Origin of the sequence: Flavobacterium soyae, from assembly GCF_021245985.1 — a bacterium.
Taxonomy (GTDB): Bacteria; Bacteroidota; Bacteroidia; order Flavobacteriales; family Flavobacteriaceae; genus Flavobacterium; species Flavobacterium soyae.
This window is the reverse complement of record NZ_JAJQXA010000009.1, coordinates 123,725-181,395: the sequence shown is the minus strand read 5'-3', so window position 1 is coordinate 181,395 and position 57,671 is coordinate 123,725. Positions and strand designations below refer to the sequence as shown.

Annotated in this window: 55 protein-coding genes and 3 tRNA genes (2 of these 58 running past the window's edge); 18 read left to right on the top strand and 40 right to left on the bottom strand. The window is 33.7% G+C overall.

Going from position 1 to position 57,671, the window contains the following annotated elements; all coding sequences use genetic code 11:
• From LUU93_RS13410 to mraZ, 21 genes are all read right to left on the bottom strand, one after another.
• A protein-coding gene (locus LUU93_RS13410) for a class I SAM-dependent methyltransferase (RefSeq protein WP_232681641.1) crosses the window boundary here: on the bottom strand, window positions 1-640 show its 5' portion. The gene continues 56 nt to the left of window position 1, outside the view; 640 of the gene's 696 nt are visible here — the first part of the coding sequence; its start codon is at window positions 638-640; the stop codon falls past the left edge of the window.
• A 9-nt stretch (window positions 641-649) separates the two neighbouring features.
• A complete protein-coding gene (locus tag LUU93_RS13405) occupies window positions 650-1,276 on the bottom strand; it encodes a methyltransferase family protein (RefSeq protein WP_232681639.1) in 627 nt (208 codons plus the stop codon).
• Window positions 1,273-2,244: a glycosyltransferase gene (locus LUU93_RS13400; protein WP_232681637.1), complete on the bottom strand. Its 972-nt coding sequence runs from the start codon at window positions 2,242-2,244 to the stop codon at window positions 1,273-1,275. The genes LUU93_RS13405 and LUU93_RS13400 overlap by 4 nt, the downstream gene beginning before the upstream one ends.
• Complete coding sequence (locus LUU93_RS13395; RefSeq protein ID WP_232681636.1) at window positions 2,241-2,939, bottom strand: CDP-alcohol phosphatidyltransferase family protein; 699 nt, start codon at window positions 2,937-2,939, stop codon at window positions 2,241-2,243. The genes LUU93_RS13400 and LUU93_RS13395 overlap by 4 nt, the downstream gene beginning before the upstream one ends.
• 10 nt (window positions 2,940-2,949) lie before the next feature.
• Complete coding sequence (gene ribA, locus LUU93_RS13390) at window positions 2,950-3,549, bottom strand: GTP cyclohydrolase II (protein WP_232681635.1); 600 nt, start codon at window positions 3,547-3,549, stop codon at window positions 2,950-2,952.
• 328 nt (window positions 3,550-3,877) lie between these two features.
• A tRNA-Arg gene (locus LUU93_RS13385) sits at window positions 3,878-3,951 on the bottom strand.
• A gap of 68 nt (window positions 3,952-4,019) precedes the next feature.
• Entirely contained in the window at window positions 4,020-4,469 is a 450-nt protein-coding gene (locus tag LUU93_RS13380) for a GatB/YqeY domain-containing protein (protein ID WP_232681634.1), read from the bottom strand.
• A gap of 206 nt (window positions 4,470-4,675) precedes the next feature.
• Window positions 4,676-6,655 carry a cell division protein FtsZ gene (ftsZ, locus tag LUU93_RS13375; RefSeq protein ID WP_232681633.1) on the bottom strand — a complete coding sequence of 660 codons (1,980 nt, stop codon included), beginning with the start codon at window positions 6,653-6,655 and terminating at the stop codon, window positions 4,676-4,678.
• Between the two features lie 93 nt (window positions 6,656-6,748).
• A complete protein-coding gene (gene ftsA / locus LUU93_RS13370) occupies window positions 6,749-8,155 on the bottom strand; it encodes a cell division protein FtsA (protein WP_232681632.1) in 1,407 nt (468 codons plus the stop codon).
• Between the two features lie 6 nt (window positions 8,156-8,161).
• Window positions 8,162-8,884, bottom strand: coding sequence for a cell division protein FtsQ/DivIB (locus tag LUU93_RS13365; protein ID WP_056204843.1), 723 nt, complete (start codon window positions 8,882-8,884; stop codon window positions 8,162-8,164).
• On the bottom strand, window positions 8,871-10,220 hold the full coding sequence (gene murC, locus LUU93_RS13360) for a UDP-N-acetylmuramate--L-alanine ligase (protein WP_232681631.1): 1,350 nt from the start codon (window positions 10,218-10,220) through the stop codon (window positions 8,871-8,873). The genes LUU93_RS13365 and murC overlap by 14 nt, the downstream gene beginning before the upstream one ends.
• Window positions 10,221-10,349: 129 nt before the next feature.
• Window positions 10,350-11,441, bottom strand: a complete 1,092-nt coding sequence (murG, locus tag LUU93_RS13355; RefSeq protein WP_232681630.1) for an undecaprenyldiphospho-muramoylpentapeptide beta-N-acetylglucosaminyltransferase — start codon at window positions 11,439-11,441, stop codon at window positions 10,350-10,352.
• 37 nt (window positions 11,442-11,478) lie between these two features.
• On the bottom strand, window positions 11,479-12,798 hold the full coding sequence (locus LUU93_RS13350; protein ID WP_232681628.1) for an FtsW/RodA/SpoVE family cell cycle protein: 1,320 nt from the start codon (window positions 12,796-12,798) through the stop codon (window positions 11,479-11,481).
• A gap of 173 nt (window positions 12,799-12,971) precedes the next feature.
• Entirely contained in the window at window positions 12,972-13,208 is a 237-nt protein-coding gene (locus tag LUU93_RS13345) for a four helix bundle protein (RefSeq protein WP_232681626.1), read from the bottom strand.
• A 70-nt stretch (window positions 13,209-13,278) separates the two neighbouring features.
• Window positions 13,279-14,610: a UDP-N-acetylmuramoyl-L-alanine--D-glutamate ligase gene (gene murD / locus LUU93_RS13340; protein WP_232681625.1), complete on the bottom strand. Its 1,332-nt coding sequence runs from the start codon at window positions 14,608-14,610 to the stop codon at window positions 13,279-13,281.
• Window positions 14,611-15,843: a phospho-N-acetylmuramoyl-pentapeptide-transferase gene (gene mraY, locus LUU93_RS13335; RefSeq protein WP_232681624.1), complete on the bottom strand. Its 1,233-nt coding sequence runs from the start codon at window positions 15,841-15,843 to the stop codon at window positions 14,611-14,613. It abuts the gene before it with no gap.
• Between the two features lie 112 nt (window positions 15,844-15,955).
• A complete protein-coding gene (locus tag LUU93_RS13330; RefSeq protein ID WP_232681623.1) occupies window positions 15,956-17,419 on the bottom strand; it encodes a UDP-N-acetylmuramoyl-L-alanyl-D-glutamate--2,6-diaminopimelate ligase in 1,464 nt (487 codons plus the stop codon).
• Window positions 17,416-19,434: a PASTA domain-containing penicillin-binding protein gene (locus LUU93_RS13325; protein WP_232681622.1), complete on the bottom strand. Its 2,019-nt coding sequence runs from the start codon at window positions 19,432-19,434 to the stop codon at window positions 17,416-17,418. The genes LUU93_RS13330 and LUU93_RS13325 overlap by 4 nt, the downstream gene beginning before the upstream one ends.
• Window positions 19,425-19,772 (bottom strand): FtsL-like putative cell division protein, encoded by a 348-nt coding sequence (locus LUU93_RS13320; protein ID WP_232681621.1) that lies wholly within the window; start codon window positions 19,770-19,772, stop codon window positions 19,425-19,427. Before LUU93_RS13320 ends, LUU93_RS13325 begins: the two co-directional genes overlap by 10 nt.
• A gap of 18 nt (window positions 19,773-19,790) precedes the next feature.
• A complete protein-coding gene (gene rsmH, locus LUU93_RS13315; RefSeq protein WP_232681620.1) occupies window positions 19,791-20,699 on the bottom strand; it encodes a 16S rRNA (cytosine(1402)-N(4))-methyltransferase RsmH in 909 nt (302 codons plus the stop codon).
• Window positions 20,674-21,147: a division/cell wall cluster transcriptional repressor MraZ gene (gene mraZ, locus LUU93_RS13310; protein WP_232681618.1), complete on the bottom strand. Its 474-nt coding sequence runs from the start codon at window positions 21,145-21,147 to the stop codon at window positions 20,674-20,676. The genes rsmH and mraZ overlap by 26 nt, the downstream gene beginning before the upstream one ends.
• Before the next feature lie 378 nt (window positions 21,148-21,525).
• Between mraZ and LUU93_RS13305 the strand changes: the two genes are divergently transcribed.
• Together LUU93_RS13305 and yihA are read left to right on the top strand one after the other, a co-directional pair.
• Complete coding sequence (locus LUU93_RS13305) at window positions 21,526-22,290, top strand: alpha/beta fold hydrolase (protein ID WP_232681617.1); 765 nt, start codon at window positions 21,526-21,528, stop codon at window positions 22,288-22,290.
• Between the two features lie 42 nt (window positions 22,291-22,332).
• Window positions 22,333-22,965, top strand: a complete 633-nt coding sequence (gene yihA, locus LUU93_RS13300; RefSeq protein ID WP_232681616.1) for a ribosome biogenesis GTP-binding protein YihA/YsxC — start codon at window positions 22,333-22,335, stop codon at window positions 22,963-22,965.
• Window positions 22,966-23,068: 103 nt separating this feature from the next.
• On the opposite strand, the gene gldC is transcribed toward yihA, so the two are convergent.
• The gene (gldC, locus tag LUU93_RS13295) at window positions 23,069-23,404 is read right to left on the bottom strand and encodes a gliding motility protein GldC (RefSeq protein ID WP_232681615.1); all 336 of its coding nucleotides are present in this window, start codon (window positions 23,402-23,404) and stop codon (window positions 23,069-23,071) included.
• Window positions 23,404-24,357 carry a gliding motility lipoprotein GldB gene (gene gldB / locus LUU93_RS13290; RefSeq protein WP_232681614.1) on the bottom strand — a complete coding sequence of 318 codons (954 nt, stop codon included), beginning with the start codon at window positions 24,355-24,357 and terminating at the stop codon, window positions 23,404-23,406. The genes gldC and gldB overlap by 1 nt, the downstream gene beginning before the upstream one ends.
• A gap of 101 nt (window positions 24,358-24,458) precedes the next feature.
• Here gldB and nadE point away from each other — a divergent pair, with 101 nt between their 5' ends.
• A complete protein-coding gene (gene nadE / locus LUU93_RS13285) occupies window positions 24,459-25,265 on the top strand; it encodes an NAD(+) synthase (protein ID WP_232681613.1) in 807 nt (268 codons plus the stop codon).
• 92 nt (window positions 25,266-25,357) lie between these two features.
• The gene (locus tag LUU93_RS13280) at window positions 25,358-25,987 is read left to right on the top strand and encodes a response regulator transcription factor (protein WP_026730588.1); all 630 of its coding nucleotides are present in this window, start codon (window positions 25,358-25,360) and stop codon (window positions 25,985-25,987) included.
• 86 nt (window positions 25,988-26,073) lie between these two features.
• Here LUU93_RS13280 and dnaG read toward each other — a convergent pair whose 3' ends face one another.
• From dnaG to LUU93_RS13255, 5 genes are all read right to left on the bottom strand, one after another.
• Window positions 26,074-28,143, bottom strand: a complete 2,070-nt coding sequence (dnaG, locus tag LUU93_RS13275; RefSeq protein WP_232681612.1) for a DNA primase — start codon at window positions 28,141-28,143, stop codon at window positions 26,074-26,076.
• A 129-nt stretch (window positions 28,144-28,272) separates the two neighbouring features.
• Window positions 28,273-29,301, bottom strand: a complete 1,029-nt coding sequence (locus LUU93_RS13270; RefSeq protein ID WP_232681611.1) for a TdeIII family type II restriction endonuclease — start codon at window positions 29,299-29,301, stop codon at window positions 28,273-28,275.
• A gap of 363 nt (window positions 29,302-29,664) precedes the next feature.
• On the bottom strand, window positions 29,665-30,393 hold the full coding sequence (locus LUU93_RS13265) for a hypothetical protein (RefSeq protein ID WP_232681609.1): 729 nt from the start codon (window positions 30,391-30,393) through the stop codon (window positions 29,665-29,667).
• Complete coding sequence (locus LUU93_RS13260) at window positions 30,380-30,940, bottom strand: RNA polymerase sigma factor (protein ID WP_232681608.1); 561 nt, start codon at window positions 30,938-30,940, stop codon at window positions 30,380-30,382. The genes LUU93_RS13265 and LUU93_RS13260 overlap by 14 nt, the downstream gene beginning before the upstream one ends.
• Before the next feature lie 197 nt (window positions 30,941-31,137).
• Window positions 31,138-32,115 carry a polyprenyl synthetase family protein gene (locus LUU93_RS13255; protein WP_232681607.1) on the bottom strand — a complete coding sequence of 326 codons (978 nt, stop codon included), beginning with the start codon at window positions 32,113-32,115 and terminating at the stop codon, window positions 31,138-31,140.
• A 162-nt stretch (window positions 32,116-32,277) separates the two neighbouring features.
• Between LUU93_RS13255 and LUU93_RS13250 the strand changes: the two genes are divergently transcribed.
• Window positions 32,278-33,138, top strand: a complete 861-nt coding sequence (locus LUU93_RS13250; RefSeq protein WP_232681606.1) for a hypothetical protein — start codon at window positions 32,278-32,280, stop codon at window positions 33,136-33,138.
• A 580-nt stretch (window positions 33,139-33,718) separates the two neighbouring features.
• Here the strand turns inward: LUU93_RS13250 and rlmN are convergent.
• Window positions 33,719-34,771 (bottom strand): dual-specificity RNA methyltransferase RlmN, encoded by a 1,053-nt coding sequence (gene rlmN, locus LUU93_RS13245; protein WP_232681605.1) that lies wholly within the window; start codon window positions 34,769-34,771, stop codon window positions 33,719-33,721.
• 210 nt (window positions 34,772-34,981) lie between these two features.
• Here rlmN and LUU93_RS13240 point away from each other — a divergent pair, with 210 nt between their 5' ends.
• The 4 genes from LUU93_RS13240 (at window position 34,982) to LUU93_RS13225 (ending at window position 37,741) form a co-directional block, all read left to right on the top strand.
• A complete protein-coding gene (locus LUU93_RS13240; protein ID WP_232681604.1) occupies window positions 34,982-35,575 on the top strand; it encodes a YceI family protein in 594 nt (197 codons plus the stop codon).
• Between the two features lie 217 nt (window positions 35,576-35,792).
• Entirely contained in the window at window positions 35,793-36,158 is a 366-nt protein-coding gene (locus LUU93_RS13235; RefSeq protein ID WP_232681603.1) for a hypothetical protein, read from the top strand.
• Between the two features lie 114 nt (window positions 36,159-36,272).
• Window positions 36,273-36,914, top strand: a complete 642-nt coding sequence (locus tag LUU93_RS13230) for an O-methyltransferase (RefSeq protein ID WP_232681602.1) — start codon at window positions 36,273-36,275, stop codon at window positions 36,912-36,914.
• 74 nt (window positions 36,915-36,988) lie between these two features.
• Window positions 36,989-37,741 carry a phytanoyl-CoA dioxygenase family protein gene (locus LUU93_RS13225; protein ID WP_232681601.1) on the top strand — a complete coding sequence of 251 codons (753 nt, stop codon included), beginning with the start codon at window positions 36,989-36,991 and terminating at the stop codon, window positions 37,739-37,741.
• A gap of 198 nt (window positions 37,742-37,939) precedes the next feature.
• Here LUU93_RS13225 and LUU93_RS13220 read toward each other — a convergent pair whose 3' ends face one another.
• The 7 genes from LUU93_RS13220 to LUU93_RS13190 all read right to left on the bottom strand — a co-directional run bounded on the left by LUU93_RS13220 (window position 37,940) and on the right by LUU93_RS13190 (window position 43,989).
• On the bottom strand, window positions 37,940-38,503 hold the full coding sequence (locus LUU93_RS13220; protein WP_232681600.1) for a phosphatase PAP2 family protein: 564 nt from the start codon (window positions 38,501-38,503) through the stop codon (window positions 37,940-37,942).
• Between the two features lies 1 nt (window position 38,504).
• Window positions 38,505-38,852, bottom strand: a complete 348-nt coding sequence (locus LUU93_RS13215) for a Sec-independent protein translocase subunit TatA/TatB (RefSeq protein ID WP_232681599.1) — start codon at window positions 38,850-38,852, stop codon at window positions 38,505-38,507.
• A gap of 105 nt (window positions 38,853-38,957) precedes the next feature.
• Entirely contained in the window at window positions 38,958-41,195 is a 2,238-nt protein-coding gene (locus LUU93_RS13210; RefSeq protein WP_232681598.1) for a M1 family metallopeptidase, read from the bottom strand.
• A 66-nt stretch (window positions 41,196-41,261) separates the two neighbouring features.
• The gene (locus LUU93_RS13205; RefSeq protein ID WP_232681597.1) at window positions 41,262-41,765 is read right to left on the bottom strand and encodes a DUF6702 family protein; all 504 of its coding nucleotides are present in this window, start codon (window positions 41,763-41,765) and stop codon (window positions 41,262-41,264) included.
• Window positions 41,765-42,517, bottom strand: coding sequence for a BamP family beta-barrel-assembly machinery protein (gene bamP, locus LUU93_RS13200; protein ID WP_232681596.1), 753 nt, complete (start codon window positions 42,515-42,517; stop codon window positions 41,765-41,767). The genes LUU93_RS13205 and bamP overlap by 1 nt, the downstream gene beginning before the upstream one ends.
• Window positions 42,507-43,235 carry a carboxypeptidase-like regulatory domain-containing protein gene (locus tag LUU93_RS13195; protein ID WP_232681595.1) on the bottom strand — a complete coding sequence of 243 codons (729 nt, stop codon included), beginning with the start codon at window positions 43,233-43,235 and terminating at the stop codon, window positions 42,507-42,509. Before LUU93_RS13195 ends, bamP begins: the two co-directional genes overlap by 11 nt.
• Complete coding sequence (locus LUU93_RS13190; protein ID WP_232681593.1) at window positions 43,222-43,989, bottom strand: carboxypeptidase-like regulatory domain-containing protein; 768 nt, start codon at window positions 43,987-43,989, stop codon at window positions 43,222-43,224. Before LUU93_RS13190 ends, LUU93_RS13195 begins: the two co-directional genes overlap by 14 nt.
• Window positions 43,990-44,153: 164 nt before the next feature.
• Between LUU93_RS13190 and pepE the strand changes: the two genes are divergently transcribed.
• Window positions 44,154-44,861, top strand: coding sequence for a dipeptidase PepE (gene pepE, locus LUU93_RS13185; protein WP_232681592.1), 708 nt, complete (start codon window positions 44,154-44,156; stop codon window positions 44,859-44,861).
• 132 nt (window positions 44,862-44,993) lie between these two features.
• Here pepE and LUU93_RS13180 read toward each other — a convergent pair.
• Together LUU93_RS13180 and LUU93_RS13175 are read right to left on the bottom strand one after the other, a co-directional pair.
• Window positions 44,994-45,066 (bottom strand) — tRNA-Gly (locus tag LUU93_RS13180).
• 106 nt (window positions 45,067-45,172) lie between these two features.
• Window positions 45,173-45,245, bottom strand: a tRNA-Gly gene (locus tag LUU93_RS13175).
• A gap of 134 nt (window positions 45,246-45,379) precedes the next feature.
• Between LUU93_RS13175 and LUU93_RS13170 the strand changes: the two genes are divergently transcribed.
• Window positions 45,380-45,817 carry a GNAT family N-acetyltransferase gene (locus LUU93_RS13170; protein WP_232681591.1) on the top strand — a complete coding sequence of 146 codons (438 nt, stop codon included), beginning with the start codon at window positions 45,380-45,382 and terminating at the stop codon, window positions 45,815-45,817.
• A gap of 1 nt (window position 45,818) precedes the next feature.
• On the top strand, window positions 45,819-47,402 hold the full coding sequence (locus tag LUU93_RS13165) for a L,D-transpeptidase family protein (RefSeq protein ID WP_232681590.1): 1,584 nt from the start codon (window positions 45,819-45,821) through the stop codon (window positions 47,400-47,402).
• Here the strand turns inward: LUU93_RS13165 and LUU93_RS13160 are convergent.
• On the bottom strand, window positions 47,391-48,116 hold the full coding sequence (locus LUU93_RS13160) for a murein L,D-transpeptidase catalytic domain family protein (protein ID WP_232681589.1): 726 nt from the start codon (window positions 48,114-48,116) through the stop codon (window positions 47,391-47,393). The two genes, LUU93_RS13165 and LUU93_RS13160, sit on opposite strands and share 12 nt — an antisense overlap.
• A gap of 299 nt (window positions 48,117-48,415) precedes the next feature.
• Between LUU93_RS13160 and LUU93_RS13155 the strand changes: the two genes are divergently transcribed.
• Both LUU93_RS13155 and gpmI read left to right on the top strand, forming a co-directional pair.
• Window positions 48,416-50,845 (top strand): DUF5916 domain-containing protein, encoded by a 2,430-nt coding sequence (locus LUU93_RS13155; RefSeq protein ID WP_232681588.1) that lies wholly within the window; start codon window positions 48,416-48,418, stop codon window positions 50,843-50,845.
• Window positions 50,846-50,985: 140 nt separating this feature from the next.
• Window positions 50,986-52,503 carry a 2,3-bisphosphoglycerate-independent phosphoglycerate mutase gene (gene gpmI, locus LUU93_RS13150; RefSeq protein WP_232681587.1) on the top strand — a complete coding sequence of 506 codons (1,518 nt, stop codon included), beginning with the start codon at window positions 50,986-50,988 and terminating at the stop codon, window positions 52,501-52,503.
• A gap of 194 nt (window positions 52,504-52,697) precedes the next feature.
• Here gpmI and LUU93_RS13145 read toward each other — a convergent pair whose 3' ends face one another.
• Window positions 52,698-53,951, bottom strand: coding sequence for a DUF445 domain-containing protein (locus tag LUU93_RS13145; RefSeq protein ID WP_232681586.1), 1,254 nt, complete (start codon window positions 53,949-53,951; stop codon window positions 52,698-52,700).
• A 254-nt stretch (window positions 53,952-54,205) separates the two neighbouring features.
• Between LUU93_RS13145 and map the strand changes: the two genes are divergently transcribed.
• From map to LUU93_RS13125, 4 genes are all read left to right on the top strand, one after another.
• On the top strand, window positions 54,206-55,024 hold the full coding sequence (map, locus tag LUU93_RS13140; protein WP_053472055.1) for a type I methionyl aminopeptidase: 819 nt from the start codon (window positions 54,206-54,208) through the stop codon (window positions 55,022-55,024).
• 69 nt (window positions 55,025-55,093) lie between these two features.
• A complete protein-coding gene (locus tag LUU93_RS13135; protein ID WP_232681585.1) occupies window positions 55,094-55,498 on the top strand; it encodes a GxxExxY protein in 405 nt (134 codons plus the stop codon).
• A gap of 40 nt (window positions 55,499-55,538) precedes the next feature.
• Window positions 55,539-56,312, top strand: coding sequence for a class I SAM-dependent methyltransferase (locus LUU93_RS13130; RefSeq protein ID WP_232681584.1), 774 nt, complete (start codon window positions 55,539-55,541; stop codon window positions 56,310-56,312).
• A 121-nt stretch (window positions 56,313-56,433) separates the two neighbouring features.
• On the top strand, window positions 56,434-57,671 hold the beginning of the coding sequence (locus LUU93_RS13125; protein ID WP_232681583.1) for a DEAD/DEAH box helicase. 1,663 nt of this gene lie beyond the right edge of the window; the window shows 1,238 of its 2,901 coding nt (coding positions 1-1,238); the start codon lies at window positions 56,434-56,436; its stop codon lies beyond the right edge, outside the window.

The window sequence follows — 57,671 nt, the reverse complement described above, 5'->3', positions numbered from 1 at the left end:
TGTTTTGTTTGTTTTTGTAACCATTAAATTTGCCAAAAGTTAAAATCTGTAATATACGCATTATTGGCCATTGATCTGGAATACAACTTACAATTTCAAGCTGTTGCTGCTCAAATAAAGCTTTCCATTGCTGATAATTTTTTGCGTCCTGATGTCCTTTTTTATTAACTGCAAAAAAAAGTTTCTTAGTAAACAGCCAGCGCCAGGAATTAGAATTCCTTACCATAAAACAAATTCTGGAATCAGCAGTTGTAACTCTTTTAATATCTTGTAACACTTTATCTTTATCAAGCATTCGTTCTAAAGATCCCAGACAGGTAACAAAATCAAACATGTTATCAGCAAAAGGCAGAGCTTCGGCATTAGCTTCTACAATTACGGCATCCGGCAGTTTCAATTTTGCTTTTTCTACTGCCACGCTAGAAATATCAACACCGCTGCATTCTGCTTTATAGTCTAATCCTATTTCTAACATTCTGCCCAATCCACAAGCAACATCGAGAAACTTTGCATCAGGTTTAATCTGAAGCAGTTCAGCAAAAATATAATACGCCTCTTTTGGTCGAAGATACATTTCACCTCTTGTTAAATACGTTTTATCAAACCATGTTTTAATAGTTTGCTGCTGATTATCAATCATTTTTTCCATTTAAAATAATAAAAAACGTTTCGTTCTAGTAATATAATCCAAATATTCTTCCTTAAATAATTTCTTCAGAAATTCCTCTTCAATTTTTACTCTAAATCGCATATAAAAGAAATATAATATCAATCCTCCCCAAATTAAAAAGCTTGGAAACAAAATGCCAAATCCGGTAAAAAACAAAAACATACCATCTAATCCCGGATTTCGGGAATAATTAAAAATGCCGCTTACATGCAGTTTAAAACTATTTTGTATTTGTTTATTTTCTTTTCGCATATATAACATAGAGCCAAATGTTATCAATCTGCCTGCAATTACACAAAGTGTACCGATAATAATCAGCCAATTATTCGTTTCAAAAACCAGCCATTTATTTTCATGGAGATTCGGAAAAAAATATAAAAAAGGCAGTAAAAAGTAAATATTTATAAAAAAGAACGGCACCGCCAAAATCATAATTTTTTTCCACATCGCCCATTTATAGATTTTAGTAATATATTCACTTTCATCAACCTCGTAATTATTATTTTTTTTGAAAAAATTCTGTGTATTTGCTACACTTGGCACATGAAAAAATATCAGCTCAACAAGTAAACTAAGATACCCAAACACAAATGCAAAAATTATCATAGCTCTTCTATTTTACTTAAAAACAATTCAAAATTAGTCTCCCAGCTTTGCATATTTAACCCTTTTACAGATTGTATCAATTGTAAATACATGGCCGGAGAATTTAGAACATCTTTTACAGTATCTGTCATTTCACTCACATCAAATGAATTCAAAACACCTTGAATACCAGTAGACTGATATTTTTTAAAATTACCTGTAGGTGTAATTATACAAGGTAAATGTGCACAAAGTGCTTCCATAATCCCCATGCCATAACTTTCATAATCCGAAAAATGCAGCATCAGATCATATTCTAAAAGCAATTCATTTATATGCTCGTGCGGTACAGCATTATTAAAAGTAATATTCACTAATTCACAACGTTCAACTTCACTTACAAGCTCCAAAAAATAAGGTTTTGAAAGTATTTCGCCGAAACAGTCTACCTTGAAATCTAAATATCTCAACTTTTTAACAAGCTCTAAAAGTTTAGTATGCCCCTTACCTTCAATAAAATTAGCCAGATAAACTATTTTCTGTGGTTTTTCTTTAAAGCTATCTTTCGTCTTCCAACCACTATCAATACCCGGTTCAATTAAGCAGCATGTTTTGGCTGCAGGCTGTATGATATTATTTATATAATCTAATGAGCCCATTCCCGTAACTAAAGTCATAAATGTCTCACAAATCGACTTCTCAACCTTAATTAAACTATTATTAACCTGCAAACCATTTACAGAAGGCCAAAGATGGATCAAAAAACAAATCTTAAAGCCCTTTAATCTAGTCACATTCAGTTTTTTATCAATCAAAATACCATCAATTATATAGGATACATCATCTCTAAAATCATATCCATTAATATCTGATACAACATCAACTGCTGCCGTGCGGCCTTTTGCTGTTAAAAATTCAAAAAGCTTCGTATTGTAAACTGTTCCGCCGCTAATTTTTTTACAAATGTCAGATGTTAAAACAATAATCACGCGCTTCCTTTTTTAAAAAAATGTAAAAACGAAATTAAAAACGAAAACAGAACGAACCCGTTACCAATCGCTGCAATATATTTCCCAAATGAAAAATCCACATAAAAAAACAACACCAGACTAACAAAATAACAACCTGCAAAAAAACGGGCATACTTCTGTTTTTCCTCTGCAAAAACTTTTCTATTCCATACTGTCGTAATAATTTTATAAAAATACCGCATACCTCCTGCAGCCAAAACCCATCGCATTTCTGGATGTTCTAATCCGATCAACAACGAAAACATCAAACAGAAAAAAGCATCAGCTTCCATATCAAGCATCCCTCCAAAATGCGTAATCTGATCAAGCCGTCTCGCCAAAAAGCCATCAAGACCATCCAGCATTACAAAAGCAGTACCCAAAACAGCTATATTTAAACGATCATCCATGATAAATGGCGCCGTAAAAAGCAGTATCAGCCTAAATAATGTCACAACATTAGGCACACCACCCCAGTATTTCTTTTCTGTAAATCCAGACCAGTTTTTAGTCAGAAAGATCGAAAAAACCAAAGCACCAGCGATAGGAGAAAAACATACGATCCCATTGACCACGTCAATAAACAACCCAATCAAAATAAAAACCGAGTGATAAAACAACCAGTCGACCGTAAATCCTTTTCTTTTCATAAAATCAAATACATATACGTTCAAAATACCATTATTAAACAGTATCCAAATTCAGAAAATGCTTGAAAAAATCTTTTTTTGTACGCAGGTAACTTTCACTTTCTTTTGTTGATTTTATCTCAATGGGAATACAATCTACCAATACCACATTGGAATCTTCAAAGGCCTTCATTTTTTCAGGATTATTTGTCAAAAGCACGATAGATTTCACACCCAAATCTTCCAAAATAGCTATAGCCTCATCAAAAGAGCGTCCATCTGCTGACAATCCAAGTGCCAGATTAGCCTCTACAGTATCCTTACCTTCCTCCTGAAGTTTATATGCTTTAAGCTTATTAATAATTCCAATATTGCGTCCTTCCTGACGCAAATAAATCAAAATACCACCATTGCTGCTAAAATAATCCATAGCAACATGCAGCTGTTTACCACATTCACATTTTAAAGAATGGAAAATATCTCCGGTCAAACATTCTGAGTGTAAACGAACTGCAACCGGTTTATTAAAATCAGTCTTTTCATGCACTAAAACAATATGCGGCATCCAATCATCTGCATCCTCAGAATACGCCATAATCTTAAAAATTCCCCAATCAGTAGGCAGCTGCGCCTCAACTTGATTCTTTAAAGTCATAAGCCAACGATTAATTTTTTATTTAAAATAAACCAAAAAGGTTTAGATAACGAAAGTATATAACTCAATAAAACAATCTACTTTGCTTTTACCCTACCTAAATTTAAAAAAAATACTTTTACATAGTCCAAAATTCTAAGATAGATGCGTTTACGGATCAAAACGTTCGGCGGCAATCAGGTCTGCTTTGTTCCTTCGAAGAGTAGTTAAGCAATAAAATGCTATTGAAAACAACAAATAAAAAAATGCTGTTACCCCAAAAATGCGTAATGGCGTGAACATTACACACTATTTGTGTAATGTTCACACCATGTGAATCTTGAGTTTGTGACCGCGGAGGGGTTCGAACCCCCAACCCTCAGAGCCGAAATCTGATATTCTATCCAGTTGAACTACGCGGTCAGTTGATTTATGATTTCAGAGTGTAGATTTTAGATTGCTAATTGAAATCTACACTCTAAAATTATGTTTTAAACTAAAAGTTTCTTTACAATTGCTGAGATTGTTTTCCCTTCAGCAGTTCCGCCTAATTGAGCAGAAGCTAATCCCATAACTTTTCCCATTGAAGCAATTCCTGAAGCTCCAGTTTCAGCAATAATTTTTGCGATTACTGCTTCTACTTCTTCTTCACTTAACTGCGCTGGTAAAAACTTCTCGATTACTGCAACCTGAGCCAATTCTGGTTCAGCTAAGTCAGGACGGTTTTGTTCTGTAAAGATTCTTGCGCTTTCTTTACGTGTTTTAACTAATCTCTGAAGTAATTTAATTTCTTCGTCTTCGTTTAAATCTTCTTTAGATCCAGAAGCTGTTGATGCCAATAATAATTCAGATTTAACCGCTCTTAATGCTTCTAATGCTACTGTATCTTTTGCTTTCATGGCCGTTTTTATCTCGTCCATTATTTTTGTTTGTAAACTCATCTTTTATTTTTTATTTGAATAAGCAAAAGCTTATAAAATTGATATTTGTATGAAAGTTTGTTCTCGACTTCGCTCGAACTGACAACAGAATTAACTTTAAAAGTTAAGTTAAGAAGTCAAATTTCTAAATTCTGTGCGAAGATAAAAAAAATAACCCGAAAATTAAATCCAATTTTCGGGTTATCCTAATATTATGATTGTAAAAATTAATCTACATTGTCGTGCAAAAATGAATTGTTTGAACGCAATTGCAAATCGTTGTTACTATCTGTTCCAACCGAAATTCTTGAATTTGTATTGTTAGATTGAGAATTCGATAAATCGATTCCTAATCTTTTGTAAGCAGGCTCTTTTTCCAACTCATCGATTCTTGAAACGTTATTGTGAAATTTATAATTAAATTCTTTTAGTTTCTTTCTTCTTTCTTCAGCTCTTAAACGTAAAGTTTCCTCAATTGTCAATTCCATCGGAGAAACTTCTGAAGTTGTTGCAAAATCAGGCTGACTTGCAAAATCAACTCTTGGTTTTAAAGTAATGTTCAATTCCTCTGGAACTGTATCTTCGATCACTTTTTCAACTGGTTTAGAAGCAGTCAATTCGTTTTCAACTTCCATATATTCTTCTAAAGAATATTTGATAATTCCGTTATCAGAAAGTTCCGTTACCGGTACAAATGAAACTGGATCATTTACTTTAATGTTACGAGTTTCGTTTGTTAGCTCAAACATGATTTTATTTTCCTGCTCTGCAGCCGGTTCTCTTTTAACTTCTGGCTCAGACTTGAAAAGCGGTAAATCAAATGAAAAAGTTGTTTGTTCTTCTCTTTCAAACGATCTTTGCTGTACAGGTTTTACTTCCTGAACAACTGCTGCCGGAGTAGAAATTTTAAAATCAATATCAGTAATTGGCGAAACAATTTCAAAAGTTACGTCAAGGTTTTTAATAAACTCAGACATTACTACCAATTCTTCCTGATTAATTGTTGGCGTCGTTATCGGCGCAGCCGGAGTTTGAATTACGGGAGCAACCGTATCTTCCATTAAATCAAAAACTACTTTTTCTTCTGATTTAGCACTAGGCGTCTCTGCATTTAAATCAAAAGAAGTAAGAGGTTTGTTTGTTAAATTATGAACACTTCTCTGCTCATCTTCTAACGTGTGAATGATTTTTTTAGGTTCAGTATTAACAATCTCGTTTTGTTGTTCAACATCAAAACCAGTCGCAATAATAGTTACAGCAATAGCCTCACCAAGAGTTTCGTCTTCACCAACTCCCATGATAATATTAGCGTTGTAACCCGCTTCTGCCTGAATGTGATCGTTGATTTCTCCGATTTCGTCAAGCGTTATTTCGTTAGATCCAGAAACGATAAGCAACAATACGTTTTTGGCTCCTGTAATTTTATTGTCATTTAATAATGGAGAATCTAATGCTGATACAATCGCATCTTTTGCTCTGTTTTCTCCTTCTGCCACAGCAGATCCCATAATAGCCGTTCCGCTGTTTGCCAAAACTGTTTTAGCATCGCGTAAATCGATATTTTGAGTATAGTGGTGCGTAATTACTTCGGCAATACCTCTGGAGGCTGTTGCCAAAACTTCATCTGCTTTTGAGAATCCTGCTTTGAAACCAAGATTTCCGTAAACTTCTCTTAATTTATTGTTGTTTATTACAATTAAAGAGTCAACTTGTTTACGTAATTTTTCGATTCCTAAAAGTGCCTGCTCCTGACGTACTTTCCCTTCAAACTGAAACGGAATTGTCACGATACCAACCGTAAGGATTTCTCTTTCTTTTGCTAATTGTGCGATAACTGGTGCAGCACCTGTTCCAGTTCCTCCACCCATACCTGCAGTAATAAATACCATTTTAGTACCGCGGTCTAACATTTTTTCAATGTCGGCGATACTCTCAATAGCAGACTGCTGCCCTACGTCAGGATTTGCTCCTGCTCCAAGACCTTCTGTTAAATTTACTCCTAACTGAATTTTGTTAGGTACTGAACTGTTCTGTAGTGCTTGTGAATCGGTATTACAAACTATAAAATCCACACCTTTAATACCTTGCTTAAACATGTGGTTGATAGCGTTACTACCACCTCCACCTACACCTATTACTTTGATTACATTTGATTGATTTTTCGGTAAATCAAATGAAATACTTCCAAATTCTGAGTTGCTCATCATCTTTTTGGTTTTTTGAAATTCTTATTTAGTACATTTTTTACTTCTTGACTTGGGGCAAAAAGTAATCCTTTTCTCTTATTATTCGGCTTGTATTTACTCAGCGTTGTCTAAAAAATCTTTGATTTTATCGACATATCTATCAAAAAATGATCTTCTAATTTTTGTTTCTGTAGATTCTGCTGCAACCTTGTTTGTTTTCATTTCCCTTGGTTCTTCAATAGTTTCTACTTTCTCAACGTAGTTTTCTTCGACTTCGTATCGCTGCACCGGCGGAGGAACATTTCTATAAACAACTTTTGGCTGTTCATTTACTACTTCCATTCTAATCGCGCTTTGTGTGCTGTTTTCGATGCTGTTCATTACTAATCCAACTGCTGTCGCAAATAACGGACTTGAAATTTCTTCGCTTGAGTTTCCAGCTAAATGCTCATTTGGATATCCAATTCTGGTATCCATTCCGGTAATGTATTCAACTAATTGTTTAATATGTTTTAATTGAGCACCACCACCTGTAAGAACGATTCCAGCAATTAATTTTTTGCGGGGATCTTCGTGTCCGTAAGCTTTGATTTCTGCAAAAACCTGCTCTACAATTTCCACAACGCGGGCATGAATAATTTTAGATAGGTTTTTAAGCGAAATTTCTTTTGGCTCTCTTCCTCTTAAACCAGGAATAGAAACAATTTCGTTATCTTTATTTTCACCCGGCCATGCCGATCCGAATTTTATTTTTAAAAGCTCTGCTTGTTTTTCGATAATCGAACAGCCTTCTTTAATATCATCTGTAATTACATTTCCTCCAAAAGGAATTACAGCTGTGTGACGAATAATTCCGTCTTTAAAAATGGCTAAATCTGTTGTTCCGCCCCCAATATCGATAAGCGCAACCCCAGCTTCTTTTTCTTCCTGACTTAAAACGGCATCTGCCGAAGCTAATGGTTCTAATGTCAATCCTGATAATTCGATTCCTGAACTCTGAATACATCTTCCAACGTTTCTGATTGAAGAAGCCTGGCCTACTACAACATGAAAACTAGATTCTAATCTTCCGCCGTACATTCCGATTGGTTCTTTTATTTCAGACTGTCCGTCGATTTTAAATTCCTGCGGCAGAACATGAATAATTTCTTCTCCCGGTAACATCGCCAGTTTATTTACCTGATCGATTAAAAGCTGAATATCTTTTTCGCCAATTACTTCTTCCGGATTGTTACGGCTGATGTAATCTGTATGCTGAATGCTTCTAATGTGCTGCCCGGCGATACCTACAACAACATCTTTTATTTTATACCCTGAATTATTTTCTGCTTCAAGTATTGCTTGCTGAATCGATTGAATAGTCTGTGTAATGTTGTTTACAACACCACGGGCAACACCTAAACTTTTGGATTTCCCAATACCCAAAATTTCAAGTTTGCCATACTCGTTCTTCTTGCCTATCATGGCAACTATCTTTGTCGTTCCAATATCTAGACCTACTGCAATGTTATCTTTTTCCATTTTCTATTATTTTGTGCAAACTACTTGTTCCGTAAACCTAAGGTCAATCTTACTGTATTTATATAACGAACTATCTAAAACTGCTTTTTGAAAAAACGCTTTATAGTTTCTAAATTTTTTATCAACATTCATTGTACGACCAAAATCTATGAAGTAATCATAGTTTCGGTTAAACATTTTTAGGCTGCCATTAGGCATAATTTGTATCGCAATGATGTTTTTTTTCAAAAACGCATCGTCGTAAATTGTGCGAAATAAAGCAGCTAAATCTTCGTTATTTTTTTCATTTATTGCCCCTGAAACAAGAGGAACTCGCGCCGTAAAATTATCTGACAAGGGCATTTTATTTCCCTCATAGTCAATATAAAAAGAGCGATCACCATCATAAACTCGCGCTATTGGTGTCTTCTGTTTTACTACCGCTTTTAGAACGCCGTCGATACTTACAAAAACATCTGACTTTTCAATCATGTCTTGCGTATCAAGGTTTTTTTCTATCTTATTCAAATCTACTTCATCTTTTCTAATACTGGAAGCGTCCCTTTTATTTTCTATCAACAATTTATTAACCGTTTCCGGTTTTACAAAAAGCGTATTTTCTCCTACAAAAACGACCATAGATTTCTTCAGTTTTCTATCTCCGTTTCGATGCTGCGCGAAAGAATATAAAAAAAGAACAAGCCCTAAAATGAGTACTAATCGAATATTTGTCCAATTAAATATTTTCATTTAGCATTTTTTTGATTGACGGTACCATTTCACCAATATCACCAGCTCCTATTGTTACAATTATCGGCGCATCACTGGCTTTAATCTGCGCTAATAAATCTTCTTTAGCAACAATTTTTTTGTTCGAATTGGTCATTTTCTCCAACAGCCATGGCGATGTAATCCCTTCCATCGGTAATTCGCGTGCCGGATAAATATCCATTAAAAACACTTCATCAAACTGAGATAAACTTTCGGCAAATCCGTCGGCAAAATCCCTTGTTCTGCTAAACAAATGCGGCTGGAAAACCGCCAAAACTTTACGTCCCGGATATAACTCCCTAACTGCTTGATGAACAGCATTTATTTCTGTTGGATGATGTGCATAATCATCTATGTAAACTAATTTCTCAGATTTAATCTGATACGAAAAACGTCTTCTTATTCCGTTAAATGAGGCAATAGCTTTTGCGATGGCATCGGTCGGGGTGCCATACGTTTTCGCCATCGCAATAGCCATTAGCCCATTCATAAGATTGTGTTTTCCAGGCAGTCCAAAACGAAGGTTTTTTATAATTTCTGATGGCGTCTGCACATCAAAAACATAACTTCCATCTTCAATTCGAACATTGTATGCTTTGTATACAGCATCTTCATTTATAGCACATTGAACACCTTCAAGAGGCAATTCTTTGGTTATAAATAATTTGCTTTTATCATCAACTTTAGAAGCAAACTCAACAAACGAAGCTTCAATAGCATCGCTTGTTCCGTAAATATCCAAATGGTCTGCATCCATTGAGGTTACGCAGGCAATATTTGGATGTAAGTGCAGGAACGAACGATCAAATTCGTCAGCCTCTACAACAGTTACGGTTTTTCCTGTTCCAATTAAATTAGAATTATAATTCTCTACTATTCCGCCCACAAATGCTGTAACATCTGCACCGCTTTCATATAGAATATGTCCTAAAATACTTGACGTTGTTGTTTTTCCGTGTGTTCCGGCAACTGCAAAACTAAAAGTGTCTTTGGTGATAATCCCTAAAACCTCGGCACGCTTTTTAATTTCGTAATTTCTTTCGATAAAATAATTCCATTCTGAATGTGTTTTTGGAACTGCCGGCGTAAAAATTACCAGTGTATTCTCAACAAAATAATCAGTCGGAATCAAATTAATATTGTCTTCAAAATGAATATTAATACCACTTTCAATTAATTCACTTGTCAGCATTGACGGTGTTTTATCGTAACCTGAAACTTGTTTCCCGATATATTTAAAATAACGGGCCAATGCACTCATTCCGATTCCTCCGATGCCAATAAAATAAACGTTTTGTATTTGATTTAAATTCATTTCTTATTTGCTTTTTTTTTGCTTTAAGCAATACGCTTTAAGCTTTAGGCCTTTCTAACTTTGCCTTTATTATTTGATTCTTTTTGCTTTAAGCAGCAAGTATAAAGCTTACAGCCTATTGCTTAAAGCTTATCGCTGGATTAACTTAACAATTTCAGCAGCAATATCTTGTGTTGCTTTTGGTTTTGCTAATCTTTTGATGTTTGCGCTCAGTTGTTTTTGTTTCCCATCATCTTTCAGCAGCGCTTCAAAAACAATGCTAAACTCGCTGTCTAATTCAGTTTCTTTCAACAAAATTGCGCCTTTAGCCTCTACAATGGCCTGTGCATTTTTTGTTTGATGATCTTCGGCTACATTTGGAGACGGAATAAAAATTACCGGTTTCCCCACTATACATAATTCTGAAACTGATGATGCTCCTGCTCTTGAAATAATTACATCTGCAGCAGCGTAAACAAAATCCATTCTTTCAATAAAATCAACCACTCTTACATTTTGCTGATTGTATTTTTTATAATCTTCAAAATATAATTTTCCGCACTGCCAGATTATCTGAACATCCTGCGAAAGAAAATTTGACAATTCTTTCTCAATTAACTGATTGATTCTTCTTGCCCCTAAACTTCCGCCCAGAACCAGCAATGTTTTTTTATTTGGGTCTAAGCCATAAAAAGCAATTGCTTCATCGCGTTTATCATCAATATCAATTAAATCCTGGCGAACCGGATTTCCTGTTAAAACAATTTTATCTTTTGGAAAAAATCGTTCTAAATTTTCATAGGCCACACAAATTGCGTTTGCTTTTTTGCTTAGCAGTTTGTTTGTAATTCCCGGAAAAGAATTCTGTTCCTGAATTACAGTTGGAATTCCCGCCGATCCTGCCGCCTGTAATAATGGACCGCTGGCAAAGCCTCCGGTTCCAATCACTACATTTGGTTTAAATTTTCTAATAATTTTTCGTGATTCTAATAAACTTGCAGCCAATTTTAAAGGAAACAACATATTCTGCAAGGTTAATTTTCGCTGTAAACCAGCAATCCAAAGACCTTTTATTTCATATCCTGCCTGAGGCACTTTCTGCATTTCCATTTTATCTTTGGCTCCTACAAAAAGAAATTCAGCATCGGGAAATTGTAATTTTAATTCATTTGCAATCGCAATTGCAGGATAAATATGCCCTCCAGTTCCGCCTCCGCTTAGTATGAATTTATACTTTGTCATATCTCGTAATAGTTATCGTTAAACTATTTATCCTTTATTATTTGTTTAAAACTGCATTCATCGGATTTCTTGAATTATCCTGAATTGAATACATAGCTTCATCTTCATAAATCTCTTCCTTTTCATCAACCAGCAGATCTTCTTCAGCCAATTCTTTATCTATTAATCTTTGAAGCGCTTCTTTTCTTCTTTCTTTTTCTTCTTGTTCTTCAGCGATTTCTTCCTCTTTCTTGGTTACACTGATAATGATTCCAAGAGAGAAACAAGTCATCCAGATGGAACTTCCTCCTGAACTTATCAGCGGAAGTGTCTGCCCTGTTACCGGCAGTAGTTCTACTGCAACCGCCATATTAATCATTGCCTGAAATATCATCGGGAATCCGAGGCCGACGACGACTAGTTTTCCGAATAATGTATTGGCTTTATGCGATGCGATCACAAATCGGAATAGCAATAATAAGTACAATAATAATATTGAAACCCCGCCGACTAAACCATATTCTTCAACAACAATGGCATAAATAAAATCGGAAGATGATTGTGGCAAAAAGTTCTTCTGAACACTTTTTCCAGGTCCTAATCCGCCTAACCTTCCGGATGCAATTGCAATTTTTGCTTTTTCAATTTGATAATCATCTTCATCCGGTTTATCTGTGGTGAAGTTCATTATACGACTTTCCCAAGTTGATACCCTGCTGAAGAATCTTGATTCCGGAAATGCTTTTGCTACCAAAAGGAAAAAGGCTAACATCGCAATTCCTGACCCAATGATAAAAGCAATATATTTTAATGGATATTTACCAATAAATGTGAGCATCATTACCATTGCAAAAATCAACGCTGTGGTCGAAAAGTTGGCTGGTAATATCAATGCCAAAGTGATAAACACCGGAACCCAAAGCTGAACAAATGAGGTTTGAAACGGCTCGTTTTCTTCTTTGGTTTTCGACAAATAACGGGCTACGTAAATAAACAATACGCTTGCCGCTAATGTTGATGTTTGAAACGTAATTCCAATGAACGGCACCTGAATCCAACGACTTGCATTTGCTCCTGCAATTACAGTTCCCTTCAACAAGGTGTATAATAATAATAACCAAACTACCGGAAGTGCAATTTTAGAAATTGCTCTAAAATAATGATACGGTACTTTGTGAACCCAATAAATAATCAAGAAACCGATGCAAACGTGTGCCAAATGTTTTACCAGATAACCTAATGTATTTCCGGTTCCATGACCGATATACGCCAGATTACTACTCGCACTAAAAACAGGCATAAAAGAAAACAACGCCAATAGAGCCACGAATGACCATATTACCCTATCTCCTTTTAGTTTGTTTACTAGCTCCTTCATCTTAATTTTAGATTTCTGATTTTAGATTATTTCTAAAACCTTCGGTTTTTATTTATTTATTCTTCTATTTACCGTTTTTAAACTACTGACAAAAATTGCAGTTAGTTCATTTCCTTCTTTCAAAATCATTTCTAATTCTGATTTATCGCTCCAATTTTTTTCTTTTATAATTTCTAACCAAATAGAGTTTCATCAGATTCTTCTAAAACTATATTCATTTTTGAAATAAACTCTTTATCACTTCTCGCTCTGCAAACTGCTCGATAATTTGCTCCAACAGATGTACCACTTCTCACAATTTGATTTGCAATTACTTTTACAATATATGTACCAGGTAATTTTTCTGCTAAATCAATTACACTCAAAGAGAACTTTTTTGTTCTCAACTTCATTTCATCCGTCGTCATCATCAAAAAGAACTTAAATATTTGCAATCTATATTTCAAAAGTTCAAACCAATCTAAAATCTAAACTCTAAAATTATAAATTGTGAACCGCTTGCTTGAATTGTTTTCCACGATCTTCGTAGTTTTCGAATAAATCAAAACTTGCGCAGGCTGGAGACAATAAAACGGCGTCGCCTTTTTCTGTTAATTTTTGGGCTGTTTTTACAGCGTCGTTCATGTTGTTCACTTCAACCATAATATCAACAACATCACCAAAAGCATTAATAATTTTATGGTTATCAACTCCTAGACATATAATAGCTTTTACCTTTTCACGAACCAATGGCATTAATTCGTTGTAATCGTTTCCTTTATCAACCCCGCCCACAATCCAAACGGTTGGAACATTCATACTGTCTAATGCAAAGAAAGTAGCGTTTACGTTTGTTGCTTTTGAATCGTTGATGTATTGTACATTCTGGATTTTTAATACTTTTTCCAAACGGTGTTCAACACCTTGAAAATTAGATAAACTTTCACGAATCGTTGCATTTCTAATTTGCATCAATTTTGCTACAGAGCTTGCTGCCATTGCGTTTTTCATATTATGTTTTCCTTCTAACGCAATGTATTCTGTTTCCATTGTAAACTCTTCTTGGTTGATCTTTATTTCCATTTTGTTGTTATTTATAGAAGCTCCTTCATCAAATGATTTCGTCAATGAAAAAGGAATTAATTTTGCTTTTGTTTTATTATTCTTTAACCATTCTGTGCTTGCCTCATCATCTCCATCATAAATGAGATAATCACTTTCGGTTTGGTTCATCGTTATTCGGAACTTTGAATCGATATAATTTTGATATTTATATTCGTATCGATCTAAATGGTCCGGGCTGATGTTCGTTATTATGGCAATATCCGGTCTGTAATCTATAATCCCGTCTAACTGAAAACTGCTTAATTCAAGAACGTATGCGTCGAATTTATTTTCGGCTACCTGCCAGGCAAAACTCTTTCCTATATTTCCTCCCAAGCCTACATTGAGTCCGGCCGATTTAAGCAAATGATACGTCAGCATTGTGGTAGTTGTTTTACCATTACTTCCGGTAATTCCAATTGTCATTGCTTCCGTATAAGGAGCGGCAAATTCGATTTCCGAAATCACTTTAACTCCTTTTTCAATCAACTTTTTAACTATTGGAGATTTCTCTGGAATTCCCGGACTTTTCATTACCAAATCAGCATTCAGAATTAACTCTTCAGTATGCTGTTCTTCTTCCCAAGCAATTTTATTAATGATAAGAACTTCTTTATAGCTTTCTTTTATCTTTCCAAAATCAGATACAAAAACATCGTATCCCTGTTTTTTACCTAGGATCGCGGTTCCAACACCGCTTTCTCCTCCGCCCAATACCACTAATCTCATCTATCTTAATTTTAATGTAACAATTGATAAAATGGCTAACATTACGGCAACAATCCAAAAACGGGTCACAATTTTACTTTCGTGATATCCTTTTTTCTGGTAATGATGATGCAGCGGTGACATCAGGAAAACTCTTCGGCCTTCGCCAAAACGTTTCTTCGTATATTTAAAATAAGTTACCTGAATAATTACCGAAGCACTTTCGGCAAGGAAAATTCCGCAGAATAAAACAATCAATATTTCTTTACGAACTGCAATGGCTAAAACAGCAATGATTCCTCCAATGGTCAAACTTCCTGTATCTCCCATAAATACGGATGCCGGAAATGAATTATACCAAAGAAATCCAATTAAAGCTCCAACAAAAGCAGATATAAAAACGGTCATTTCTCCCGAATTGGGGATATACATTATATTGAGATAGTTTGAGAAAATAATATTTCCTGAAACGAATGTAAATATTCCAAGTGCGAGTACCGAGACTGCGGAGGTTCCGGCCGCGAGACCATCGATTCCATCTGTTAAATTAGCTCCGTTTGAAACTGCTGTGATAATAAAAATTACGACTGGAATAAATACTAACCAAGCCCATTTTTCATATCCTTCTCCCATAAATGACAACACTTCGGCATAATCAAATTCGTTATTTTTTACGAAAGGAATTGTAGTTGCTGTCGATTTTTCTTCAATTGGAGCAGGCAAAACTACCGTTGTACTTAAATTTGTTTTAAATGCATCTGTTCTTACCGTATCTGTTCTTACTGTAACAGCTGGATTAAAATAAAGAACTGCCCCAACAATTATCCCAAGACCAACCTGACCAATTACTTTAAAAATTCCTTTTAGTCCTTGTTTGTCTTTTTTGAATATTTTGATATAATCATCCACAAAACCAATAGTTCCCATCCATAACGTAGTTACAATAAGCAGCACGATATAAATATTGTGCAGTCTTGCAAATAAGAAAACCGGAATTAATGTGGCAAAAATGATTATTAATCCTCCCATTGTTGGTGTACCAGCTTTTTCGTTTTGACCTGCAAGACCAAGTTCACGAACTGTTTCCCCAACTTGCTGGCGACGCAAAAAGTTAATCACCCTTTTACCATAAATAGTTGACAAAAGCAATGAAAGCATAAATGCCAATGCCGATCTAAATGTGATATACTGGAATACTCCTGTTCCAGGTAAATCTAATGTTTTGTCAAAATATTCAAATAAATAGTATAGCATATTTTTCTATTTTTTAAATTCCAATTTTGAATTAAATTCCAATCCCGAAGCCTCGGGGTAAACCCCAAATTCCAACGTTATATTGGATTTTGAATTTGGAATTTTTATTTTGTTATTTTCTTAGTTGTTCTAAAATTTCTTTTACAGTCTCCATATCATCAAAATGATGGCGGACACCATTTATTTCCTGATAGGTTTCATGCCCTTTTCCGGCAATCAGAATAATATCATTTGGCTGTGCCAATTGACAAGCGGTTTTAATAGCTTGTTTTCTATCAGTAATTCTCAATATTTTTTTATAATTATGAGCTTCTACACCTTGTTCCATCTCATCCAGAATCACTTCAGGATCTTCGTTTCTTGGATTGTCTGATGTTAAAATTGCTTTATCGCTAAGATCTGTTGCAATTTTTGCCATAATTGGTCTTTTTGTTTTATCTCTGTTTCCACCGCAGCCTACAACTGTAATCAACTGCTCGTTTTTTGTACGGATATCATCAACCGTTTTTAGAACATTTTCTAAAGCATCCGGCGTGTGCGCGTAATCTACAATTGCTGTTATTTTTGAATCGGTAACGATGTATTGAAAACGTCCTGAAACACTTTCTAAATCAGACAGTAAACGCAATGCTTCCAAACTATCTAAACCTAACTCAACTGCAGTTCCGTAAATAGCCAAAACATTATATGCATTAAAAGTTCCAATTAGTTTTACCCAAACTTCATTGTCGTTTACTTTTAACAATAAACCAGACAATTGGCTTTCTAAAATTGTTGCTTTAAAATCAGCATATGATTTTAGAGCGTATGTAAACTTTCTTGCAGTCGTATTTTGCAGCATTACAGTTCCATTTTTATCATCGATGTTTGATAATGCGAAAGCTGTTTTTGGCAGCGAATCAAAAAATGATTTTTTTACGTCTCTGTATTCTGCAAAAGTTGGATGATAATCTAAATGATCGTGCGAAAGGTTCGTGAAAATCCCACCTACAAAATGCAAAGCTTCTGTACGTTTTTGATGGATTCCGTGTGAGCTTACTTCCATAAAACAATGCGTAACTCCAGCTTCGATCATTTCATTTAAATAATGATTGATTGTAATTGAATCTGGCGTTGTATGCGTTGCAGGATATTCTGTATTATCAACCATGATTTTTACGGTTGATAATAAACCAACTTTAAATCCTGCTTTTTGAAACAATTGAAACAATAATGATGCAATTGTTGTTTTTCCGTTTGTTCCGGTTACGCCTACTAATTTTAGTTTTGAAGATGGGTCTTCAAAATAATTAGCCGCAATAAAAGCCAATGCTGTATTGGTATCTTTTACCTGAATATAGGTTACTTCTTTCTCAATATTTTGAGGAAGTGTGTCACAAATAATAGCTTTTGCACCTAACTGAATCGCTTTTTCGATATAATCGTGCCCGTTAGATAATGAACCGCGAATGGCAACAAAAATATCATTTGACTCTACTTTTCGGGAATCAAATTCAATTTTATGGATACCAATTTCTGTCGAACCTATTACAGATTCGATAGCCACTTTATATAATATGTCTTTTAGTATTTTCACGATAATTCTAATACTATTGTTGTGTTTTTATTTATAATTTTTTCTCCTGCCTGAATAGATTGCTTTTTCACCTTTCCTACTCCTATTACTTTTACCTTAATTTTTACATTAAGATTTTCAAGCAAAGCAACAGCATCCATTCCCGGCATTCCTTTTAAATTAGGAATTGCATTTGATTTTTTTCTTGATTCTACATCATACTTATCATAACTGCTTTCCTGTTTTGCAATTTTAGAATCCAGTTGTTTAATTTTATTTGTTGACGGCGCGTCTGTAAATATTTTTTGGGCAATTCTTTTAAAAACCGGCCCTGCAACGTCTGCTCCGTAATAATTGTTTTTTGATGTATTTGGTTTATGAACTACTACAATACAAGAATATTTTGGATGCTCTGCCGGAAAATATCCAACGAAAGAAGACGCATAATACAATGCTGATTTTCCTTCTTTTCCTCCATAATTCATCTGAGCCGTTCCTGTTTTTCCTGCCATCGAAAAATCTTTCGAATACAATTTAGAACCTGTTCCTTTTTTAACCACATTCAGCAATACTGCTTTTAGTTTTTTAATGGTCTCCGGCGAACAAACTCTTGGATTTATAACTTCAACATCAAACTTTTTGATGGTTTTGTTCCACTCTTTAATTTCAGAAACAAATTGCGGTTTTACCATTACACCATTATTGGCAACTGAATTATAATATGCCAAAGTCTGCATTGGTGTAACTGAAACATTATATCCAAAAGCCATCCATGGAAGCGTTGTTCCTGACCAATGTTTGTCTCCAGGCTGTGGAATATACGGTCTTCCTTCTCCTTTAAAATGTAATCCCAATGTCTTATTTAATCCGTAACTATTAATATGATTCACAAACTTAGACGGATTACTTTTGTAATTTTCATAAACCGCCTGAACCATAACTGTATTTGACGAAAGTTCAAATCCGCGGGCTAATGAAACTTTCCCATAACCACCTTTATGCGAATCATTAACAGCTCGCCCGTAATATTTAACCTGACCTCCGTGACTATCGAAAACTGTACTTGTATCGGCTACTTTATCTTCTAAAATTGCCATTAAATCAACTAGTTTAAAAGTCGATCCCGGTTCATGAGATTCTGCAATCGCATAGTTTGTGGTTTCATAATACGACCCGTCTTCTGCTCTTCCTAAATTTGAAATTGCTTTTACATGGCCTGTTTCTGTTTCCATAACTACCACACAGCCGTGATCTGCTTCGTAATCTTCCAGTTGTTTTAATAAAGCATGATGCGCAATATCCTGAATAAAAACATCTATTGTCGAAATAACATCGTAACCATCAATTGGGTCCACTTCGTTTAAATCTCGAATTGGTTTCCATTGTCCTTTTGCAATTTTTTGTTTTAGAATTTTCCCGTCTTTTCCGTTTAAATAACTTTTAAAAGCCCATTCAATTCCTTTTCCAACTTCAATTCCGGTTGCCGGATCAATACGGTCGTAACCAATTGTTCTTTCGGCAATTTTCCCTATCGGATGTTTTCTAACCGTTTCCTGTTCTACAATAATTCCGCCTTTAAAAGCCCCTAAATTGAATAATGGAAAACCTTTAATTTTTACATATTCGGTATAACTTAAATTGCGGGCAATTAAATAATATCGGTTTTTGTTTTGTCTGGCTTTTCTTAATTCTTTTTGAAAATAACTTCCCGGTTTATCTAATATAGTAGCCAGAGAATCTGATAATGCTTTTACATGTTTTTCAAAAGTTTCTGTTTTTGGTGCTTTAGCATCAAAACGAATCTCGTAATTCGGGATTGATGTTGCCAGTAAACTTCCATCTGCAGAATAAATATTTCCTTTGTTTGCCGGAATTACAAAATTTCTAACAGTACGCTGTTTTGCCAGTTTTCTGTAATAATCTCCTTCAACCCATTGAATATTGGTTAATTTAACAACAATAGCAATTGCCATCAAAAAGATGAAAACTGCTACAAGGTAAATTCTGTAGGATATATGTTTATCGTCTACTGCCATATTCTTTTAAAGAAACTTTTTTCTTCTTCTTTTTTAACTTCTATTTTTGTTGGAGGAACTGTCGATGGATAAATTTGCTTTTCCTGCATTTTATCTGATATCGTCGATTCCATTTTTAACTTCATTAGTTCTGAACGTCGATCTACAAATTCAGATCGCAGTTCTTTTACTTCATTATTCAATTTTGCGATTTCAAAAACCTTTTGTTCGTATCGCTGGGTATTTGCAATCATCAAAATGGCCAGCAGAATTATAAAAACAATGAACCTCCAGTTTTTTACTGCGTCATCGTTTATTAGAAATCTTGCTTTTAATATGCTGAATACTCCACCTTTCATTTTTTCTACCTATATATATTATATCTTTTCGGCAATTCTCAATTTTGCACTTCTTGCTCTGTTGTTGATTTTGATTTCAGCATCATCAGGAACAATCAGTTTTCCTATTGTTTTAAACGGTACCGAATAATTTCCGAAAAAATCTCTCTCAGGCTCTCCTTCAAACATTCCGTTTTTAATAAATCTTTTTACCAGCCTGTCTTCTAAAGAATGGTATGAGATTACCGAAAGTCTTCCTCCCGGATTAAGAATTTCTAACGACTGTTCAATAAATTCTTTTAAAACATCCATTTCCTGATTTACTTCAATTCGAATAGCTTGATAAATCTGGGCCAATATTTTGTTTCGAACTTTTTCAGGTAAAAATTTCTTCAAAACGTCTTTCAGTTCATCTGTCGTTTTAATTGGGTAATCTCTTCTTGCTTCTACAATTGTTCTTGCTAAAACCGGTGCGTTTTTCAACTCCCCATAATCAAAAAAAACACGACGTAAATCCTGTTCTTCATATTCGTTAACCACACGATAAGCATTTAAATCATTTTTCTGACTCATCCGCATATCCAGCCCTGCATCAAATCGGGTTGAAAAACCTCTTTCCGGAACATCAAACTGATGTGATGAAACTCCTAAATCTGCTAAAATTCCATCTACACCTTTAACACCATAAAAACGAAGAAATCTTTTTATAAATCTGAAATTCTCATTAATCAAAGTAAACCTTTCGTCCGGCAGGGCATTTGCTAAAGCATCTTCATCCTGATCAAAGGCGAATAGCTTTCCGTTTGGCCCTAAACGTCTCAAAATTTCTTTTGAGTGACCGCCGCCTCCAAACGTTACATCTACATAAATGCCGTCTGGCTTAATATTTAAACCATCAACTGTTGGATGAAGTAAAACCGGATTATGATATTCCATTGTCGTCGTCATTAATATTTCCCATTACTTCTTCGGCTAAATCTGCAAAATCCATATCTTCGCCGCTTATTGATTTTTCGTATAAATCTTTATCCCAAATCTCTACAATATTAACCGCAGATGAGAATACTACATCTTTAGCAATACCAGAAAAAGCCACCAAATCTTTTGGCACTAACAATCTTCCTAATGCATCAATTTCTACCACTTTTACGCCGGCAGTAAATCTGCGAATGAAGTCATTGTTCTTTTTCACAAAACGATTCAACTTGTTAATTTTCGCCATCATCAAATTCCACTCCTCCATTGGGTACAACTCCAGACACTGCTGAAAAACAGAGCGCTTCAAGACAAAACCGTCCTGAAGAGAAGAAGCCAATTGCTTTTTAAGGGATGCGGGTATCATTAACCTCCCTTTAGCATCGACTTTACACTCATATGTTCCTACAATTGTGTTCAAGAAAAACCACTTAACATGTTATACAGCAAAAATATAAAAAAAATTACCACATATTACCACTAAATACCACTTTGTTAATAAGTTTAACCACATTTCTACCACCTTATTTAATTATTACCAAATCAACACTTTAGATATTAATCAGTTCACAGATCGATTCTTTTAACAATTACAAAAATTATATAGTATTTCTCTTAAAAAAGTAATTATTATGCAATGATTTTAACATTTCTACATTATCACAAAAAACACTCTAAAAGCTGATTTTTAAACACTTATATATTCGACTAAAATTATGTAGTTAAAAAATGGCAGCAAAAATTCATTTTTATTTATTAAACCCTATATTTGTCGAAATTGAAATTGGCATTAAACTAGATGGACAAAAACTACAAAAAAGAAGGCAAATACAGCTATTTTGAAGCTGGCGAAGGAACCCCTATTGTAATTTTACACGGGTTAATGGGAGGCCTTAGTAACTTTGATGGTGTAGCAGAATATTTCCCAACGAAAGGATATAAAGTCGTTATCCCGGATTTGCCAATATACACACAAAGCATTTTAAAAACGAATGTAAAAAGCTTCGCTAAATACGTTAAGGATTTTATCACTTTTAAAGGTTTTGACAAGGTTATTTTATTAGGAAATTCATTGGGAGGACATATTGCATTGTACCACACAAAATTATATCCTGAAAAAGTAGCCGGACTTGTAATCACCGGAAGTTCTGGTCTTTACGAAAGTGCAATGGGAGACAGTTATCCAAGAAGAGGTGATTATGAGTACATCAAAAAGAAAGCTGAAGATGTATTTTACGACTCAAAAATTGCTACTCCTGAACTTATTGATGAAGTATACGCAACGGCTAACGATCGTATCAAATTGATTAAAACGTTAACAATTGCAAAGAGCGCTATTCGCCATAATATGGCTAAAGATTTACCAAAAATGACAGTTGAAACCTGCATTATATGGGGTAAAAATGACTCTGTAACACCGCCAAATGTTGCCGAAGAATTTGATAAATTATTGCCAAATTCGACTTTGTATTGGATTGACAAATGTGGACACGCCGCTATGATGGAACATCCTCAGGAATTTAATGAAATTCTTGAAAAATGGCTTACCGAGCAGAAATTATAGCATCTAACTTTCGATTTTAAGGAGGTTTTAAAAACCAAGAATATGAAAATTAATACCGCCGAATTTATTGTCAGTAATTCTGATGCATCAAAATGCCCGAAAGATTTTCTGCCGGAATACGCATTTATAGGCAGATCAAACGTTGGTAAATCATCATTGATTAACATGATTACCAATCATAAAAATTTAGCAAAAACATCTGGAAGACCAGGAAAAACACAGCTGATAAATCACTTTAAAATCAACAATAATTGGTTTCTAGTCGATTTACCGGGTTATGGTTATGCTAAAGTTTCAAAAAAAACAAAATCAATTTTCCAGCAGTTTATTACGGATTATTTTGAAAACAGAGAGCAGTTAGTCTGCGCTTTTGTTTTGATTGATATTCGTCATGAAGCTCAAAAAATTGATATTGAATTTATGTCTTATATGGGAGAAAGCGAAATTCCGTTTTGCATTATTTTCACCAAAGCTGATAAAATCAGTAAAGTAAAAGTTGATTCGCATATTGCCGCTTACCGCAAACAGATGTATGCCAATAACTGGGCCGAAATGCCGCAGTATTTTGTAACCTCATCTACAGAATCTATTGGAAAAGAAGAGCTTTTGACTTACATAGATGAAGTAAATCAGGAGGTTTTTAAAAGTAATAGTGGGTTTTTAGATTCGATTTAAGGAGGTAAATTCCAATAAAAAGATTAAATTTTAAAATATAAAAAATCCCAAACTCCAACTTTAAAATTGGAATTTGGGATTTTTTTATTGGAATTTAAAACTACTACTTCGTTAATTCCAGTTTCTCTGCAAAGTAATCACAGAAATCCTTCATTGTATCCGACATTTTTTCGTCGTCTGTTGCACGCTTAAAAGTATCAGCCATTGCAACTAAAGTCTGGTGGAAAAAAATTTTCATTTCGTCTACCGGCATATCTTTTGTCCACAAATCAATACGCATTGTTTCCTGTGCTTTACTGTCCCAAATTGATAACATTATAGCTTTTGCTTCTTCGGCATGAACTCCTCCATCTTGTGCGCTCCATGTTAATTTTTCCGGAACACGGTTTTCGTCTAACTCGACATTAAATTTAATTTCTGATTGTATTGTATTTGACATTATTTCTTAGGTTTATATTTTGACTTTTCGAAAATCTCTTTTGCATTCACTTTTAATAATTCTGACAGCGGTACATTGTTGTTTTTCATATACGAACGAACAATCTGCCAGCCAATCCATGCGCCGACCCTTCCTGGAGAATCATTATCAATTTCTAAATAGAATTTAGAAAATGGAGCCGGTGCTATAAATCGTGTTGTTAATTTAGGGTCTAAACTGTACAACATTTCGTTTTCAAGAAAATAACGCCACATATAACTTTCATTTTCTTCGCACCATTTTATTTGTTCAGGTTTGTAACCTATTTTTTCTGCATCTGTATAATTGGGCAAAAGCAAATCTTTTGCATATAATTGCTTTCCTTCAAAAATCATTTGAGAAACCAGGTTTTTATCAGGATAAGCTGGAACATTTCGGTATGTAAAACTCGAAACTACATCTGGCATAATTTGTTTTTCTTCAAAATTGTATTTTATATATGCCGGAAATTCATAAAATTTATGATCCTTACCTAAATACAGTTCTAAAGCAACAACAACAAGACTATCTGCATAAATTGCTTTTGCATTATAATCCATTTCTCCAATTACGGTAACAACCTTTGGTATTTTAGTTTTTGGGAAATAATATTTTACATGCTTAAAAAGTTCATTGAATTCCTCACGAACAGGTTCAAAGTTGCTGTATTTTTTTTGTACCTCTTCGTAAACTTCTCTCCAGATTGGCTCTTTCATTTTTTGAAGCCAGACGTTATCATCGTTACCAGGAAAAAAGTATGGATATTGTTTTTTTATTTTAGCAAGATCTTCAGGTTTAGTTTCAAAAAATGCTTTATCAAAACGTTCTACTTTAATATCTACCGGGATTTCTTCAACCTCTTTTTCAACCTTTGTTTTTTGGTCACAAGACAAAAAAAACAAGCACAGAACCACTACAAAGCGATAAATTTTCATTTTATTTTATTTAGATTTGTGTTGCTGGAATTTAAGTACTTTTCTACTTAAAAAAATAATTCTGCAAATATACATCCCTGCATTTTAAAACTTAAACTATTATGGCTAAAAAAAGCACAATTCAGACAGAAAAAGTAAATACATATATTGTTGAATGGTTAAAAAATTATGCTGCTAATGCAAAAGTAAGCGGTTTTGTAATCGGAATCTCAGGCGGAGTTGATTCTGCAGTGACTTCTACCCTATGTGCACAGACAGGTTTACAGGTTTTATGCGTCGAAATGCCGATCCATCAGGCTGAAAGTCAGGTATCAAGAGGAAGAGAACACATTGAGCAATTAAAAAAACGTTTTTCAAATGTTTCAAGTGTACAAACTGATCTAACTGACACTTTTGAGGCTTTTAAGGCAGCTGTGCCAACTACAAAAGATTCAACAAAAGTTAATTTATCACTAGCCAATACCAGAGCACGTTTAAGAATGACTTCTTTGTACTATCTAGCTGGTATTCATGGGTTTTTAGTAGCAGGAACGGGGAATAAAGTGGAAGATTTTGGTGTTGGGTTCTATACAAAGTATGGTGACGGCGGTGTTGACCTGAGCCCAATTGCTGACTTAATGAAATCTGATGTTTATGCTTTGGGTGAATTTTTAACTATTCCAAATTCAATTTTAACAGCTGCTCCAACAGATGGACTTTTTGGAGATAACAGAACCGACGAAGATCAGTTAGGCGCAAGTTACGACGAACTGGAATGGGCGATGCTCGCCGCAGAGTCAGGAAAAACGGCAGATGACTTTAATGGGAGAGAAAAATCTGTCTTTGAAATTTATAAAAGATTAAACACCAGCAACAAGCATAAAATGGAAGCAATACCAGTTTGTTTAATCCCAAAAACGTTAAAATAAAATTTTTAACATTTGTCAACAATTAATTACAGAATTTATTTATTAATTTTACAATTCCAAAAACATGATAACAATTCTAAAAAGGTAAAATTATGATTAAAGTATGTCTTGCAGACAATCATCCTGTGACTCACTTTGGCGTTAAGTCTTATTTTAAAGACCACGATCAAATTTCAATTGTTGCCAACGTAGGCAATTTTTCAATGGTTAGAGATATTCTTCAGACGAAGGAGATCGATATTCTGATCTTAGATCTAGAATTAGAAGGTCTTTCAAGTATCTTCGAAGTAAAATCAATCTTGAAAAATTTCCCGAAGACAAAAATTGTAATCTTCAGTGACCTAGCTGAGCAAATGTATGCTCCAAACGCAATTAAAGCCGGAGTATCCGGGTATGTACACAAAACAGAAAAACTTGAAACTTTAGGTCTTTCTATTATTAAAGTACACGAAGGTAAAATTATCATCAACGAAACAGTTCGCAAAAACATGGCCCTTATTGCTAAACAAAGCAAGAGCGAACGTTTGTACAGAAAACTTTCTAACCGTGAAATCGAAGTTTTGCGCTATTTAAGTGATGGTAAGAAAAACAATGAGATTTCTAAAATCTTAAACCTGAACGAGAAAACGATCAGTACTTACAAACTAAGATTATTGACTAAATTGAACGTTACTAATTTAGTTGACTTAGTAAATAAGGCTAAGACTTTAGAAATTATTTAATTTGATGGTAATTTGATTTGCTTCGGCAAGATCATCAACCATAAAAAAAGCTCTATATTGTTTATCACTATAGAGCTTTTTGATTTTTATCCGCCATGGTAAGGAACTACCACCCTTCCTAGCTTTTTAGAAAAATTATTGAGCAGTTTAGAATAATCTACCACCATCGACAATAATTCTGAATTATCTTCTTTCGGATCAGAAATAAGTGAATTTTTTAATTCATGAATAATTTTTGATACCAAAAACCACCGCATAGAAAATATAGTATCTGAAACGTTTTGTTCAATTGTTACGTTTTTATGTTTCGGAAAAATATTCTGCCCTTCCCAGTTGTGAATAGTTACTTTTTCATCTTCCATTAAAATATTTGTTACTTCCTGTGCAAATTCAGGCTGCAGGTGCATCAAATATTTATCAAGGCTAAAAGCTTCATTGTGATTATAAAAATCAATAATATTGGTGTAAATATTTTGAAATAATGTATTTGACAATTCTACTTCATCTTCCTGAAGACTCAAATAGACTTTTTCAAATACTTTGTATTGTCTTTTTTCTGAAACCTCTTTTACATTTCCTTCTTCATCGGCTTTTAGGTAAACATCTTCAAAACTTTCAACAACACTTCCATATAAAAGAAGAATCTCAATGATTTTCCTTTCAAAACCATACAGAATATCTACTTTTTCTGCCTGTCCTTCCATATATCCCGGCTCTCCTGGATAATCATCCGGCGGCCCTGTTCTTGGATCTTCGGGATCTCCTCCTGAATATCCGGTATATTTTGGGTTTTGGTTTCTAACAACTTCAAAAGGTTTTTGTTCCTGTTTTTGCTTTTTATTAGCTTCTGCAATATCTTTTTGAATTAACTGTGCCAGCGTACTTACCAAAACCTGCTCCGAGATATCCATAATTCGGGCACATTCCTGAATATATACTTCACGCTGAATACGGTCTGGTATTTTAGAAATACTAGTTACCATATCACGAATCAAATCTGCTTTTTTGATTGGGTCGTTTTTAGCCTCATTCATCAGGATGGAAGCTTTAAACTGTATAAAGTCTTTACTGTTTTCTTCTAAATAAGCAACCAATGCATCATGCGAATTTTTGCGGGCAAAGCTATCAGGATCTTCTCCATCAGGAAAAGAACAAACCCTAACATTCATGCCTTCTTCCAGAATTAAATCGATTCCTCGAATAGAAGCTCGCAATCCGGCAGCATCTCCGTCAAAAAGTACAGTAATATTTTTGGTCAAACGATTAATCAACCGTATTTGATCCGGCGTTAAAGCGGTTCCTGAAGAAGCTACAACATTCTCAATTCCGGCTTGATTAAACTGAATTACATCTGTATAACCTTCAACCAAATAACAATTATTTTGTTTGGCTATTGACTGCTTTGCCTGAAAGATTCCATACAGGACTTTACTTTTATGGTAAATATCACTTTCGGGCGAATTCAGGTATTTTGCTGCTTTTTTATCGTTGGTTAAAATACGTCCTCCAAAACCTAAAACACGTCCCGACATACTATGAATTGGGAACATTACACGTCCTTTAAAACGGTCAAAAGGACGGTCTTCTCTGGCGATTGTTAGACCTGTACTTTCAAGAAATTCTAATTTATATCCTTTTCCGAGTGCTTCTTTGGTTAATGCATCCCAGGTTTCGGGAGAATATCCTAAATTAAATTTTTTGATACTTTCGGCAGTAAACCCTCTTTCTTTAAAATAAGACAACCCAATAGCTTTTCCTTCTTCGGTATTAACCATAACATCCTGAAAATACTTTGCCGCAAACTCTGAAACCAGATACATACTTTCACGAACATCTGTCATTGCTTTTTCAGCATCTGTCTGCTCGGTTTCTTCAATTTCAATATTGTATTTTTTGGCTAAATACCGAATGGCTTCGGGATAGGTAAAATGGGAATGTTCCATCAAAAAGGCAACAGAATTCCCGCCTTTTCCGGAACTAAAATCTTTCCAGATTCCTTTTGCCGGCGAAACCATAAACGAAGGTGAACGCTCATCTGAAAACGGGCTCAAACCTTTGTAGTTACTTCCTGCACGCTTTAAATTAACAAAATCACCAATAACCTCCTCAACGCGAGCAGTTTCAAAAACAGAATCTATTGTACTTTGTGAAATCAAAACGTAAATTATTTTTTAAAAATTATAGCTTGTAAAAGTACATAAATCCATTTTGAATTTTTGTTATTAAAATAAAAAAAGTGCCTCTATTGAAGCACTTTTTCTACTAACTAAACTCAAACTTTATTCTCAATTCAAATCAAGGCGTAAACCTAAAGAAACATTATTTTCTTTGGTTAAATTATCCTGAAATATGGGATTTAAATCATATTTAAAATACAAACTCAATTCTCTGTAACCAATGTAAGAACTCAAACCGTAAATAAAATTATTTACATTATAATCACCTTTAATTGTGGTTTTATATTTTAAATCGTCTTCTTCAAATTTTAAAATTTGTTTTGATTTTACGTTGATTCCAGCGTAACCCCCAACTCCAAAACGGAAACTTTTGTGTGTTTTGAAGTATTTTTTTCCGTTGCTTTCTCTCGCTTTTGTAAAATCAAATTCTAAGTGAACCGGAGCTGCTAAATACACGTTTCTAAAACGAGATTCTGTTAAATGAACCGGATTTTCTACAAGATCAGTCTGATCGCCGTTTACCACGAAGCTTCTGTTTTCTGTTGGACGAATATTATTGTACATTAAGGAAAGTCCATATTTTGCATGAAGCAGGTTATCATTTTTCATTAATCTTGAGTTATAGGTAATACCCCATTCGTAAAAGTGTGAACCCATAAAACGGTAATTTGAGTCCTGAAGTTTTCCGTCGACCATTGTATTATTTAAACCCATAGCAAATACAAATTGCGAAGTGGTTCTTTTTTCACCATGAATAGAATCTTTGTCTCGTTTTGGAGACTTCAAGCGAATCATATAGACCCTGGAAGAATCTTCTTTGATTTTTCCATCTACTTTTTGCTGGACTAGATCGTTTAGTTCATTTTGAGCCAAAGTCACTTTTTCTTCAATAATTACTGCTCGGGCTTCTGCTAATTCTTTTTTGCGTTTGTCAGCTTGTTCCTGCGTAATTTTTCCTTCAGACAATTGAACATTTACGGCTTCAATTTCTTGTTTTAAAGTTTCTTTTTCTTCTTTAGTAATCTTTTCGATTTTATTGGCAATTTGCTTTGCTCTTGACTCAAAGGTTTCCTGTCCCAATACTTTGCTTACGAATAAGAAAACCAGGATTACGAGATAAATAGTAAAATTTTTCATGATTGATTTTTTAATTGTGATTGTGATTGATGATGTATTTAATTATTAATTGTGAATTGTAAATGGTTAATTCTCCATCGGGTTAATCCCGAAGCCTCGGGACGACGCTACAATATGGATAGTTCATTCGGAACCGAAAATCTATTTTCTATTTTCTTGTCTCTTTATTGCATTTCCATCGGGTTGAAACCCGACGCTACAATATGGATCGTTCATTCGGAACTGAAAATCTATATTCTATTTTCTTGTCTCTTTATTGCATCTCCATCGGGTTGAAACCCGACGCTACAATATGAATCGTTCCTTCGGAACTGAAAATCTGTACTTTTGTTTCTTGTTTCTTGCTTCTTTATTCTATGCTCTTTATTCTTTCTCCTGCTGGTTTCTATTTGCCAAGGCCACTTTTACTGTTTGATAGTTTTTATTGACTTTGGTAATTACTTTTTCTCTAAATGAAAGTTCTAATTCGCCATCGACTTGGTTTAGTAAATCAGAAGCATTGATTTTTACTTTTGATTTTTTCACTGAACTTTGAGCCAAAACGGTTTTTTCGGCCGCTTCGAGTAATTGATCTGTATTCTCTTTTTTAGGGTTTTCGGTAACTGCGACCGGGTTTGTATTCGATTGTTTTTCCTGATTGTTTTTGATGATGACTGAAGACTCCGCTATTTGATTTGATTCATTTTTAATGGTTTTATTTGGTGTTTGATTAAAGTTATTTTCTTGTTTATTTGATTTTTGTGTTAGAGTTTCTGTTGAAGTTTTTTCTGCAATCACAGTTTCTGTTTGAACGGATTCAACTTTATTTATAGTTGGTTTAGCAGTAGAATCTTTTTTAATGTTTTCTTCGATTACAACACTTTTAGGCATTTCGATCGCATCTTTCTTTTGATTGAAAAAGAAAGTTCCAACCAATAAAAAACCAATAATACTTGCCGCGATGTACAGCCATTTTCTATTTTTAGCTGGCTTTTTAGTTTCTTCTGCAACACTCAACATCGCATCTAATCGGTCCCAGGCTTTTTCGCTTGGTTCAATTTTGCGTTGATTTAGTTTTTCACGGAAATCCTTTTCAAAATTATTCGGTTCCATTATCTTGTTTTTTTAGAATAGTAATTTGTGTTTGCAGCATTTTTCTAGCGTGCGATAATTGCGATTTTGATGTTCCTTCATTAATTCCTAACATCTTAGCAATTTCATTATGTTTATATCCTTCGATGGCGTATAAATTGAAAACCATTTTATAACCGTCCGGCAGAGCATCAATTAAAAACTGAATCTGATCAACGGTAAACTGACTGTCGATTTCGTTGAAACTTTCTTCAACAAAAAATTCATCTTCGGCAAATTTTACTTTTTTCTGAACTCTTAAATACGAAATACATTCGTTAACCATAATTCGGCGAATCCAGCCTTCAAAACTTCCTTTATGCTCAAAGTTTTTTAGATTCGTAAATACTTTCATGAAAGCGGTTATCATTACATCTTCTGCCAGCTGAATATCTTTTATATATTGTCGGCAGACACTTAACATTTTCGAAGAAAACTTACTGTAAATCTGCTGCTGTGCTTGTCGATTATTTTCGACAGCAAGCTTTATGATTTTAGTTTCTTCTTGATGTAAATGAATAATTTTCATTAATAAGCTTTCGGTTTTGGTTTTAGAAACAGACTTCTATTAGCATAGACGCATGTCGATTTGAAATGGTTGCATGAGAGGTGAAAAAAAATCAATTTTTAAATTTCAAATTTCAATCAATAGAAATACACAACTGATTTACAACAAAGTAAACCAATTATCTAATTGATAAATTTTCTAATTATCTAATTAAAAAATTATTTCTTTCTCTCAATAACGTAATTCACCATTAAGGTAAGCGCCGCTTTGAATTCAGAATCCGAGTAATTGTCTAAAAGGGAAAGTGCTTCCTGCTGGAACTGCACCATTTTGTTTTCGGCGTAAGCCAAACCATTATTATCTTTTACAAAAGCAATAACTTCTTTTACGCGTTTTTTGTCTTTGTTGTGGTTTTTGATGGAGTTTATCAACCACTTTTTTTCCTGTGGAGTACAGGTATTTAAAACATGAATTAAAGGCAAAGTCATTTTTTGTTCTTTAATATCAATTCCCGTTGGTTTTCCGATGGCTTCTTCGCTGTAATCGAATAAATCATCTTTAATTTGAAATGCCATTCCGATAAGCTCACCAAACTTTCGCATATTCTCCACCTGAATATCATCTTCAATTACCGATTTTGCACCAAGTGCACAGCAAGCCGCAATAAGTGTTGCGGTTTTTTTTCGGATGATTTCGTAATAAACATCTTCGGTGATATCGAGTCTGCGGGCTTTTTCGATTTGAAGTAATTCTCCTTCGCTCATTTCACGAACGGCTACAGAAATGATTCGGAGTAAATCAAAATCACCATTATCGATGGAAAGCAATAATCCTTTTGAAAGTAAATAATCTCCAACTAAAACTGCAATTTTGTTTTTCCAAAGTGCATTTATAGAGAAAAATCCGCGGCGTCGATTACTATCATCCACCACATCATCATGAACCAAAGTTGCGGTATGAATTAATTCAATAACCGAAGCACCACGATAGGTTCTTTCGTTTACAATACCGCCAGAAACCATTTTTGCCGTCAAAAAAACAAACATCGGACGCATTTGTTTTCCTTTTCTATTTACAATATAATAGGTGATTCTATTTAGTAACGCAACCTTTGAAGTCATCGATTCGTGAAACTTTTTTTCAAAAAGTTCCATCTCGGTAATAATAGGCTGTTTTATTTGTGAAGTAATATTCATTTCGATTTCAAATATACTATTTTAAATAAAAAAACGTTGTCTATTTTATGTTAGTATATCTATAAATATGCACTAATTTAAAAAAACAATCCAAAAACACCTCAGCCTAATACTAATTTGAATTCATCTATTAAAAAGTAAAACCAAAAAAAACTATTTATTATGAAAACAAAATTTTTATTAATTGGAACATGTATCGCTTTATCACTATTTACAAGTTGTAATTCTGATGAAAACACAAATGACGGAACTAGTAAAATCATTACTAACGACGAAATAATTGCAAATTCTAAAATAGATGCCTCCATTGAAGATGTTACGAATATTGCTGAAGATCAGTTTAACTCGCAAGTAAACATTAACAGCAAACCTTCTGGAAACGTAAAACACTTTTTACCTGAATGTGCTGTTATTACAACCGTTTTAACTAATAATACTTTTACAAAAACAGTAGATTTTGGCGTTGATGGCTGTACGCTTGATAACGGAAATATAGTAAAAGGAAAAATGGTGATTTCGTTTTCTAATGACTTTTCTGCTTCTACACAGACTATCAGTTATACATTTGAAGGATTTTATCACAATGGCAAACTACTTCAGGGAAGTAAAAGCATTGTTAGAACTGTAAAATCAACCGATTTGCTGGCAGAAGCACATCCGGTTTTGACAGCCGCAATTGATCTGACTATTACTTTTGATGACGGAAGTGTTTATATTAGAAAAGGTTCTTTAGTAAAAGAAATGACTGCTGGTTATGACACTTGGTTTAATTGGGAAGACAATGTTTTTGTAGTTACCGGAAGTGGTACCACAACTTTAACAAACGGAGATACTTTCTCTGCAGAAATTACAACACCTTTAGAATTTATAGCTTCATGCAGAAAATCTTTTCCAGTAAAAGGTGTTGTTGAAATAACTAAAAATAGTGCTTTGGCTACTATTGATTTTGGCGATGGAGATTGTGATACACTTGCATCTGTAACAAAAGACGGCGTAACAGAAGAAGTCGATTTGAAAAAATAAGATCCCTTTTTGCCCGATAAAAAAGCATTAAAAACAAGATTCACCCTCGTTTTTAATGCTTTTTTATGTCTTTATAATATTGAACCCTTTATGTATAGAGGCTGTCTCAAAAGTCGAGACAACCTCTTTTTTATTCGGATACCTATCGGAGAAATTTTCCATTTACGCGATTCTCAACAGCTTGATTTTACTTTTAAGACAGCCTCATTTTCTACATTTTAATCATAATTTCTCTACCGATATTTAACTCCTAACGGAGTTTATATTGAAGAGTCCTGCTGGGTATCTCGGGGAGATTAAATATCGGCAGCAAAAAATAGCATAATCCGCACCTTTGTCCCGTAGGGCAATGTCATTAAGTTAAGAAGAAATCTATAAAATTACTTAACAGTTTAATTAAGAAAGTAATTAGAAAAATCAGTTTTTATCAGCGTTTTCGCTTTAGCGAATCAGTAAAATCAGCGTCTAATTGTGACGCGGATAAAACAGATTTACTTCGTAAAAACGCTGATAAACACGGATTTGATTTGCAATAATTTTTTTTTCTAAAAGCTTAACTTAATGACATTGCCCGCAGGGACTATACCACATCAGCTTCTTTGTTTGCCAATTGTCCGCAGGCAGCATCAATATCTTTTCCTCGGCTGCGACGCACTTTTACTACAACTCCGATATTTTCTAAAGCTTTAATGTAAGCTAAAATAGATTCTTCTGAAGCTTGTTGAAATTCTCCATCGTCAATTGGATTATATTCAATTAGATTGACTTTACACGGTACATATTTACAGAACTTTACCAATGCATCAACGGAAGCTTTATCGTCGTTGATTCCCTTCCAAACTACATATTCGTATGAAATTTTGCTTTTGGTTTTTCTGTACCAATATTCTAATGCTTCTCGTAAATCTTTTAAAGGAAAGTTTTTACTGAAAGGCATAATCTTCGCGCGGGTTTCATCAATTGCTGAATGAAGGGAAACTGCTAATTTGAATTTCACATCATCATCGGCCATTTTCTTAATCATCTTCGGAATCCCTGATGTTGAAAGCATAATGCGTTTTGGAGACATTCCTAAACCTTCTGGCGAGGTAATCATGTCTATGGCTTTAATGACATTATTATAGTTCATTAAAGGTTCTCCCATTCCCATAAAAACTATATTCGAAAGCGGATGATTGTGATATAAACGGCTTTCTTTATCGATTGCCAAAACCTGGTCGTAAATTTCTCCCGGCTCCAGGTTTCGCATTCTTTTTAAACGTGCAGTTGCACAGAAATTACAATCTAAACTGCACCCAACCTGACTTGAAACGCAAGCTGTTGTTCGGGTTTCTGTAGGGATTAAAACAGATTCCACTACTAATCCATCATGCAGGCGGACCGCATTTTTCACTGTTCCGTCGTTGCTTCTCTGCATAGTATCAACCTTAATATGATTGATAACAAAATTTTCTTCAAGCATAGAACGTGTTGTTTTGGCAACATTCGTCATATCCTCAAAACTGTGTGCTCCTTTGCTCCAAAGCCATTCATAAACTTGATTTCCTCGGAAAGCTTTGTCATTATTTGCGACAAAAAAATCTCGTAACTGATCTTTTGATAAGGCTCTTATGTCTTTTTTCTCAATTTGCATGCTGCAAAGTTAATCACTTTTGTCATTTTTTTAATGATTCTTAAATTAAACCTTTATTATAATGATTTAATAAAATCCTATCCATGATTTTTATCAGTTCTTTTCCTATTCGTTTGCAATAAATTTGATCTAAGAAAAAGACAGGAATTTATAATCAATCCCAAACCGAATTGTAAACTGATCTTAGATTTAACTAAATACCACAAACAAATGAAAACGATCAAATCAATTTTATTAGCAGTAATAATCGCATTTTCATTGCAAGTAAAAGCGCAGCGAAAATATACCCTCACAAAATCAGTTTTTGAAGTTGCAGGAACTTCTAATATACACGATTGGGTTATGAAATCAACAGAAGGAACCGGCGGTGCTTACTTAACGATTACAGATTCAAAAATAACTGATATTAAAAACCTGACGATTACATTATTAGCCGAAAGTATTAAAAGCAGTAAAACCAGTATGGATGATGTGGCTTATGAATGTTTAGATACCAAAACACATAAAAATATCAAATATGTTTTAAAATCTGCCGATAAAGTAAACGAAACAATGTGGGTTCTAACTGGAACTTACACCATTGCAGGTGTTAGTAAAGATTACAAAACACAGGTAAAGGTAACAACCTATGATAACGGTAATTTTGTATTACAGGGTTCTAACCGAATGACTTTTACTGATTTTGAAATGACACCTCCGTCAGCTGCACTTGGAGTCGTAAAAGCCGGTAAAGAATTAACAGTGCTTTTCAATATTACTTTTACTGATTTTGCAAAAAGTGAAAATGTTTTAGTCATCAACTAACAATAATTTAAGAACAATAATATAACTCTTCTTTCGTAAAAATAAATTTTCAAAAAAAATAAGTCTTCAGTTCCAAAAAGGAAAAATTTGGCACAAGAATTGTCTTGCTCTCAAAAGAAAAATAATCTTACAAAGCGCGCCATAATTTTAAAATTTGTATTTTTATTATTCCACTTTATAACCTTTTAAATTTTATAACCTAAAAAGACAATTTATCATGAAAAAACAAATTTTAAGTTTCGCTGTTGTTGCATTATTAGCTTTGGGATTACAATCTTGTGAGAAGAAAGAACCTAAACCTGCAGATGAAGAATTAACTCTTGGAAACAAAGTTGACTCCTTGACAACAGATATTGAAGAAGTGAAAGACAGCGCTGTAAGCAAAACAGAAGAGGCTGCTGCAAAAGCTAAAGATGCTACTGAAAATGCTGTACAAGATGTAAAAGATGGAGCTAAGAAAGCAGCATCTGACGTGAAAGATGCTACTAAAAAAGGAGCTGAAAAAGTTGAAAATGCTGCAAAAGCTGCAAAAGACGGAACTGTGAAAACAGCTAAAGAAGTAAACGAAGCTTTGAAAAAATAATTTTCAAATTAAAACTAAAAACAGAAAGCCATTCGCCTAAACGAATGGTTTTTTTATGCAAAATAGTCAGCGGATATTTTTTGTATTTTTGCATTCAATTACAACAACTACAAGATGCATTTTATATCACAAGAATTAGAAGATTATATCGAGCAGCATTCTGAAAATGAACCAGAATTGTTAGCGAAACTTAATAAAGAAACCTACCAGAAAATACTTTTACCAAGAATGTTAAGCGGTCATTTTCAAGGCCGGGTTTTAAGTATGCTCTCTAAATTAATTCGTCCGGTAAATATTCTTGAAATCGGAACTTATACGGGTTATGCTGCGCTTTGTTTATGCGAAGGAATGCAGGAAAACGGACAATTACATACTATTGATATTAAAGAAGAATTAGTCGATTTTCAAAGAAAGTATTTTGATGCCTCACCTTGGGGAAAGCAAATTTTTCAGCATTTAGGAGAAGCCGTAGATATTATCCCAACTATTGACGTAAAATTTGATTTGGTATTTATTGATGCAGATAAGGAAAATTACCTCAATTATTGGGAAATGATTGTTCCAAAGATGAATAAAGGCGGTATTATTTTATCTGATAATGTTTTGTGGAGCGGAAAAATCCTGGAACCGGTTCATCCAAATGATGTCAGTACAAAAGTACTTTTAGAATATAATCAGCTTTTGAAAGACGATCCAAGAGTGGAAACGGTTTTGTTGCCAATTCGCGATGGATTAACAGTTTCAAGAGTATTATAATTTTATAAGTTGCTAAGATACTAAGGCGCTAAGATTCTAAGATTTTTTCTATTTATACTTTTACTCCATTTAGAATGACTTATTTAAATCAGATAGATAATGAAGGTTTTGCAATTATAAACAATGTTTATACTGAAAATGAAATTGAAAAACTGATTTCATTAATCGAAAATGTAACCGAAAATGATTCTGATAATGCTACTTTTAGAAAATCTCAGGATTTATTTGCAATCAGACAATTTCATAAAGAAGTACCTGAAACCTTAGATTTTATTTTCAATCAAAATTTAAAAAATATTATTGAATCTAATTTTGGAAAAGGATACTTCATTACCAAATCCATTTATTTTGACAAACCTGAAAAATCAAATTGGTTTGTGGCTTACCATCAGGATTTAACTATTTCTGTGGATAAAAAAATTGAAACTGAAAATTTTGAAAACTGGACTGTAAAACAAAATCAGTTTGCGGTTCAGCCTCCAAAAGAAATTTTAGAAGATAATTTTACGATTAGAATTCATATTGATACCACTACAAAAGACAACGGTGCTTTAAAAGTTATCAATAATTCCCATTCAAAAGGAATTTTGAGAATCGAAAATTTGGATTTTGAAAACGAAAAAGAAACAATCTGCGAAGTCCAAAAAGGCGGAATCATGATTATGAAACCTTTATTGTTTCACGCTTCAAACAAAACCACAAACAACGAAAGAAGAAGAGTTATTCATATCGAATTCAGCAAACAAGAACTTCCCACAGGGCTAGAATGGAGTGAAAGAAAAATTCTTGAAAATAATTTAGACGACTTCAAGAGTATTATAAAATAAAAAATTCAATAGCATCCAGCTTCAGCTGGAGATAAAAAAGCTAAAAAAAGAAAAAGGCTTTAGCCAAATACCCAGTGTATTTTGGCTAAAGCCTTCTTAATTTTATCTATAGACTCTCCAGCTAAAGCTGGAGGCAATTTATCCAAATTTTATATGAGAAAACTTAGCATCTTAGAAACTCAGAAACTTAAAAAAAAATTATCCCGGAAAATATTGCGGTTTCAACCTTCTGCAAGCTAAAAAGATTAAGAATCCAAAAAGAGCTCCAAAGAAATATCCTGTTAGAATGTCTCCCGGATAATGTAATCCTAAATAAATTCGGCTGTACGCAAAAATTAAAGGCCATAAAAATAACAAGCCAAAATATTTGAAATGGCGTTTTAAAACCAAATATAAGAAGGTTGCAACAGCCATTGTGTTTGCAGCATGTCCTGAAAAAAAGCTAAAAGATTTTCTAACCTGAACAACTCTGATAATAGTATTGATATCAGGATTATTACAAGGACGTAAACGCTGAAATGTATGTTTAAAAAGATTGGTAGTTTGATCTGTAAAAGCAATTAAAACAGCTATAAAAAGCAGTAAATACAAAGTTTGTTTTCCTCCTACTTTTTTATAGATAAGATAAAACAGTAATAAAAAAAATGGAGTCCAATACAGCTGATTGGTAATAAAAAGCCAAAATTTATCGTATGTTTCAGAACCTAAACCATTTAAATATACTAATAAATTAATATCTAATTCTTCTATTTTTTCCAGCATATTATCTTTGGCGTTTTATAGGTCCTGAAAGAGAGTCAATATCTTCTTTTACTTTATCAATTTCTGTTGCAGTATCTCCCAATAAATTAGTTGTATCACCTAATAAATTAGATTTTGCGCTTTCAATTTCTGCATTGATATTACCTGTTAAACTATTCAAAGACTTAGTATCAAGACCATTTGCCTCTGCTCCTTTTTGAATTTCACTTTTAATATCATTGGTCGCATTTTTTAACTGCGCCATCGCCTTACCCATTGTACGGGCAATTTCCGGCACTTTATCAGAACCAAAAAGCATCAGTACTATAAACAGTATGAAAACTAATTCTCCTCCTCCTATACCAAACATATCTTTTATTTTTGTTGTGCCACAAAGATATTAAATTTTGAAGCGCACAGTTTTAAAATTTACTTAAAAAAAAGACTCTGAAAAAAGAGTCTTTTTAGTTTGTTCTTAGTCAAATTTTGATTTTTGCTCAACCTTTGGCCATGAATTATTAGTTACATCAATATCGGCCGTAAGTAATTTTGGATCTATCTGAATACTTTTTACAGCTTTTGTAGTTGCATAAACTTTTTTAGCTGTATCATTATTTTTTCTCCAGATTTGTGCAGGATATTGGTAATTATCTTTTGTTCCATCTTCATAAGTGATTTCAACAAGAATTGGCATAATCATTCCGCCCAGTTTGTCGAATTCAACTTCATAAAAATATTTAGGCGATTTAATACCAGCTTTTTCTTCAGCAGTAAAAGTCTGGTCAACATAATCAGCCAATGGTTTTACATCTTCTAATTTTAATGCTTTTTTGTTTGCAGCATTAACTTCTGGATTGTCTCCTGAAACTAAGTAAACAAAAGGGCCTTTTTCGAATCCAAAACGGCCTTTTCGTACTTTTACATCTTTAATATCAGCAGTTGGAGTTTCAGAAACATAATATTGTTTTACATCTTTAATTCCAATATCTACAAAATCAGTTGAATAAAACCATCCTCTAAAAAACCAGTCTAAATCTACCGCAGAAGCATCTTCCATCGTTCTAAAGAAATCCTCTGGAGTCGGGTGCTTAAATTTCCATCTGTTTGCATACGTTTTAAATGCATAATCAAACAATTCTCTGCCCATAACTACCTCTCTTAAAATATTAAGACCCGTAGCCGGTTTTCCGTAAGCGTTATTTCCAAATTGGTGAATCGTTTCAGAGTTAGACATAATTGGCTCTAAAAACTTTTGATCACCGCTCATATAAGGAACAATATTTTTTGCAGGTCCGCGTCTTGACGGGAAAGTTGGATCTAATTCCTGTTCTGCCAAATATTCTAAAAATGAATTTAAACCTTCATCCATCCAAGTCCACTGGCGCTCGTCAGAGTTTACAATCATTGGAAAGAACGTGTGCCCAACTTCGTGAATAATAACCCCAATCATTCCGTTTTTAACCTCTTTAGTCGTTACGCCATTTTCATCAGGACGACCAAAATTCCAGCAAATCATTGGGTATTCCATTCCCTGGTCTTCTGCAGAAACCGAAACTGCTTTTGGATAAGGGTAATCGAAAGTATGAGAAGAATAACTTTTTAAAGTATGTGCTACAACCATTGTAGAAGTTTCTCCCCAAAGCGGGTTAGCTTCTTTTGGATAAACAGATTCTGCCATAACAGTTCTGTTTCCAATTTTTACAGCCATTGCATCATAAATGAATTTTCTTGATGAAGCGATACCAAAATCACGAACATTTTTTGCGCTGAATTTCCACGTTTTTTTCTTTTCAGAAAAACCTTTTTCAGCTGCTTCAGCTTCTGCCTGAGTTACAATAACAACAGGTTTGTCAAATGATTTTTGAGCTTGTTCGTAACGTTTAACTTGTTCAGCAGTAAAAACTTCACTTCTGTTTGTTAATTCTCCCGTTGCATCAATTACGTGATCAGCAGGAACCGTAATACTTACATCGAAGTTTCCAAAAGGAAGGGCAAACTCCCCGCTTCCCCAGAACTGCATATTCTGCCATCCCTCAACGTCATTGTAAACTGCCATTCTTGGGTAGAATTGTGCAATTACATATAATTTATTACCATCTTTTTCGAATAATTCATATCCAGAACGTCCGCCTTCTTTTCTGTAATTGTTGATATTATACCACCATTTTACCGAAAATGAAATTTTCTCTCCAGGTTTTAAAGGCGAAGCCAGATTAATACGCATCATAGTTTCATTAATGCTATAAGACATTGGATTTCCTTTTGCATCTTTTACCTGTTCAATATTAAAACCACGCTCTAAATCTTTTTTCAAATATTTTGCTGAAAAACCTTCAAGAGGCAAAACCTGATTGATTTTTTCTCCTTCTGCCAAAGAAGTCTGTCCGTTAGCTCTGGCTTGGTTTTGATCTAACTGAACCCATAAATATTCTAAAGTATCTGGCGAATTATTAGAATATGTGATAGTTTCTGCACCCGTTAATTTTGAATTTTTATCATCTAATTCAATATCAATTTTATAATCTGCCTGCTGCTGGTAATAGGCCGGTCCCGGTGCTCCGGAAGCTGTACGAAACATATTTGGTGTTGCCAGCAAATCGTACATCTGGCTGAATTTATTTGTGTCGTACCTGCCTTGCTGCTTTGGTGTCGCAGCTTTTTCCTGAGCAACTAACATTGCAGGAAAAATTAATAATAATGAAAGCTTTTTCATAAAAGTCTAATGGTAATTTTGTCAGGGTGTGAAAATAACAATTAAAATATTATTTTAACTTATTAATTAATACTTTAACAATTCTTTCCTTGAAGATTCTGTAAAGAGAACACTTCTTTTAGTACCAAATGCTGAAATATGTGTAATATTCTGCTGTTCAGAACTCCAGTCTACAAGTATAGTATTTGAAATTTCGATCGTTTTAAATTTATCGATATCTTTTATTCGCGAATAACAGATTAACACATCACCTTCAACTTCTTTTGACAAAAAAGTAATAGGTTTTGCCTGTCCGTTTATTTTAATAGTGAAATTTTCAGCAAGGTATTTTTTAAGTAAATCAAGGTCTGCCTGAGTTTCTTTTTCTGTTCCTACGAATGTTTTTTTATGGTATTTTTTCTCTATCCCATTATTCAAGTCATCTATAAAAATGCGGGATGTAATTTGAATCATTTTTTTCTCGGCAGCATAATCTACCTGAAAAACACCTACATAGAATTTATGAAATGCAAAGGAAGAAAGTGATAAAAACAATATCCCAATAAAAGGATAAATCAATATTTTTTTCATTATTGAGAGGCATTCACTTTTTTAAATTCAGCATTTTTGTTGATTAAAAAATCAATCAGCTCAAATTTTTGATCTTCTTTTAGATGTCTTTTAGATTCGGGATCGTTAGAACAAAACATCAAAAACAAGTCAACTTCGTCTTTTTTCAAGCCTAAGGTTTTAGTATAAAAATCAGGTTTAAAATTAGCTTTAGAATATTCAACAAAAGCAATGTCCGAGATTTCTTCTTCTTTTATTTCATCATTTTTTGAAAGAAGTTTTTTGACATCTTTAAAAATTCGAACAAAGTCCATTCCGTATTTAATAGTTTGATCAGAATACATCACCGTATTTTTTGCCGTTGATTGTTTATCATCTTCAAACTGCATATCAACATATTGCTGCGTATTGCTGTCTAATGATTTTACTTTTAAATCTTTACGAACCACAACTTCTTTTAATTCATTGCTAACCAAATCTAAAGCTACAGAAAAAAGTATCTGCGAGCAGTCTTTCTCTGTTAAAACAATTTTTTTAGACTGAAAAGCCAAACCGGTAAAAAGCAAAGTATCTTTTGGCTGTGCCAAAATATCAAACAATCCGCCGGGACCAATAAAAGTTCTGGATTTTGCATTGATATTCATAACATAGCCACTTTCTATAGAAAGTGATTTGTTTGTAACCTGACCGTGCAGCGACTTTCTTGAGCTATTTTGCCCAAGCATTATTTGACAAAATAAGCAAACAACGAATACTCCTAGTTTATTTTTCATTTTCAAGAATTATTAGATATTTTCGAGCTAACTCTGTTATTAAAAACATACTCATTGTTTTATTCTTTGTATTCAAAGATACGGCAAATTCGGCATCATCCACACAATATAATTGAAATCCTTTGATATCATCTGCCGGAATTTTTAATCTTTCCGTGTAATAATTTTCTTCAAAAAGATACTCAATTTTTCTAAAAAGCATCTCCTTTTTTTCCACATTTACCTCTTTTTTTAACATTGCGGTACGTCCGGAAATTTTATTGAGGATTTTATCTATAGAAGTCGAAGTTGCGGTATAAACTTTTCTTTCTGCAGGCGTATATGTTTTTTGACCATGCGGAACAATTCCTAAATTTTCAGCAGTAATTCCATAATTATCATTTACTTTAACTTCTTTCAATTCGATTTCTTTTGCCGTCATTTTAATCACAAGCAGACTTAAGGTTAAATCTTCAGCAGAAATTCGGAGTTTATACGGTTCTAAATTTACAGCCGAAAAAACCAAGACATCACCTTCTTTAGCCATAATAGAAAATCTCCCATCTGCATCAGAAATAGTTGAAACTTGTGTGGTATTATTAACAATATTTACTCCGTCAACCGAAGTAGTTTTTTCGAAGATTTGCCCTAAAATTTCTTTAGAAGGTGCATTTTGCCCAAGACCAATTTGAACAAAAAATAGAATTAAAATTATATGTAGAGTATTATTTAACTTCACTCGCAATTATTTCTTTATACTTTACTGCTAATTCGCCTAGCAAAAATTCGGTTGAAGTTTTATTTTTAGAGTTTAAAATATTCGTAAACTGTTTATTTTCGACAGCATAATATTCAAAACCTTTTACATATTCGGCCGGAATTTTTAAGCGTTCCACAAAATGTTCAAGCGTAAACATTTTTTCTAAAAGTCTCATGAAAAATTCCTTCTTCTCTACTTCAACTTCTTTTTTCAGCATCGCTGTCCGGCCCGAGAAAAAGTTCAGCAAGGGATCTGCAGAAATTGATCCGCCAGCCATACTTCCGACATTTGCCGTTGCATTTAATGCTGTTGCGGTATGTAATTTTCTTTCGGCTTCTGTATATGATTTTTGTCCCGCCGGAATAATCCCCAGAGAAACAGCATTTATATTGTCATATCTTTTTACGATAACTTCCTGCAATTGATGCACTACCAAATTCATTTTTACAGTAAAATTCAAATCGGTAAAATTTTCACAGGTAAGAGAAACTCTATTTTCTTTAAATTGAATGGAAGAAAAAATAAGCATATCATCTGGTTTTGCCAAAATAGAAAAGGCTCCGGATGCATCTGTAGTTGTCATAACTTCAGTTTGAGAATTGACAACATATACGCCTTCTAAATCATTTGTATTTGCAGTAATTTTTCCGTTTATAAGCGTACGTTCCTGATTTTGAGACCAGGAATTCTGACTTATAACTGCAACTAAAAAAAATACAATATTCTTTGTCAAAACGAAAAATTTAGGAAATTATTAAAAAGGTAAAAATATCCTAATGTCTTCCAAATTTAGTATTAATGAGTTGGTAAAAATATGTTAATTAAACTCCAATTCATCAATTATTTTGGACAGACTTTTTTTAATATCTTTAACGAATTGAATTTGAGTTTAGAATTATGAAAAGCATTATCATCGCCAGCACATCTACCCTGCACGGCGGCAGTTATTTAGACTATATATTACCTGCATTACAATTACATTTTAAAAACTGTACCACTATTTTATTTATTCCGTATGCACGCCCCGGCGGAATATCACACGAAGAATACACACAAAAAGCTGCCGAAGCATTTGCATCTATAAATATTAAGCTTCAGGGAATTCATGAATTTGAAAGTCCTGAAAAAGCCATACAAAATGCCGAAGGAATATTTACGGGCGGCGGAAACACATTTTTACTTGTTACACAGCTATACAAAAACAATATAATGCAATTGCTTGCAGAAAAAGTTAAAAACGGAACTCCCTATTTAGGAACAAGTGCCGGAAGCAACATTTGCGGTTTATCAATGCAGACTACGAATGATATGCCAATTATTTATCCGCCGAGTTTTCAAACTTTAGGATTAATTCCGTTTAATTTAAACCCGCATTATTTAGATCCTGATGTAAATTCACAGCATATGGGCGAAACACGCGAAACCAGAATTAAAGAATTCCATTCTTTTAATGCAATTCCGGTTTTAGGTTTAAGGGAAGGAAGCTGGCTTGAAGTAAAAGGAAACAAAATAACCCTGAAAGGCTCTCTAAAAGCAAGACTTTTTAAGCAAAACCAAAATCCGGAAGAACTAGAACCAGAAAGCGATTTGAGCAACTTAAAATAATTTTTCCACCATATAAGTAATGTAAGTTCATTTAAAAAAGATTGACAAAAAACTTATAATAACTTATATCACTTATATGGTTAAAAAAAAATCATAAAAAAAAGCCTCAAAAAATGTTTGAGGCTTTTGAAGAGCGAAAGACGAGGCTCGAACTCGCGACAACCAGCTTGGAAGGCTGGAGCTCTACCAACTGAGCTACTTTCGCATTAACAGGGTGCAAATATAAATAATTAATTCTTTTTAAAAAACAAAAATCAAAAATTATTTAAGTTTGATAAAAAAACCGAAACAATTAAGTTCCGGTTTTTTAGAGCGAAAGACGAGGCTCGAACTCGCGACAACCAGCTTGGAAGGCTGGAGCTCTACCAACTGAGCTACTTTCGCATTGCTGGTGCAAATATAAAAAATAAGTTAAGTTCAAAACAAGCTTTTTGGCAAAAAAAATCAATTAAAATCAACAATTTCTTATAACCTATTTAAAATTAAAAAGTTATAAAATCAATTATTTTAAAAAAATCATGAATATTATTAAAGAAGTCCCATCAAAAGAAACCTATATTGTTCGCCAGCCTGTTTTAAGAAAAGGCAGACCTATCGAAAGCTGCATCTTTGAGGGAGACGATTTAGACACGACACATCATTTTGGTTTATTTAATAATGAAGATTTAATAGGAATTATTTCGTTATTCAATAAAATCAATCCTATATTTGCCGAAAAAAGTCAAGCACAAATTCGAGGGATGGCAGTTTTAGAAACGCATCAGAAAAAAGGATTTGGAGAAGCTTTAGTTAAGCATTGTGAAACCTGCTGCAATGAAAACAAAGTCGATTTGATTTGGTTTAATGCTAGAACCGCCGCCGTTGGTTTTTACAGAAAAATGGGATACCAGCCCCTAGGTGAACCATTTGATATTAAAGATGTTGGCGAACATTATTTAATGTTTAAAAAATTATAAAATGAGGAAATTTTACTTTTTTTTATTGGTATTAAGTTTAATTAGCTGTAAAAAAGATGCTCCTAAACCGGCTCCTGCTGCAGTAAAAAAAGCGCCGCCAATTATACTTACTGATGAACGAAAAGTAGAAGTTGATACAGCACTTTTAAGTACCTTTAAAAGTGAAACCCTTAAACAATTTTATACTTCATCTGAAAATAAAACTGTTTGGGGAAATCTAAAAAAGAGAACCTATGTATTATCTCAGCTGGAAAAATCTGAAGAATTAGGACTTAATCCCGAAGATTATAAAGCATCGCAGCTGGAAAAATTCGAAAAACGAATCAGCAGTCTAAACGATGCTGATTTAGCAACATACGATATTTTACTGACTTATAATTTCGAAAAATATTTAAATCATTTATATAAAGGAAAACTAGATCCTAAAAAATTGTATACAGATTGGGATTTAGATGAAAAACCATTTGATGTAAACAGTGTTCTTATTAATGCTTTTAATAAAAACAAATTAGACAGTATTGTTGAAAACATTCAGCCTAAATCTATCATATATAAGCAGTTACTAAAATCTCTTGAAATCATCAATTCTTATCCTGACGAAGATATTACAACTATTGAATCTTTAAAGAAAATTACTTTAAACGACACAAACAATGCGGTAATCAATATTAAGAAGAAACTTTTGTTTTGGAAAGATATGTCTGGCAAAGACAGTTTAACTAATAAATACGACCAAAAAACTTTTGAATCGATTAAAAAATTTCAGGAAAGACATGGTTTAGCCGATGATGGCGTTATTGGTCCTGGAACTATCAGCGCTTTAAACTATTCCAAAGAAAAAAGAAAACAGCAGATTATTGCCAATTTAGAACGCTGGAGATGGTATCCTGCCGAATTTGCCGAAAATTATTTTATTATCAATATTCCGGATTACAGCTTAAATGTTGTCGAAAATCAGGACACAACTTTAGTTCGAAATATTGTGGTAGGAACAAGTAAAAGAAAAACACCTATTATTACATCTGTTTTAAAAACGGTTGTTTTTAACCCAACTTGGACTGTTCCGCCAACAATTTTAAAGGAAGATGTTGTTCCTGCAATGAAACGCAACCGAAATTATTTAGCAAAGAAAAATATAACGATTTACGACACATCTGGAAATGTGGTCGAGCCGCATGCCTGGAACGAAAACAAACCTAACAATTACAGATATGTTCAAAGTCCGGGTTATAATAACTCATTAGGATTAATGAAAATTTTGTTTCCTAATCACCACAGTGTTTACCTGCATGATACCAACCACAGAAATTATTTTGAACGCAACAATCGTTCATTGAGCTCTGGTTGTGTTCGTGTTGAAAATCCGCTTGAATTGGCTGAACATATTCTGGATGATCCTGAAAGGTTTTCTAAAGAAAAAATCGATACTATAATTGCCTCTAAAAAAACCATGAGCTTTAAAATTACCAAGAAATATGCTTTATATCAATGGTATTGGACGGCTTGGAGCAAAAAAAATCAGCTCATTTTTAGAGCTGATATTTATAATCTTGATTCAGATTTGTATGCTAAACTAAGAGATTAGTTTCTCTTCCATCGTAAAGCTTCTTGACGGATGGTAGATATACAAACATGATTTGTCTTTAATAGTTTGGATTATTTCATCTGTCAATTCAACAGGAACAGCAGGGCAGCCTTGGCTTCTGCCTAATCTTTTGTGATCTCTGATAAATGATTCAGATACATAATCAGCCCCATGCATCACAACTCCTCTTTCTCGGGCGTTGTCGTTTAAACCTCTTTCAAGACCGTCTAAACGTAATGAAGCCCCATGTTTTCCTTGGTAGATTTCGCCAGTTGCATAAAAACCTAAACTACTTTTAAATGAAGAGTTTAAGTTAGAAAATGCTGATGCAAATTCTTCTCCGGTATTTCTTCCGTGAGCTACCAAAGAATTAAATAATACCGTATTTGTAGTCATATCAATTACCCAAAGACGTTTGGTATTTGATGAAAGACTAAAATCAATCAATGTCAGAATGTTTTTCTGAACAATCCCTCTTTCTTTCAAAAGATAAAATCCTTTCATTGCTTCAGTAAAAGTCCTAAGATCAGGAAGTTTACAATTGTTTGAATTTAATGTATTATAAACATTTTCAATTTTTGCATCAACAGAAAGGTTTGTTTCAACTTTCGCAATACTTTTTGTTGTTGCAGGTTTTAATTCGGGAGTGTTTTTTGAATCTTTTCCAAAAGACAATAGAAAAAACACCAGCAGCGGGTAAATTTTGTAAATCATTGAATTTCTTTAGGTTAATAATAAATTTGGGTAGAGCAAAAGTATAAATTTTTGAAAATCATCAAAATAAAAGCCTGTAAATCAGGCTTTTTTTGCTTAAAATTTAACATTATTAACATAAAAAAGATCTTTCTGTAAGATTTTATCTCACGCTAAAAATCATAACATTTTAGTCACTTTTCTTAAAAAAAGCAGAATAAAATGGAAATTTTGAAACTTAAACTGTAACAAGTAGAACAAAATGCTGTCTATTATTTCTAAATTAAAGTACTTTTACAATCATTTTTGTTCGAATTTTCATGAAAAAACTTGTTTTTCTAACTCTTCTTTTATCTACTTTTTGGTGTTTCAGTCAAAAAAAAGCATTGCAGGCGAAATCTATTTCGCAAAACATTTCTATTGATGGAAAATTAAATGAAAACGAGTGGGAAAATGCTGCAACAGCCTCAGACTTTATCACCTTCGAACCAGATAACGGAAAAGCCGTTCCGGAGAATAAAAAAACTAATATCAAGGTTTTATATGATAATGATGCGATTTACATTGGCGCCATGATGTATGATGATGAACCTGATAAAATTTTAAAAGAGATTTCGCAGCGTGACAATTTTGGAACTGCAGATATCTTTGGGGTCTTTATAAACGGTTTTAATGACGGCCAGCAGGACTTTATGTTTTATGTTTCTGCTGCTGATGTTCAGGGAGATTGTATTATGACCGATGCAAATGGCGAAGATTATTCCTGGGACGCCGTTTGGATAAGTAAAGCTTCGATTATTGAAAACGGATGGGTTGTAGAAATAAAAATTCCATATTCGGCATTGCGTTTTTCACAGGAAAACAAACAGACCTGGGGAATTAATTTTTTCAGAGAAATAAAACGTACACGTTATAAATATACCTGGAACTTTGTTGATAGAAAAATTGGAACTTTTACGCAGCAGGCCGGGGTTTTAGAAGGAATTGAAAATATAAAACCTCCTACCCGATTGTTTTTTATGCCTTATGCTTCCTATTATTTAAATGCAGGAGAAGGACAAAAAACATACGGAACCGTAAAAGGCGGAATGGACATAAAATACGGGATCACCGATGCTTTTACTGTTGATGCTATTTTAGTTCCTGATTTTGGACAGACAAAATACGACGATCAAATTTTAAACTTAGGTCCGTTTGAACAGCAGTTCAATGAAAACAGGGCATTTTTTACCGAAGGAACAGATTTGTTTAATAAAGGAAATATGTTTTATTCGAGAAGAATTGGCGGTAAACCTTCTGTCGAACCAGATTTAAAAGACAATGAAGAAATTATTGAAACAGTACAAAACGTTAATCTTATTAATGCTTTAAAATTTTCAGGAAGAACTAAAAATGGTTTAGGAGTTGGAATTCTAAATGCTGTTACCGAAAAAACTTTTGCAACCATAAAAGATACTATTTCAGGCGAAACCAGACGTGAAGTTGTAGAACCGCTCACAAATTATAATGTTTTGGTACTGGATCAGCGTTTTAGAAAAAATTCATCTGTTACTTTTATAAACACAAATGTTACCAGAAATGGTCATTATAAAGATGCCAATGTAACTGGTTTAGCATGGGATTTAAATACTAAAGCCAATACTTACAGCTTGTTTGGAAATGTAAAATACAGCACAATAAATGATACCGAAGACACAAACGGTGTTTTCTCAACTGTTAGTTTTGCAGAAACAAGCGGTAATTATCGTTATAGTTTAGGAACTGATTTTGTCTCAAAAGATTTTGATCCAAATGATATGGGAATCAATTTCTATACTAATTATTACAATTTTTACGGAAATGCCAACTACAGAATTCTTAACCCAACTAAACTTTTTAATAGCTTCAAGATTGACTATGAAATGTATTCTGAATTCAATAAAGAATCTGGAAAAGTACAGGCAAACCGAATTGAAGCAGAAGTAAATTTAAGCACCGTAAAAAACAATTATTATGGAGGGGGTATTGAAATTTCTCCATTGGAATCGCATGATTATTACGAACCAAGGGCAGAGAACAGGTATGTTATAATTCCTAGAAAATTAGATGCTTGGGCAAGCGTTTCTACAAATTACAATCATAAATTTGCTATAGATTTTAATCCGTCAATATCCATTGCCGATGAGCCCGGAAGAGCAGCTTATGGTGCCGACATCAGTCCGCGATATCGCTTTAATGATAAGCTTCTATTAATTTACAGTTTTAGCTTTCTTAAAAGAAACAATAACAAAGGATACATTGACAGTTATGATGATGACGATAATGAAACCACTCCCGAAACTATTGTTTTTGCTAATCGTGACGTAATTACATACGCCAATACTATATCAGGAAAATATGCTATTAACAGCACTATGACACTTAATTTAGCCGTTCGCCAATATTGGTCTTCGGCAGAAAATAAAGATATTTTACAGCTTGAAACAGACGGGACCCTAGATCCGTATCCGCAATATACCGAAAACAAAAACTCAAGTTTTTATTCCTGGAATGCAGATTTATCCTATTCATGGTGGTTTGCGCCCGGAAGTCAGCTTTCAGCCTTATACAGAAACAATGCCTCTAATTTTGAACGTATTATCGATAAAGATTTCAAAAATAATGTAACAAGCCTATTGACTAATGACGCCTTAAAACACATTTTTTCTGTTAGCGTAAAATATTTTATAGACTATAACGCTGTCAAAAATAAGGTTAGAAAAAGAGCTTAGCGTGAATAAATTTTAAAAAATAAAGACTTCTGTAATTAAATTAATATTTTTTATCAGGCTTCATTTTATTAAATATAAATGTACCATTGCATTCTTGCAAAGTTTATAAATGGCTTATCTTTGTAAAAAACAAAAATGTAATGAACAAAAAAGTTATCCTTATGATTTTAGACGGTTGGGGAAAATCTCCTGACCCTAAAGTATCTGCAATAGACAATGCAAATGTTCCATTTATAAATAGTCTTTACAAAAATTACCCAAGCGCTCAATTGCGTACTGACGGTTTAAATGTTGGTCTGCCAGAAGGTCAAATGGGAAATAGTGAAGTTGGGCACATGAACCTTGGTGCCGGAAGAATTGTATATCAGGATTTGGCAAAAATTAATTTAGCCGTAGCTCACAAAACGCTTGCTAAAGAACAGGTTTTAGTTGACGCTTTTACTTATGCTAAAGACAACAATAAAAAAGTACACTTTTTAGGATTAGTTTCAGATGGAGGTGTTCACTCTCATACTTCTCACTTACGTGGATTAATCGATGCTTCTCAAGAATATGGTTTAGATCAGGTTTATATTCACGCTTTTACAGATGGACGTGATGTTGACCCAAAATCCGGAGCAAAATACATTCACGATTTAGATGAGTATATCAAAGATACTCCGGTAAAAATTGCTTCTGTCGTGGGGCGTTATTATGCAATGGACCGTGATAAACGCTGGGAACGTGTAAAACTAGCTTACGATTTAGTAGTTAACGGAGTTGGAACTCCATCAAAAAATGCAGTGGCAAGCGTTCTTGACAGTTATGCTAAAGATATTACTGACGAGTTTATCGAGCCGGTTGTAATGGTTGATGAAAACGAAAAACCTCTTGCGACAATTATTGAAGATGATGTTGTAATTTTCTTTAACTTTAGGACTGACAGAGGACGTGAACTTACTGAAGCGCTTTCTCAGCAAGATTTCCACGAGCAAAACATGCACAAATTAAACTTGTATTATGTAACGCTTACAAACTACGACGAAACGTACCAAAACGTAAAAGTGGTTTACAATAAAGATAATATTACTGAAACTCTTGGTGAAGTTTTAGAAAAAGCGGGTAAAAAACAAATACGTATTGCTGAAACGGAGAAATATCCGCACGTGACATTTTTCTTTTCAGGCGGTAGAGAAACTCCTTTTGAAGGTGAATCTAGAATCTTGAGAAATTCTCCTAAAGTAGCCACTTACGATTTACAGCCGGAAATGAGCGCTTATGAACTTGCTGATGCTCTTGTTCCTGAATTGAACAAAGGTGAAGTAGATTTCGTTTGTTTAAACTTTGCAAATGGAGACATGGTTGGTCACACCGGAATCATGAGTGCAGCAATTAAAGCCTGTGAAGCAGTTGACGCCTGCGCAAAAAAAGTAATCGATGCCGCACTTGCAAATGATTACACTACAATCGTTATTGCTGATCACGGAAACTGCGAAACAATGATCAATCCTGACGGAAGTCCAAATACCGCGCACACAACAAATCCAGTGCCGATTATTTTAGTTGACAAGCAATTGAAAAATATTCAAGATGGTGTTCTAGGTGACATCGCTCCTACTATCTTAGAATTAATGGGAGTGCAGCAGCCAAATGCAATGACTTGTCATTCGCTTTTGTAAAAAACACTTAAATTATTTTTAAACCATATAAGTGATATAAGTTCATTTAATTGAAGCGCTAAAGCTTTATTAAACTTATATTTCTTATATGGTTTTTATTTTTATATACCCGTTTTGTCACCCTGAGCGAAGTCGAAGGCTTATGGAACCAAAAAGGGCTTCGACTTCGCTCAGCCTGACATTCGTGTTTTTTATCAAATAATAAAATAATGATAAAGCTGTTCAACACCATAAATCACAAGTCCGATTATACCGCCAACCAAAGTCCCATTGATTCTGATGTATTGAAGGTCTTTCCCAATTTCTAGTTCCAGTTTTTCAGAAACCTCTTTTCCATCCCAGCTTTTTACTGTTGACGAAATTAAATCCCCTATTACTTTTTTATTGTTTAGAAGAACCGATAATAAATCGTTTTTAATAAAATTATTGATTTTGTCAATCATAATCGAATCTTCCTTAATCCCGTTTCCGAAAGTTTGAATTAAACCCGAAACACTGTTTTTAATTGAAGATTCATCGCCTTTGTTTAAATCATTGGTTATCGAGAGTTTTATTTCATCCCAAATTCCATTGATGTAATCCTGAACTTCTTTTTTTCCGGCAAAATTCAAAATCATATCGTTGATTTTAATTCGCATTTCTTCGGAGTTTTTTACTTTCTCTAAAAAATTGAAAATATACTCATCAATTTTTTGGCGCACTGCGCTGTCTGCTTTTTTAGCTTCATTTAAAAAATCATGTAAACCATTAAAAACGCCTTCGGTAATACTTTTATCAGCCAGTCCAAAACTTAAAAACGGAGTCGAAGCTTTTACTTTCTGTCTGATTAAATCTTTATTATTAGTCAATTCGCTGCTCATCACTTCCAGAAGATTCGTCAGCATTTGATTTTTTAAATCCCCTTTTTGTAAAGGCTCCAAAGCAACAGCAACCCAGTCCCCAAAGTTTATTCCTTCCAGTTTTTCTTTGAATTGAGCCTGAATAAATCTTCTGACATCTTCATCTTTTATCGTTTTTAAAATTCCGGGAACAATATTTACTGCAACAACATTGGCAATTTTATCTGCATTTTCTTCCTCCGAAAGCCACTCCGAAGCTTTTGAAGCAAAGTTGAATTCATCCAATTTAATTTCTAGCTTTTCCCTGTTTAGAAATTCTTCTGAAACAAAATTTCCGAGATTTTCTCCAATTTCATTTTTCTTCGTCGGGATAATAGCCGTATGCCAAATCGGAATCCCAAGCGGATGACGAAACAAAGCCACAACCGCAAACCAATCGGCAATTCCCCCAACCATTGCCGCTTCACTAAAAGCCTGTAAAATTGGAATTTTAAAATAAATAGCAATTATAAAAAGAAGAACGGCAAAACCTAAAAGCGCCAAAGCACTTGCCTGCATTTTTCTTAAAGCTTTTATTTTAACTATATCTTGATCCGTATCAGTTTCCATGATTATCTCATTTTACTACTAATTTATGGCTTTTTTCTGAGATATTAAACTAAAAGCACAGCTCATCGCAATGAAAGGGTTTGCCACGAATTACACAAATTTTCACGAATTACTTTGTCTTTAAAAATTATTCCAAATTTAGAATTCGTACTAATTCGTGAAATTCGTGGCGAAAAAACCTAATTCGCGGCAAAAAAATTACTCAAAAAATAATATTAAAAATTGTACTTTTGCGAACTGAAAATCTGAAAAATATGATTATCCAAAAAACGAGAGAGGAAATCGAATTAATGCGCGAAAGTGCTTTGATCGTATCAAAAACATTAGGAATGATTGCTTCTGAAATTAAAGAAGGAGTTACTACATTATATCTGGACAAATTAGCCGAAGAATTCATTCGTGATCACGGTGCAGTTCCTAGCTTTTTAGGATTGTATGGTTTCCCGAATTCACTTTGTATGAGTCCGAATTCTCAGGTCGTACACGGAATTCCAAATAACACACCTTTACAAAGTGGTGACGTTATTTCGGTAGACTGCGGTGCATTCAAAAACGGATATCATGGAGATCATGCTTATAGTTTCGAAATTGGAGAAGTTGCTCCAGAAGTTAAAAAACTTTTGCAGATAACTAAAGAATCTCTTTACGTTGGAATTAGAGAATTTAAAGCCGGAAATCGCGTAGAAGATGTTGGAAATGCGATTCAAAAATATACGGAATCTCACGGTTATGGTGTGGTTCGTGAATTGGTTGGTCACGGTTTAGGGCAAAAAATGCACGAAGAACCAGAAATGCCAAATTACGGAAAACGCGGCCGCGGAAAACTTTTTGTTGAAGGAATGGTTGTTGCAATTGAGCCTATGATTAACATGGGAACAAGAAACATCAAACAACATAAAGACGGCTGGACAATTACTACAGCTGACGGAAAAGCAAGCGCGCATTTCGAACACGATGTGGCTTTAATTGATGGTAAACCAGAATTATTATCGACTTTTCAATATATCTACAAAGCTTTAGGAATTGAAAGTAATGAAGAAGACGAATTCAGAAAAGTGCCGTTAGTATTATAGTTATTCCGCAAAGATTCACAAAGATATACGCCAAGATTCACAAAATTATTTATTTTACAAGCCTTTTAAATGTTTGAAGAAAACAATGAATCTCGTAATAGATTAGATGCAATTACATATAAAATTATTGGTTTAGCGATTGAAGTTCACAAACAGCTTGGTCCTGGTTTATTAGAATCTGCTTATCAAGAATGTTTATATTATGAAATAGTAAATGCCGGCTTGACTGTTGAACGCCAAAAAGTTTTACCCATAATTTATAAAGACATAAAACTAGATCATGGATATCGAATTGATTTATTAATAGAAAACACGATTGTCATTGAATTAAAAACTGTCGAAGCTTTTAACGATGTACATTTTGCGCAAATACTAACCTATCTGAAACTTGGAAATTATCCATTAGGATTACTTATCAATTTTGATTCAAAAATATTAAAAAACAACATAAAAAGATTTATAAACACTTTGTGAAACTCTGTGTCTCCTTTGTGTAACTCTGCGAAACAGCCCCATGAAAAAACTTTTTAAATTAGTACTTAATACAATACCGCGTCCATTATTAATTCGTTTGAGTTATGTAGCGCGTCCCATTTTAGCTTTCTCATTAAAGGGAGATAAATTTACTGATCCTATCGATGGCAGAAGCTTTAAATCTTTTTTACCTTACGGATATGGAAAACAGCGTAACAATGTACTTTCGCCAAGTACACTTTCTTTAGAAAGACATCGTTTGCTTTGGCTGTATTTAAACGATCAGACTGATTTTTTTACAGCTCCAAAAAAAGTTTTGCATTTTGCGCCGGAACAAGCTTTTTACAAAAGATTCCGCAAGCAGAAAAACCTGGATTATACAACAACAGATTTATTTTCGCCTTTGGCAGATGTAAAAGCAGATATCTGTAATTTACCTTTTAAAGACAACGAATATGATGTGATTTTATGTAATCACGTTTTAGAACATATTCCAGATGATACAAAAGCAATGCAGGAATTGTTCCGTGTTTTAAAACCGGGCGGAATGGCGATTTTACAAATTCCACAAGATTTAAACCGTGCAATTACTTTCGCTGATGATTCAATTACAGATCAAAAAGAGCGTGCTAAAATATTCGGACAATACGATCACGTTCGTATTTACGGCCGCGATTATTTCGACAAATTAAGAAGCATTGGTTTTATTGTAATTGAAGAAGATTACACCAATAAAATTTCACCAGAATTGGTAAAAAAATACTGTTTGGCAAAAGGCGAGATTATACCACTTTGCTTTAAACAGGAAAACTAATTTTTTCACCATATAAGTGATACAAGTTCATTTTAAAAGAGTTTTCAAATTATTGATATTTTGAAAACTCTTTATTTTTTTGCCCAATAACTAATTTACAAGCCAACCAAATCCCTAAACCTTGGAACCTACAAAATCATTTCAGTTCTGTTTTGACATCAGTTTTGAAAAAAATCTGAATGTTTACATTCCAACATCCTACATCGTTGAGAATACCGATGAAATCAAATATCTGGACAAAAAAGCAACCGCCGGAATAATTCAAAGTTTCGGAATTGTTTTTGACGATTTAGATTCGAATACAAAAAAAATACTGACGGCTTGCGAATCTTTAAAGCCTGAATTCATATTCAAAAAATTCAGTGCTAAAATCAAATCGGCAAAAACCATTGCTGATTTACAAAAAGATTCTAAAATTGAGTTTGCCATTCGTCAGCATTTAAAATTAAATCTGTCTTCTTTTTACAGCCTAATTGTTGAGGGACAATTTCCGTTGTCAATAAACATTGGGCCCGAAAAAGATTTTTATCGTTCGAGAGTCGATATTAGTCCGCTTTATTTTGAGCCGCAAATTCAATTTGACAAACACGCCGAAGGAATTACCTATACCCTTTCTTTAAAAGAAAACGAAACGGCTTTTTTACCCATGGAAAGCAATGTTGATATCCTTTTGGATGAACCGGGCTGGTTAATTATCAATAAAAAATTAGGTCAGTTAAAAGAGCTTAATTCTAAAAAACTGATGCCTTTTTTAAAGAAAAAATCAATTGAAATACCATCCAAATTAGTTGATGATTATTTTAAGAATTTCATTCCCGAAATAGCCAAAAAAATTGATATCGAAGCAACAGGTTTTGAAATTGAGCAGCGCGATGAAATTACTTCCTGCACGATTCAGCCGGTTTATGATTTCTTTAAAAACTGTTATTACCTCAACCTTTATTTTGATTATAACGGTTATTCATTTGATGGAAGTAAAACAAAGAAAACGCATTCGTTTGTAGATTTCAGCGTTGCCAATGAACCGAAAATCATTCAGTTTAAACGAAATGCTGATGAAAATTTGTATGTCGATAAATTACTTGAAATTGGTTTAATAAAAATCAAAAATGAATTATTTGGATTAAATTCTGAGGCTGAAACTTCTGATCCTTATATCAACATTCAATTGATAATTGATAATAAAGAAAAACTGGAAAGTTTAGGTTTTAACATTCAAAATTTAAAGCTCGAAAGCAAAGAAATCGTTACCTCAAATCATACGGTTTCTGCATCAAAAGACACAAACGGAGATTGGTTTGACATTAAAATCATCATTACAATTGGGTCATATACGATTAATTTCAGCGAAATTATTCC

Bases quoted from the DNA above. Each gene is read 5' to 3' on its own strand.
- bamP (WP_232681596.1), bottom strand. From the start codon at position 42,517: ATGAAAAATAAACTAGGAGTATTCGTTGTTTGCTTATTTTGTCAAATA.
- LUU93_RS13405 (WP_232681639.1), bottom strand. From the start codon at position 1,276: ATGATAATTTTTGCATTTGTGTTTGGGTATCTTAGTTTACTTGTTGAG.
- LUU93_RS13165 (WP_232681590.1), top strand. From the start codon at position 45,819: ATGAGGAAATTTTACTTTTTTTTATTGGTATTAAGTTTAATTAGCTGT.
- map (WP_053472055.1), top strand. From the start codon at position 54,206: ATGATTATCCAAAAAACGAGAGAGGAAATCGAATTAATGCGCGAAAGT.
- LUU93_RS13215 (WP_232681599.1), bottom strand. From the start codon at position 38,852: ATGTTTGGTATAGGAGGAGGAGAATTAGTTTTCATACTGTTTATAGTA.
- LUU93_RS13230 (WP_232681602.1), top strand. From the start codon at position 36,273: ATGCATTTTATATCACAAGAATTAGAAGATTATATCGAGCAGCATTCT.
- murC (WP_232681631.1), bottom strand. From the start codon at position 10,220: ATGAATTTAAATCAAATACAAAACGTTTATTTTATTGGCATCGGAGGA.
- LUU93_RS13260 (WP_232681608.1), bottom strand. From the start codon at position 30,940: ATGAAAATTATTCATTTACATCAAGAAGAAACTAAAATCATAAAGCTT.
- LUU93_RS13170 (WP_232681591.1), top strand. From the start codon at position 45,380: ATGAATATTATTAAAGAAGTCCCATCAAAAGAAACCTATATTGTTCGC.
- LUU93_RS13220 (WP_232681600.1), bottom strand. From the start codon at position 38,503: ATGCTGGAAAAAATAGAAGAATTAGATATTAATTTATTAGTATATTTA.
- LUU93_RS13350 (WP_232681628.1), bottom strand. From the start codon at position 12,798: ATGAAGGAGCTAGTAAACAAACTAAAAGGAGATAGGGTAATATGGTCA.
- murG (WP_232681630.1), bottom strand. From the start codon at position 11,441: ATGACAAAGTATAAATTCATACTAAGCGGAGGCGGAACTGGAGGGCAT.
- LUU93_RS13320 (WP_232681621.1), bottom strand. From the start codon at position 19,772: ATGAAAGGTGGAGTATTCAGCATATTAAAAGCAAGATTTCTAATAAAC.
- LUU93_RS13235 (WP_232681603.1), top strand. From the start codon at position 35,793: ATGAAAAAACAAATTTTAAGTTTCGCTGTTGTTGCATTATTAGCTTTG.
- LUU93_RS13160 (WP_232681589.1), bottom strand. From the start codon at position 48,116: ATGATTTACAAAATTTACCCGCTGCTGGTGTTTTTTCTATTGTCTTTT.
- ftsA (WP_232681632.1), bottom strand. From the start codon at position 8,155: ATGGAAAAAGATAACATTGCAGTAGGTCTAGATATTGGAACGACAAAG.
- LUU93_RS13270 (WP_232681611.1), bottom strand. From the start codon at position 29,301: ATGAAAAATTTTACTATTTATCTCGTAATCCTGGTTTTCTTATTCGTA.
- gldB (WP_232681614.1), bottom strand. From the start codon at position 24,357: ATGAAAATTTATCGCTTTGTAGTGGTTCTGTGCTTGTTTTTTTTGTCT.
- LUU93_RS13280 (WP_026730588.1), top strand. From the start codon at position 25,358: ATGATTAAAGTATGTCTTGCAGACAATCATCCTGTGACTCACTTTGGC.
- LUU93_RS13130 (WP_232681584.1), top strand. From the start codon at position 55,539: ATGAAAAAACTTTTTAAATTAGTACTTAATACAATACCGCGTCCATTA.
- gldC (WP_232681615.1), bottom strand. From the start codon at position 23,404: ATGTCAAATACAATACAATCAGAAATTAAATTTAATGTCGAGTTAGAC.
- mraY (WP_232681624.1), bottom strand. From the start codon at position 15,843: ATGCTATACTATTTATTTGAATATTTTGACAAAACATTAGATTTACCT.
- LUU93_RS13155 (WP_232681588.1), top strand. From the start codon at position 48,416: ATGAAAAAACTTGTTTTTCTAACTCTTCTTTTATCTACTTTTTGGTGT.
- yihA (WP_232681616.1), top strand. From the start codon at position 22,333: ATGAAAATTAATACCGCCGAATTTATTGTCAGTAATTCTGATGCATCA.
- LUU93_RS13240 (WP_232681604.1), top strand. From the start codon at position 34,982: ATGAAAACGATCAAATCAATTTTATTAGCAGTAATAATCGCATTTTCA.
- ftsZ (WP_232681633.1), bottom strand. From the start codon at position 6,655: ATGATGAGCAACTCAGAATTTGGAAGTATTTCATTTGATTTACCGAAA.
- LUU93_RS13255 (WP_232681607.1), bottom strand. From the start codon at position 32,115: ATGAATATTACTTCACAAATAAAACAGCCTATTATTACCGAGATGGAA.
- LUU93_RS13205 (WP_232681597.1), bottom strand. From the start codon at position 41,765: ATGAAAAAAATATTGATTTATCCTTTTATTGGGATATTGTTTTTATCA.
- LUU93_RS13145 (WP_232681586.1), bottom strand. From the start codon at position 53,951: ATGGAAACTGATACGGATCAAGATATAGTTAAAATAAAAGCTTTAAGA.
- LUU93_RS13135 (WP_232681585.1), top strand. From the start codon at position 55,094: ATGTTTGAAGAAAACAATGAATCTCGTAATAGATTAGATGCAATTACA.
- LUU93_RS13210 (WP_232681598.1), bottom strand. From the start codon at position 41,195: ATGAAAAAGCTTTCATTATTATTAATTTTTCCTGCAATGTTAGTTGCT.
- rsmH (WP_232681620.1), bottom strand. From the start codon at position 20,699: ATGACGACGACAATGGAATATCATAATCCGGTTTTACTTCATCCAACA.
- LUU93_RS13265 (WP_232681609.1), bottom strand. From the start codon at position 30,393: ATGGAACCGAATAATTTTGAAAAGGATTTCCGTGAAAAACTAAATCAA.
- nadE (WP_232681613.1), top strand. From the start codon at position 24,459: ATGGCTAAAAAAAGCACAATTCAGACAGAAAAAGTAAATACATATATT.
- ribA (WP_232681635.1), bottom strand. From the start codon at position 3,549: ATGACTTTAAAGAATCAAGTTGAGGCGCAGCTGCCTACTGATTGGGGA.
- rlmN (WP_232681605.1), bottom strand. From the start codon at position 34,771: ATGCAAATTGAGAAAAAAGACATAAGAGCCTTATCAAAAGATCAGTTA.
- murD (WP_232681625.1), bottom strand. From the start codon at position 14,610: ATGAGATTAGTGGTATTGGGCGGAGGAGAAAGCGGTGTTGGAACCGCG.
- LUU93_RS13345 (WP_232681626.1), bottom strand. From the start codon at position 13,208: ATGATGACGACGGATGAAATGAAGTTGAGAACAAAAAAGTTCTCTTTG.
- LUU93_RS13225 (WP_232681601.1), top strand. From the start codon at position 36,989: ATGACTTATTTAAATCAGATAGATAATGAAGGTTTTGCAATTATAAAC.
- LUU93_RS13365 (WP_056204843.1), bottom strand. From the start codon at position 8,884: ATGAAAATATTTAATTGGACAAATATTCGATTAGTACTCATTTTAGGG.
- LUU93_RS13380 (WP_232681634.1), bottom strand. From the start codon at position 4,469: ATGAGTTTACAAACAAAAATAATGGACGAGATAAAAACGGCCATGAAA.
- LUU93_RS13305 (WP_232681617.1), top strand. From the start codon at position 21,526: ATGGACAAAAACTACAAAAAAGAAGGCAAATACAGCTATTTTGAAGCT.
- gpmI (WP_232681587.1), top strand. From the start codon at position 50,986: ATGAACAAAAAAGTTATCCTTATGATTTTAGACGGTTGGGGAAAATCT.
- LUU93_RS13250 (WP_232681606.1), top strand. From the start codon at position 32,278: ATGAAAACAAAATTTTTATTAATTGGAACATGTATCGCTTTATCACTA.
- LUU93_RS13325 (WP_232681622.1), bottom strand. From the start codon at position 19,434: ATGGCAGTAGACGATAAACATATATCCTACAGAATTTACCTTGTAGCA.
- pepE (WP_232681592.1), top strand. From the start codon at position 44,154: ATGAAAAGCATTATCATCGCCAGCACATCTACCCTGCACGGCGGCAGT.